Consider the following 53,905-nt stretch of genomic DNA (forward strand, 5'->3'; position numbering starts at 1 on the left):
GAGCGGCAAGGACAGCCAAGCGATGGCAGATGTCCTGGTCGAGGTGTTCCACCGCCTCGGCGTGCTGGACCGGGTCACCACCGTCCACGCCGACTTGGGCCGCGTCGACTGGCCCGAAACATCGGCGCTCGCGCGAGAACACGCTGAGTACTACGGGCTGCGCCATGAGGTGGTAGCCCGCACCGGCGGCGATCTGCTCGACCGCGTCACCGAACGCGGCAAGTGGCCATCGCATAGAAACCGTTGGTGCACAAGCGATTTCAAGAGATCACCGGCGCGGCGGGTGATCACGATGCTGGTCGCGGAATCCCGCGCCGCCGGGATCGTCGACCGCCCGATCAAGGTCTTACACGCGATGGGTCATCGGGCCCAGGAATCGCGGGAACGCAGCAGACGGCCCGCGTTCGTGCACGAGCCCGGCCGGACGTGTCCGTGCCCGTCGTGTGCCGCCGCCCGCGCGGACGGGAATCCTCCCAAGGGCGGTGTCTCGAACTCGCGACGGATCGTGGACACCTGGCTGCCCATCCACGCCTGGGACCTGGCCACGGTGTGGGCACGGATCGCGGCGGCGGGCACCCGGCCACACAGTTCCTACCGGGCTGGATTCGGGCGAGCGTCGTGTGTGTTCTGCATCTATTCGTCCAGGTCAGGGCTGGTTCGGGCCGCGCGCCTGCACCCGGAGTTGGCCGCGCAGTACGCGGCGGTCGAGGCCGAGATCGGGCACCGCTTCCGGGTGGATGTGTCCATGGCCGAGGTGATCGCCGACGCCGCCAGCGATACCGGTGCCGGGGTGGTCGCCGACCGGATCGACTGAACCCGCGATGACCCGCCGCTGCGACCGGCTCCGGTCCGTTTCCTGGCACGCCGAGCCTTCCCTCTCCACGCATCATCCGAACTCGCAGAAAGGCGAGAGATTGTGAGTGACAACGAGATCGACGCCTATCACCCCGATTTCGATCCGTACATGCCCGATGAGCATCGGATCGAGGACGCGGTGAAGGTGTACATGGTGTTCGAGGACGGCCGCTGGTGTCTGGACGCGTTGATCCAGCAGGGCGATCCCCTCGACGAGGTGACCGGCACCCGGTGCAGCTACGAGCAGCCGCGCGAGGATTGCGCGGTCTGCTCGACCCCGCAGGGCCTGGCCGCTGTCGAGGCCGCCGACCGCGCCCCGATGCCCACCCCGCGCGAGTTACTGGACATGCTGGCCGCGGAGTTCGGTGTCGTTCTCGTACCGGCCGCGATGGCAGGACCCGGACCCCACATCACGCGCCTGAGCGCGCAGATCCAGCAACTGCTCAACAGGCGCAGCGAAGTCGACCAACTCGGCGAACAACTGCGCGAAGCCTTCGTCGCCGCGGTCGAACTGGCGACCTACCTCAACACCCAGCCCCGGCACGGACGACTGCACACTGTGCGGTCCCTGATCGCCCGCATCACCAGGAACCCCAGCTCATGACCCACCCTGCCGGGGTGGCGGCGGCCTGCGGGTGCCCCGAGTCCGCATCCTCGGTCGTGGGCGGTGTCCATGTCCGCCATCACCCGCGGTGTCTGCACGGTGAACCCCGCCGCTACGTCTGGTCCTACGCGGGCGCCTTGTACACCGGCAGCCTGGCCGACTACGGCGAGCACTTCGAATCCCTGGACCCCGACGCCCGCCACCGGCTCACCGCCGCCGGGGACGAGTTACGCACCTGGACCGAGCACTACCAGCTGCACGTCACCACCACCATGACCCCTGAGCACCGCGTGCTCTGTCGCCTCGCCGTCACCGGGGAATGGGTCGACCTGCTCATCGACATGTCCCGTTGACGCCCAGGCGCGCCGGCGCAGCTCCGGACGTTCGAGTCCGCCGACGCCCCGCCGAGTGCGCGGCCCGCGGTGCGGCGTCGCCCCGACGGCGGGCTGCCGAGCCCCTCGTGTCCCTGCCCCCAGTGTGAAAGGTGATCATCGATGGCTGTCAGAACCTCGGTGCCGGTGCCCGAGTTCGCTCGCGAGATCCTGGCCGAGTCTCGCATCGAGGGCAACAACCTGGTGTTGCCCCAGCAGTTGAGCCACGCCGACTACCGGAAGATCAACAGGGTCATCGAATCCATGGGCGGGCGATGGAACCGCCAGGCGCGCGCCCACGTCTTTCCCGACGATCCCACCGAGATCATCGCCGCCGCCCTCGCGCGCGGCGCGACCCCCAACACCGACCGGAAAGTCCTGACCGGGTATTTCGCGACTCCCGAACCGGTGGCCCGCCATCTCGTGGCCGGTCCGCATGCCGGGATCGCGGCTCTGCCGCCGGGTGCGCGTGTGCTCGAGCCCTCAGCCGGGGACGGTGTGCTGGTGCGGGCGATCCTGGCCACCAACCCCGGCGTGGAGATCACCGCCGTCGAACCCGACCCCACCCGTGCCGCCGCGATCGACTACGACCCGCGGGTCACCATCGTCATCGACGGATTCGACGAATTCGCCGCCACCGCGGAACCCGGGTACGCCGCGGTGGTGATGAACCCGCCCTTCGCATTACCCGGGCGGGCGACGGTGTGGATGGACCACCTCTACACCGCCTGGAACCTGCTCGACCAAGGCGGGCAACTGCTGGCCCTGGCGCCCGAGAACTACACCTACCGCGCCGACCGCGACCACCACGCCATGCGCGAGTTCATCACCGCCCACGGCGGGTACGAGTCACTGCCGCCCGGATCGTTCGCCACCTCCGGCACCGGCACCGCCGCCGTGCTCCTGCACGCCCGCCGCCCCCACGACCACTGACACCGGCACTCATCCGAACCACCGGTCTGCACCGACGCCGGGCCACCGCTGTCGATTCCGGCCAAGGTCGCGGTCCTGTGCACGCCGGACCGCGTCATCGTGCTGAAAGGAACGGCTCCCATGCGCGAGGACGTCGAGGGATTGTTCCCTCTCGCAACGCTTTTCGGTGACGAGGCGATGCCGATATGCTGGTCGTTCGGATTAGGCGTCGATAGCGCCGCCGGCGTTACCCGCACGCTGCTCGATCCGGGGTTCCGGCCCCCGCAGTTGCTCGATGATCTGTCGAACCTCACCGTGATGGTCGCCCAAACCGGTGACGAGTGGCGAGTGACCAATGACCTTGTCGCCCAACATATCCTGCCGCTGCTCGCTGCCCGTCGGGTGCGTTTCGTCGAAGTCGCGCGCGCCGGTCCGAGTGTCGCCGATGGGATCGTGGTCCTGCAAGACACCCGGACCCCGACCCGGCTGCATCCCGACCCCGACGAGCACGGCTTCTACCCGCTCTCGGCCGAGCACCGCGGCAACGGCGTCATGCCCACCCTGGCAGGGCGCGCCTGCTCGGCCAAGGCCAAAGGCCAGCCCCTAGATGCTTGGCGCGCAACACATTTGGGTCCGCGACCCTACATCCACGCGATCGGTTATTCCGCAGAGGAGTCGGGGCGGATCGCCCGCGACACCTCGGTCACGATGGGCGGGCGCCGCCACCCGATCTACCCCTTGTACGAGGCGGGAATGACGCGCGCGATGAGCCAGGGCTACCTGTACGGATTGTTCGGTGTGTGGTGGCCGAAAAGTTGCTGTAGGCAGTGTGGCTATATTTCGGTACCTAGCTGGCCCGATCAGCTCGCCCGCTACCGCACCTTTCCCGAGGAAGCGTTCAAACATCTCGTCGACGAGTACTGCGCGCTGGCGCTCAACCATCGCAGTGGCCTGTTCGGGCCGGGTAAATCGTTGCGGGACCGCCTGCGCGCCGACGGTGCTTGCGAGGTCCATGCCCTGGCCGACGCGGCGATGGATGTGTGTGAGTGGGCGGTGTATCGGGTACGGCGCTGCTACAGCGCCCGCGCCCAAGCATGGCGCGCGGTCGAGATCATCCACCGCGCCGACCGCGCCGAGGCCGAGCGGTTCATCGGCAACCTCGCCGATAGCCTCCAGATAGCTGTCCGTGTCGACGGTGAGCACACCCGGCTCTGGCTGACCGTCGAGACCGAGGACTATCCACGCCTGGAAGAGTTCTTCGTCGCGGCCCCGAACACGATAAACCCGAAGAAACGTTCGGGTTTCGAGACCCGGTGGGGCGGACACGCCGACGAACGGCTGCTGGCACTCGAACACGCCGCCCTCCACTACGCGGACTCTCCGGTCGCCGCCTGAGCGCCGGTTCCCCGGTTCCTCACGCCGACTGCCAGTTTCGCACTCCGCGCCCCGCGCCGCATCCGGTCCACACCGCGCCGAGAGCTGTTCCATTCCCGGCTCCCGATGCGGTTGCGGCTTCCGACGGCCCGGCGCGAGCTGGCCTGCCTCCCTACCGAAAGGACGATGATCGTGTCCCAGATTCAGCACGAGTTCACCGCTTTGGAGACCGAAACCCTGATCTGCACGGCCGCGGAGCTGTGGGCCAGTACCGGCGACCCCCACGACATCCTCGGCAAGCACCAGAAGCAACTGCTCGACCGCGCACACGAACGTCTCACCGACGACGACCCCGACGACGGCGAACACCCCGTCGCCGGCCCCACCGGCGAGAAACCGGCGACGGCCTTCGTCATCGCTCACCACGACCCGGTCCCGTTCGCGATCGACGAACCCGCCTTCGCGCGGTGGCTGGCCGCCCACCACGACCGGGTCGAGGGCCTGCTCCCCGGCGAGCACGACACCCTGCCCGCCAGCGACCTCGTGGCGTTCTTCGACGCCGCGCGCGAGGCCGAGGTCCTCACCGAGGACCCGCGCCTGGAGCTGTGCCTGGACCACAACGACCCTCCCGGCCTGCCCGGGTTCACCCTCATGCTGCGCAACCAGCACGGCGACCAGGACGGGCTCGGGCTAACCACCGGATTCACCCAGATGTTGTTCCCCGACTCCGGGACCTCCACCGCCGAGGCCGCACGGTTCCACCTCGAACACATCCTCGAGGTCGCCAACGGCGTTCTCTCCCTGCTCACCGGCCGCCTCTGACCTGCGCAACGCCGCGCACCTCCTCTCCCACAATCAGTGAAAGCAGGACTCGCCATGATCCCCGTTCCGGAACTACGTACCTGGGCAGCCGGCCTGGACCTGTCCCACCACGTCGGGATCGACGAGGGCGGGCTGACCCTGGTGGAGATCCCCGACCACGACCGGTCCTCCGGCGCCTACCTCGAGGTCGGCGGCTGCGACGACGACCCCGACCCCACCGACCCGCCGACGATGGAGACGGGGCCGGTGAGTGCGGCGCCGGGTTCGGTGGTGGTGTCGGTGGCGGATCTGCTGGCCCTGGTCGGCGGGACCCTCACCCGCGCCGAACTGCCTCGCGTGCGGGCCGCGATACGGGACTCGAGCGTCGGTGACACTTTCAGTGAGGTGGTGTTCGCGGTCATCACCGCGCGCCGACACGAACTCCTCGCCGGGCTGCGGGAGTTCTTCAATCCCGGCGCGTTCACCGGCCGCCTCACCCACCGACCCCTCGCCGAGTTGCCGAGCGATCACATCGGTCGGCTGTTCGGTCAGATCGAACACGCGTCCAGGCTGTCGCTGATGCGGGTGTGCTGCGGGGACGCGGCCCGGGTCTGTGTCCTCGACCGCGAGACCGACCGGTTGTTCGACCTCGGCGAGACCTTCCAGGCGTGGCTGCACGGCGACGCCCCGCTGCCCGGGGCGGTCACGGGGTGGATCGGTGATCCCGTCGACGACTTCACCTACGACGAACTCACCCACATCGGCCGCCACGACTACCGGCTGCCCGAACATGACGCCGCCAGCGACTGACGTCGTGCCGGATCACAAATCCGGCAGCCACACAACACACCCATAAACATGCGTACATCTGCATGTCGATATTGGATGGAGGTGGTGCTCCGTGTCGGAGCCACTCACGATCTCCCACACCGCCGAGGAAGGCACTCTGCTGGAAGGGACCGCCCGCGGCGACGGCACCTACGAGGTGATGCTTCAGGTGCGCGAGGCGATCGGGCATTGGAAGTGGGGCCGCAGCCTCGACGGCTGGTATGTGGTGTCCTCGCGTGATCGCCAGCCCAAGCAGTACCACATCGACTACGCCGCGACGAAGCTGCGCGAGGCCGGATACACCGTCGAAGTCGACATCGACCGCACCGCGCGCGCGACCGCCGACGCCGAGACCGACCGCGCGAGCCGTCAGGCTGATAGGGTCGATGCGTTGCGGGACAAGGCATCCCGCAAGGACGCGAAAGCCAGCGCCGCGGAAGCCGCGGCTCAGCGGGCCCACGACAGCTTGCCGCCGTTCGGCGAACCGATCAAGATCGGGCACCATAGCGAACGCCGTCATCGCAACGCGATCGACAAGGCGTGGAAGACATTCGGGCGCTCGGTCGAAGCCGACCGCGAGGCGACCCGCGCCCACCAGCGTGCCGAGTCCGCCGCCCACACCACCGAACAGCGGTACTCCCCGCGCACGGTCGCCAACCGCATCGACACCCTCGAAGCCGAACAGCGCGGGGATCAACGTGTCCTGGACGGGCACACCCGCCGGTTCCTCGACGGCCGCGGCGAGGTCTACCAGACCGAAACCACGACCCCGGCGACCGGCGAATATCGGGAGCGGGTGCTGGCCCGGATGACCCAGCGCGAGCGCGACATCGCCTACTGGAAACAGGTCCGGCAATCCCAGATCGATGAGGGTTTGACCCCGGGCTGGGGCCGCGACGATTTCACGGTCGGGGACTTCGTGCGCGCCCACGGCTCGACGTGGCGTCAGATCACGCGCGTGAACGCGAAATCGGTGTCGGTGGTGAACTTTTCACTGTCGCCGATGTTGCTGCACACGATCACCGCGAAGATGACCGGGCACCGGTGGATCACCACCGACGACACGGTGCGTTTCCACGAGGTCACCGCCGTCATGACCGAGGCCCAGGCCCGCGACCGGTTCCCCGACATCTTCGCCGACCTCGACACCACCACCGTGCCGCCGCGCCCGAAACGCAAGACCGGCAGAACCAAACTCGACTACCAGCAGGGTCTCCAGGCCGAGCACTGGTCCTGGACGGTCGAGGGCATCGACTACGACGCGACGTGGCCGCATCCACCGTACTGGTACGCCACCCCACCCGAGCCCATCACCGAACCGGGTGTGCTGCGGCTGCGCGCGCGGCACCGCCCGGACAGCCGCGTGTTCGGTGACCCGGTCGAACTCCCGGTGACCGAGTTCGCGATCACCGGGCCGGTGCGCTGGCCCGAAGAGGTCCACAACCAGGTCCGTGACCTGGTCGAGGCCCGCACCTACCTGCCCGCCGCCTGACATCCTCCGCGCACGACATCGCGCCATGACGATTCCGCGCGCCACGGATTGCTCGATTCCACTGCACCACAACAGTATCCGTCGAGGTCGGTGACGACGCCGACTTTGTTCGGGCAGCCTGTCGGCCGAATCCCCGCCGGCGGCCGGGCTTGCGTGGCGTCGTGTCCCTGTCCTGTCCGAGATCGGAGAACTGTCATGCCCGCTATTCCTGCTCGTCACGATGCGGTGGCCTGGTCGGTGACCGTGCGCGGACTCACCGGACACCTGCGACAGGTCACGGCCGAGGTCACGCCGGGACTGCCCTCGCTCACCGTGACCGGCCCCGGCGAGGATCGCCCGCCCGCCTGTATCGACCGCGTCCACGCCGCCCTCACCGGGGCCGGGTGGGCGTGGCCGCGGATCCGCCTCACCCTCACGACCTCCCCGCCGGTGCCTGCGGGCATCGACGGTATCCACGACCTCGCCGTCGCCGCGGCGATCCTGGCCGCGAGCGACCCGGCCACCGTATCCGCGCCACGCCTGGCCGGGGTCGTGCTGCTGGGCCAGCTCGGCCCGGACGGGAGTGTGGTCTCGGTGCGCGGGATCCTGCCCGCGGTCCTGGCCGCCCGCGACCACGGACACACCGTCGTGATCGTCCCCCACGCCAACCTGGCCGAAGCCGCTCTCGCGCCGGGGATCACCGTGCTGGGCGCGGTCCACCTGCGCGGGGTGCTGGCCTGGCTCGGCGGCGACAAGGACGCCGTGACCGGCCCCGCCGCCGTCCCGGCGCCACCGGAATCGACCGGTGTGGACCTGGGCGATATCCGCGGTCACTACCGGACACGGTGGGCCCTCGAGGTCGCCGCCGCCGGGGGCCACCACGTGCGGCTGATCGGGCCTGCGGAGGCCGGGCTCGGTGCGCTCGCCCGCCGCCTGCCCGGACTCCTGCCGCGCCTGACCGAGAGCGAGTCGCTCGAGGTCCGGGCGATCGCGTCGCTGACCGGCACCCTGCCCGAGGGACCGCTGCCCGCCATCGCCGCCCGCCCCTTCGTCGATGTCCACCACTCGGCGAGTGCCCGCGCGCTGCTGGGCAGTGCCGGCTTCGCGCGTCCCGGCGCGCTCGCACGCGCCCACCACGGGGTCCTGCACCTCGAGTCCTATCCCGATCTGCACGAGCGCGCACTCGACGCGCTGCGGACCTCCCTGGAAGCCGGGGAGGTCGTCGTCGCCAACCGCGACAACCTGCTGCGACTGCCGTGTGAGGCCCTCGCGGTCTTGACCTCGTCCGAATGCTTCTGCCCCGCAACCCATCAGGGCGCGTGTGCTTGCCCGGCGGGGGCAAGGCGCGGCCACCAGGACCGGCTGCGCCGGGTCTTGGCCGACCGGGTCGACATCACCGTCCGCGAGAACCCCGACGACCGTGCGGGTTTCGGGAACGACTCGCGCGAGACCAGCGCCGAGGTCCGCCACCGGGTCACCGCCGCCCGCACCGCGGCAGCCCACCGGTGGCGCGAGCACGGTCACACCCTCAACGCCCGCATACCAGCATCGCTGCTGCGCCAACAGTTCCCATTGTCCCCGACCGAATCCGCACCGCTCGAAGCGGCACTGCGGGAGGGCCGGATCACCCGCCACGGGGGTGACCGTGTCCTCGCGGTCGCGGTCACCATCGCCGACCTGCGCGGCGCCGATCATCCCAGCACCCACGACCTCGTCGAAGCCCTGCACCTGCACGGATTCGGCAGACCATAGCCCCATCCGAATCCTGGCCCACCGCGCCCACATACCCACCGCGACCGACGGCAGAGCCGGTCCGCGCTCACCACAGCCGATTCGCCGGGGATCGGGAATTTCATTGTCGGACCGGCTGATACGCCGCCTCTCCTTGCACACGCAACGGCATCGGTCGCCCATGTCGAAGGAGTCGTTCGTCTCGTGTCCACACCCGCGCCCACCGACCCGCACACCACCGAGATCGGCATCCGCGTCGAGAATGCCCGCGCGCGAGCCGAGGGCTTCGTCTGGGGCGTGCTCCACATCCAGCACCCCGGCACCCGCGAGGCGAGGACCGCCGCCGCGTTCGCCGCCGCCTACGCCGACCAAGTCACCCAATCCCTCACCGACGGCAGCGTTTCCGTGCCCGGTCTCGCGCAGGCGTGGGTCGCGTGGCGGGTCAGCGGTGACCTCACCGCGCACCTGGCGCCCGTCCCGTCGCCGGTCGAGCGGGTGCCCGGGTTCGCCGAATACGACGCGGCGCTGCGCGATCGCACGGCGTATTGGCTGTGCGCCGAAGCCCTCGGGTACGTGCGCGGCTGGTGTGATGCCGCCGGGGTCGGCTCCGGGGACGCGGTCGATTTCGCCCACGCCTACGCCGTGCTCGTCGCCGCGGGCGGATCGCGGCCCAGTATCGACGACGCCTGGACCAACTGGCGCGCAGGCCGCCCCCTCACCGCCATCGGCGGATGAACACCCGCCACCCCGCACGCCCGGCCGCGCCGAGCGCACCGCCCGGACATGCCCAGCCGACTCACGCACCGACAGAGAGGAATCCGCCAATGAACACTATCGATCACCGGCCGTCCGTGGCGGTGCGTGACCCCCGGCGGCTGGCGTGGGCGCTGCTGTCGCGCGCCGCGCGCGGACCCTCGAAACCGGTGTGGGAGCTGATCGACCGCCTCGGTGTCGAAGACGCCGCACACGCGCTCGCCACCGGCGCGGCCGAGGTGGAACCGGGGGTCCTCGCTCGCGCGGATCCCGATCGCGCCGCCGCGGATCTGGTGGTGCACTACGCGGGCGGGGGACGGTTGATCACCCCCGACGACACCGAATGGCCGAGCGCGCATCTGGCCGCGCTGCACGCCCCCGAGTGGGGCGGCGAGCACTTCGTCGGTCCTGTCGCGTTGTGGGTGTCGGGCACCGCCGCGCTGTCACCGATCGTGGAGGACGCGGTCGCGGTCGCCGGGACACCGCGCCCGAGCGGTTACGGGATCGAGGTCACCACCGCGATCGTCACCGAGGTCACCGCCCGCGAGATGACGATCGCCGCCACCGGCGGGCTCGGTATCCCCGCCCACGCCCTCACCACCGCCCACCAGGTCCCGGCACCGACGTTGACGGTGCTGTCGTGTGGCACCGATCTGGCCTACTACCACCACAGCCGCCACCTCCAGCACCCACGGCCCGGCACCGGCTTGTTGGTCAGCGAATACCCACCCGGCACCCCGACACGACCCGCCCGGGTCGCCGCGGCGCATCGGTTGCTGGCCGCGCTGTCCCGCGCCACGGTCCTCATCGAGTCCGACTGGCGGTGTTGGAGCGAAGCAGCGGTCCGGTGGGCGCAGCGGCTGGGCCGTAACGCCTACGCCGTTCCCGGGCCGATCACCTCCCCGACCTCCCGCAGCGTCAACTGCCTCATCGCCGACCACGGCCTCACCCCGGTCGCCTCACCCCGCGACATCTACCTGTGCGCCGGTGACCTGCCGGACGAACCGTTTCCCGACGACGACGCCCCGGATCGATCGAACGGAGAACCCGCGTGATCGAGCACTTCGCCTGGACCGCGCACCCGACCCGCGACGGCGACACCGAGCTGGCCCTGCTCGCCGCCAGTCCGACCACCGAGGTGGACACGGTCGCGGCGGTGCTGGCCGCGCACCCGGTCGTGCGCGAGCCCCGCAATCGGATTCGGGCCGCCTTGGCCAACAGCGACGCCGCATATCCGAGCGACCCGTATCGCCTCTACCGGCTCGGCGGGGCCGGCCATCACACCCAGCACGATCTGGCCGCCGCGCTCACCGTGCACCAACTCGCCACCGACCCGCTCTGGGGCGGGCTGCTCGACCGCATCGTGTTCCTCGCCGAACTCGGCCTCGACGGCAGCCTGCGCCCCCGCCTCCCGGCCCACGCGATCGCCGCCGTGGCCGCGGTGGCGGCGCGCGCCGAATTCCGCTACGCCGTCACCGCACCCCCCACCGACAGCACAGGTCTCGGCCCGGTCGACGGCATCACCGTCGTGTCTCCGACCGATCTTCGGGGTGTCCTGGACTGGCTCGACTCGCTGACCAGCGACCCGCCCGCACCCACGACCGCCTCACCTGCGGTCACCGTTGGCGGCGACGCCGATCCGGACGGACTGTCCAGCGACGCGGAGGACCGCTGATCGCGGCGGTCTCTCGGCTCGTTCATCTACCCGACTATCGAGGAGGCCGGCATGGGTTCGACCGGATATCACGTGCCCATCGAGACCGACACCCACCGCTTCGTCCTGGACAACCTGCGCGAACTCCTGCCCGACGGGCACCGCGTCGTGGAGCACTGCCGCACGTCACTGGGGACCGGCCGCCACGGTGGCTGGTCCTACGCTCTCTACGCCGCGGTCGCCGACACCACCACCACACCGGTGACCGTGTCGGCGTCGGTGGTGCTCTACCTGCGCCAGCACCGCGAGGGTGCCTCGGAGATCGTCGTCAAGCACCTGCACGAGACCGAGGGACCCGTCGACCACGAAGGCGTCACCCGCCGGGTCCTGCAAGCCCTCACCCCCACCGAGGATCCCGCCGCGTGTGAGTGGCGCGGGCACGCGATCGACCACCACCGTGCTGTCGCCGAGGGCCGCCGTCGCGCCCGTGACGCGGTCGGTGCGGTGATCCGCCTGGACCGCGCCTACACCTACGGCCATGGCGTCGGTGCCGTCGAGCAGGTCCTCGTCGTGTCCCCGACAAGCTGGCGGCGCGCCGAGATCACCGAGGGCCGGACAGTCACCGACTCTCCCCTGCTGCGCGCCGCCCCCGGGTGGGCGCTGCGCGAATTCGAGATCCTGCGCGCACCAACGCAATCCACGCCACCGATTCCACGATCCTGAACCGCAACGGATCACCGTGCGTGACCGCGCAGCCGCACCAGAGGCCCGCGCTGGCCTGTCCCGGGCGCATCTGGTTCACCCCATCCATCCATCCGGTTCACCCCATCCATCCCCTTGTCGTCGCATCCCCTGCCCTGGGGGTGTGGCGGCTTTCCTGTGTTCGGAGGTTGATCTTTCATGGGCAGACTCACTCGTGACCAGGCCGCCGCGCATCGCGAAGCCCTCGGGCTGGCCGGGCTGCGCCGCGACCTCGACGAGGACGAGAAACGTTTCGTTCTCGCCCATTTCCAGGAATCGGCCGACCCCAGCCATCCTGTCGGGGGCGCGTTCTTCACCCCGGAAGACCTCGCGGACTGCATGTCCCTCGATGTCGTCGGTCCCCGGGTGATCGACCTGTGCGCCGGGATCGGCGCGCTCGCCTTCGCCTGCCGTAACCTGGATGAGCAGCGCAGGGGGCTGCCCGCACGCGAAATCGTCTGTGTCGAAACGAATCCCGCGTTCGTGGCGGTCGGGATGAAGGTGGTTCCCGAAGCGACCTGGGTCTGCGCCGATGTGTTCGATATCGGGCGGCACCGGTGGCGGATGTTCGATACCGCGATCGCCAATCCGCCTTTCGGCAATCACGCCCGCGCCGGCAACGCTCCCGGCTACCGCGGATCCCGGTTCGAGTACCACGTCATCGCCTTGGCCTCACACCTGGCCCGCAGCGGCGTCTTTCTGATCCCGCGCGATTCGTCGCCCTTCCACTACAGCGGCGGCCAGGGAATGCGTGAGGGACGCGGCGATGCCGAATACAAGCGGTTCTCCTCCGGCACGGGCATCGCGTTGGAGCCCGGGTGCAGTGTCGATACCGCCTTCCACGACCCGTACTGGCATCACCGCCCGGTCCGGACCGAGATCGTGACCACCGACTTCGCCGATACCGCCCTCGCGCGCCGCCGCCGCACCCGCGCCCGCGGGGCTGCCGCGTTGACGCCGCCGTGGGATCGCCCGGCCCGCGCCAGCTGACCACACCCTCCACTTCTACCTCGCCGTTTCCGGCAGGAGTCTGGATTCGTCATGCCCACACCAGGTTTCAGCGTCAGTACCACGACCAACACCACCGAGTTCGGGGCCTCCTACACCCTGTTCGCCACCGACGACGCCCCCTTGACCGGGACGGTGTTCACCGACATGGGCGAACACACCGTCTCGGTCGACGGGATCCCCGAGCGCCGGTCGATGGTGGTCGTGCGGTTCTTCGGCCTGCGCTCGGGCAGCGAGGCGTTGGGCAATCCGCGGGTGGCGGCGCGGTTCGTTCCCGGTGAGCCCGGACGCGGGGCCGCAGCGGCGATGTGCCTGGGCGAGCCCGGTCGCCTGCACCTCGACCTCGGTCACCCGCTCGGCGGCCTCGAGGCCGATCTGCGGGAACTGGTGACCGACACGGTCATCGAGATCACCGCCGAGTTCCTGACCGACGAACGCGCCGCACGGCATCGCCATCACTGCGCCGAGGAGCGCCGCCAGGACGCCGCCACGGCCCTGGGAATCCTCGACGTGCTCCAACAGCGCGGCTACCGGCGTCTGGCCGCCGCCCGCGCCGAGACCGACGCTTCCTGGGCACTGGTCGAAGCATTGCGCCGCCCGAGCTGACCCCACCGCGCGATCGATACCCGCCCACCGAGCGCGCCAGACCCGAGGAGCTTCGACGATGTCCGACACCTATCTCGCTCTGACTCCCGCGGTGTTGTCCGATCTGCGTTCCGTGCTGGCCTATGCCGAGATCGGCGAAGACCGCGACTACGAGGAATGCGACGCCCTCGCTCGTGCCCATCACATCCTGCACCCGATCCGACGCCTGAACGCGTGGCTCGACGGTGCCGCGGATCCGGAAACATCCTTCGTCTACATCCAGCAGGGCGGGGTGGGCACCGAGTACTACCTGCACGCCTTCGACACCGCCGACGACGCCGAAGCCGGGCGCGTGGACTGCGCCGGAGACGACGGCGGAGGTTTCCCCACCACCGCGGTCGTGGCGATCCCCGCGCTCACCAGCGACCAGCTCGACGCCGTCGAAGAACTCATCCAGCAGATCGACACCCTCACCTACGCCGTCACCGACACCGAGGACGACGAGGACGAGAAGGAGGACGGTCTCGACGCCGTCGCCTGAGCCTTCGAGAACTCACCGATCCCATCTGCGCACACGCGAAATCCGCCCGCCGCGAGCGGTGGTGCTCGCGTGTCGTATCCGCCTGTCCGAGAGAGGAACACACTCTGATGTCGATCGCTTCGACCGTGCGTCACGCCGAACTGGGCGACCTCGTCGCCCTGCTCAACGATCAGCAGGCCGCCAAACTCGACGTCCTGGCCCCGGCCTCGGCGCTGCGCGCCTGCGACGGGCTGTTGCAGCTCTCGGGTGTCGAGCCGGTACTCGACGAGCGCGGCTTCACCGATGTGGATGGCCTGTATCGGCCGACCAGCGCGGCGGATTCGCATCTGGGGTCGAAGCTGAAGATCCCCGCCGGCTACCTGAAATCGTTGCGGGAGATCGAGCGCACCGATCTCTACGACGCCAACGTCAACGGCCTGCTCCACGGCCCGACCGATCCGCGCCTGCCCGGCGGCCCCGACGAGCGCTCGTTCCTGCTGCGCCTGTTCACCTCGTCCGTGCCGAATCAGCCGGGGATCGTGCGGGCGGTGCTCTCGGACCGGTACGGGATCATCGACAACCTCGACGTGCTCGCCGCCGTTCTCGACGGTATCCGCCTGGCCGACACCGACGTCGAGGTGCGCTCGTGTGACCTGTCGGAATCCTCCATGCACTGCAAGGTGTATTCGCCGAAGATCCGCGCGCTGGCGCCGACGTTCCTGGCCGACTATCGGACCCCGTTCGCCAACCCGGAATTGGAGGCCGAACGCCGCCGCGTCGCCGGGCAGATCGACACCGGCCGCCGCCTGGCCGCCCGCGAGGGCCGCGGCTACCGCCCCGGCGCCGAGCCGGTGGTGTTCGCGGGGTTGCGGTTCTCCAACTCCGAGATCGGTCATCACGCGGTCACCCTGAAACCGGAGCTGTTCGTGCAGATCTGCGGCAACGGGCTGACGCTGCCGTTGTTCGCGTTCACCAAACGCCACGTCGGGGACCGCCTCGAGATCGGCGGTACCCGCTCCTGGTCCCAGGACACCCAGCGCAAACGGCTCGCGGTCATCACCGCCGAGACCCGCGACAAGGTCTCGGAGTGGATGTCACCGCAATTTCTCGCCACCCGCGTGGCCGAGTTGGAACGCGACGCCGGGACCCCGGTGCACCAGCCCGAACGCACCCTCGAGGTCATGAGCAAGAAACTCGGGTTCACCGAGGACGAACGCACCGGGATTCTCTCGCACTTCATCGCCGGCGGGCAGCTCACCGCGGCCGGGATCGCCAACGCGGTCACCAGCTACTCCCAGACCATTCCCGATCCCGATCGCGCCGACGACCTCGACGACCTCGCGCTGACCGCGATGACCCTCGTCTGATCCCGCCTATCCCCTTAAGGAGTTGTGCCTCATGACCGAAACCACCACCTTGACCCGCGCCGAGTTCGACACCGCCGAGCACTTCGGCGCCGCCGGCGCGGTGACCGCACTGGGCGAAGACACCGTGGCCCGCTGGCGCGAACAGTTCCCGGACTGGAAGGCCAAGCACTGGGGCTACACCGACCCCGAGGCCCCGCACGGGGCGCGGCACCTGCGCCCGATCAACGTCGCCCCCCGCACCAAGAAGTAACCCGCCACCCCGCCGAACGCCACCACCGGTCGACACCGGGAAAGGAGCTCGCACACCGTGACGAACAAGAAGCGGCAAGTGGTGCTGCCCGCGGAGTTCGACGCCGTCGCCGACATTCTGGGTCTCGACTCGCAGGGCTGTGTGGTCATCCGGTTCGGAACCGACCACACGATGGTGCTGACCCCGTGCTGTCACGCCAGCGGCAAGGGCAGCGCCGATTCGATCTCCGGGGTCGTGTGCCGGGCCTGCTACCGCGACGTGCCCATCAAACACGGCGGCATCGACGCCGAGATCGTGATCGCTCGCGCCGATCTCGACATCGTCGTCGCTGACGCGCCCGCGCGCCCCACCGAGACCGAGCCCGAGCGCGGGTAGGCGCCGCTTTCTTTCCATCCATCGAAGTCCCCTCCCCCTGAGGCAGGGACCGGCCAGTCCAAAGCTGGCCGGTCCCTGCCTCTTTCACGTTAGGAGCCCGTCTCGATGCCCACCGACACCGACACGCCCACCACCGACACCGGATTCGACGTCGACGCCCAGGTCCCCGCCCTCGATCCCGATCCGGCCGCCGCCGAACCCGACGGCCAGGACCACGCCGGCTCCGACGCCGACGCCGCCGACGACATCACCGCCGAACCCGGCCGGTTCGACGAGTTGTGCACGGGGCCGACCGTGGATCCCGCCGATCTCGAGATTGACGAGAACGTGCGCAAGGACTTCCGGCTCGAGGACCACCCCGAGGTCACCGATTCCATCCGCGAGCACGGCGTGCTCACCCCGATCCTGGTGATCCGCATGCCCGACGGCCGTCTCGTGGTGCGTGACGGGCAGGTCCGGACCCTGACCGCGCTGGCGTTCGAGTTGCCCGAGGTCCCGGTCTACATCCGCGACTACGACCCGGCCGTCGACGCGACCGAGGCCGAGATCGCGCGGATCTTCGAGCAGATCACCGTCAACGACCGGCGCATCGCGCTCACCAACGGCGACCGCGCCGCCGGGGTCACCCTGGCCCTCGAGCTCGGGGCCTCGGTCACCCGGGTCGCCAAGGCGTTGCAGACCAAACGCGAGGACGCCAAACTCGTCGGCAAGGTCGGCGCGTCGGCGACCGCGCGCCGCCTCATCGACGAAGACGACCAGTACGACCTCACCCACGCCGCGGTCATCGCCGAGTACGAGACCCTCGGCGACCACGACGCGGTCCGCCGACTGCTCAACGTGCGCACCGGCGTGTTCGACTACGAGGCCAAACGTATCGGCGTCGAACGCGCCGAACAGCGCGCCTACCTCGCCCACGCCCTGCCCTACGCCCAGGCCGGGCTCGGGGTCCTCACCGACTACCCCGACCTCCACGACACCGACACCGACACCGAGCTGTTGTGCGCGGCCGAGATCGTCGACGCCGAGGGCAACGCGCTCGAATTCGCGACCATCGCCGCGAACCCCGGGCCGTGGCTGGTGTGGCTCGACCTCGACCAGGACCCGGTCTGGGTCGAGATCGACTCCGGCCACATCATCGACCCCGACACCGTGGACTGGGACACCAGCGAGGACCCCGACGCCGAACCCGCCGACGGCCTGCGCCACGCCCGCGAGGTCGAACAGCGCGACCAGATCGTGACCGAATACTTCCTGCCGCGTGAGCACCTCGACACCGTCGGGCTGCGCGAATACACCGAACCCGAACCCGAACCCGATTTCGCCACCGATGACACCGGCACCGATATCGGTGACGTCGCCGACGACGGCGAGGACCCCGACACCGGCGAGCGCCGCAGCCGGTTCCCGCAGGTGGACCCCGAGCAGGCCGCCGCCGATCGGCGCGCCGCCGCCGACGCCGCCGCCGAGGCCGCGGCGCAGAAGGCCGAGATCGATCGGGCCGCGCGGCGGCGTGTGCGCGAACTCAACAAGCTCGGGCTGGCCGCCAAGCAGACCCGCATGGAATTCGTCATCCGCCTCATAGCGCGCAAGACCCCGCCCGCCCAAGCCGCGCTGTTCCTGACCCGGTCCCTGCTGGCCGATCCCGGCCTGACCGGGGAATACCACAGCTTCGACTCCGCGCTGAAACTGCTGGGCATCGAGGGCTACCGGTCCCGCGCCGACCTGCTGGCCACCCTCGACACCCTCAAACCCGCACGCGCCCAGGTCATCGCACTCGCGCTCGTGCTCGGTGGCTACGAACACCGCGCCGACAAGGAACTGTGGCGCTACACCCAACCCGCGGTCCGCCGCTACCTGAACTTCCTGCGCGAACTCGGCTACACCCTCGTGCCCGTCGAACTCGCCGCCCTCGGCGAACTCGACCCCACCGACATCGACATCGACAACCCCACCGCGATCAGCGAACCCACCGACACCGATGTCGAGGCCACCAACGAGGAAACCGACAGCGACGAGCAGGACCTGCCCGAAGCCGCCTGACCCCCTCCCGAGTCCCGGTGCGCCCGGCAGAGTTCGGGCGCACCGGGGACCGCGTCCCGCCTCTTCTCGCGGCATTCTCCGAAAGGAGTCCGTTGTGCGCACCCCCGACGATCCCACCATCGACACCCTGGCCCGCACCGACAACGGCTATCGCGCGCGCAGCCTGTGCCTGGTCTTCCACCAGCCCGCCGACATCACTCTCACCGTCGAGGCCGACGGCCGCTTCCGCGCCACCGTGCGTGTCTTCGACCAGATGAGCCTGTCGTGGCATGTGGTCCTGCGCGCCGACCACCACGACTACCACCCGCTCGCCACCGACCCGGACCAGCCCGCCACCTTGGAGCAGGTCCGCGCTCTCGTGGACGATCTCCACGCCACCGCGGTATGGGTCAGCAGTACCGCCTACCACCAGGGACCACGGTGGTGACCACCACGTCGGCGCGCACCGACGTCGTGGACCTGCGAGGCTTCGCTCTCGACCTCGCCGCGCGCGGGTGGCCGGTGTTCCCGGTCCGGCCCGGCGCCAAGAAACCGCCGGTGTTCAAACGGTGGCCCGACCACGCCAGCACCGACCCGGCCCGCATCCGCCGGTCGTGGGACGAGGCCCCTGCGCGGAACGTGGCGATCGCGACCGGCCCGGCCGGGTTGTGTGTGATCGACCTCGATCCCCGCCACATGAGCCCGCCCGCCACCGGATTCGCCGACGCCGTGGCACGCCTGGCCAGCGCATCGACCGCCCCGGTGCCGGTGACCTGGACGGTGGCGACCCCGCACGGCTGGCACCTCTACTACGCCGCTCCCGCGACACCGCGGCTGCCGTGCACGATCGGGCGCCTCGGCGACGGGATCGACACCCGCGCCCACGGCGGCTACGTCATCGCGCCCGGATCGCGCACCCGCCACGGCCACTACACCGTGATCGCCGATCACCCGGTCGCCGAACTCCCGACCGAACTCGTCACCCTGCTCACCCCGCCGCCACCCGCGCCCGCCTCTCGACTGCCCGCGACCGCGACCCATCCCGACGCCTACCTCGCGGCCATCCTCGCCGGGGAAGCCCACCGCGTCGCGACCGCCCGGCTGCATTTCCGCAACCACACGCTGTTCCGGGCCGCGCTGGTGCTGGGGCGGCTGGTGGCCGCCGACGAGATCAGCGAACACCACGCCCACCGCGTGCTGTCGGACGCCGCGGCCGGACACGTCGGGGTCGAGGGATTCACCAGCGGCGAAGCCGATCGCACCATCGCCAACGGACTGCGCTACTCCCGCTCCCGTCCCCGCCACCTGCGCCGATAACTCCCCGACAGGCAGAAATGGAGACCTCTCATGCCGGATCCGCGCGTGGAAGTCGTGGTGGTCTGTGACCCGTCCGGAGAAACCGAGGTGTCGGTGTTCCTCGACGGAGTCGCCACCGACTGCGAATCGGTCGTGATCGACGCCGGTCGCGGCTGGGAATGGGACGAGTGGCGCGAGTTCCGCGACGCCACCCTCGCCGGACCGGGCAGCGCGGCCTGCCGCGCGAGGCTGATCGACGCCTTCGACGACCCGCCCGGCGGTGAATACGTCCTGGGCCGCGACCGCACCCACTGGCTCGACGGCGTCGACCGCGAAGACTGGCTCCCCTCCCGTTACCGGCTCACCGGGCCGCGCGCCCTCGCGGTCACCGTGCCCGCTGCCCCCGACGTCGACGCCTTCGCCTTGGCGTATCTGTGTCGGCACCTGCCCGAGGGGCAGCGCCTGATCCGCTACGACCGCACCCCGGCCGCCGACGCGGTCGCGGCCGGGGTCACGACGAGCTGGGACACGGTGTTGACCGCGGTGATCGCCGACACCACCACCGGCGAGGTCACCGCCCACCAGCTGCTCTACCGCCCCACACCCGACACCGATACCGGCCGGGTGCGGATCGAGTTGGCCCACCGCCACGAGATCGAAGGCAGCAACTACTACCGCCGCCTGGACCCGCGACTGCTCACACCACTCACCCCCATCACCCGCACCCGCGCACGCCTCTGGCGCGCCCAGGTCCGCCGATGCGCCGCACCACCACCGGCCGCCACCGTCGGAAAGGACACCTCACCCCAATGATCAAGGCCCCGCTCTGGTTCCGCCGCACCGACGTGCTCGAACTCGCCGAACACGCCATCGCCGCCCCCGAACACCGGCAAGCCTACGGCGACGAATCCCCGGTCGGGACACCGTCGCTGATATGGGTCAAGGACGACGGGATCTACCTGCTCAGCAACGGGCTTCCCAACCAACCCCGCACCGACACCGACCCCCCGACCAACAAGATGCACGTCGTCTACGCCCACGGCCACGGCCCCGGCACCCACTGGGACCACGGTGCGCCACTCGGCGACGACTTCGTCGAATACCTGACCCTGACCGAGCCCGACGGCGACGACTCCACCTCACTGCTCGGCCTCCTGCGCAACCCCGACGACCCCGCGAAATGGCTCGTCCTCACCGCACAGCCCGACACCGTCACCATCGAACTCAGCGGCACCGGCCCCTCCTGAGATCCGATCCGAACATCGCCGGGACACACACGCATCCGGCGAGTCCTGCCGGAGTCGGCGCGCCCATCGGCGGTTCACCTCACGCCGTCGACCCTCGATGACCCCGAGTCCGGAGGACCCCCATGCTCGAATCGACCTCGAACACCCCGACCACCGACCCGGTCTTCCGTTCGCCCCTCGACACGATGACGGCCAGCGAGGCGCGCCCGCATCTCCAGTTCTGCCGCGGCGAGGACGATCTCACCGCGCACCCCGGCGGTGAGGCCGACGCGACCGAGGTCCGGGTGTGGGCAGGCGAGCTGTGTCTGGCCGCGGTCACCCTCGATGCGGGCGGGTGGAGCTATGCCGGAGGCGACTGCGGGCACCGGATCCTCGAGGAAGACATGCACGCCCGCTTCCCCGACTGGCGCGCGGCCCTGTGCGCGCTCACCGGCCTCGCCCTCCCGCCCGAATAGACCCGCACGTCACCCCCGATTCCGGCGCGCGGTCACGACGCCCTTCGGCCCCTGGCCACGGGCCACATCCGCTCGACCCCACCACTTTCGAGGAGTACTGCCATGCACACGATCGCCCCGGTCTCCGATACCCGGCTGCGGGCGTGGGCGATCCTGGCCCGCGCCGCCCTCACCCCGACCACCTACCCGGACGTGGTCGTGTCCACCCGGGCGCTCGCACCCGATATCGAGGACGCCGCCGACCGGATCGGCGCGCTCCCGACCGGACTCGGCGCACCCGCCACGCTGGCGGAGCTGGCCGACCGGGATCTCGACCGCGCCGAGCGGGCCGGGGCGTGGCTGCTCACCCCCGACGATCCCGCCTGGACCGGACTCGCCTTCGACGACCTCGACGCCCGCGACAGCCGGTTCCTGGAGGCACCGATCGCGGTGTGGGTGCGCGGCACCGTCGAGGCGGTCTCGGTCCTGACCCGCGTCGCTGTGATCGGGTCGCGGGCGGTCTCCCCGCGCGGGGCCACCATCACCACCGAGATCGCGGGCGCGCTCGCCGAACGCGGTGTGCACATCGTCAGCGGTGGCGCCTATGGCGTCGACGTGTGCGCGCACCGGGCGGCCCTTGAGCGCGGTGTGGCGACCACGCTCGTGTCCGCAGGCGGGATCGACCGCGTCTACCCGGTCGCCCACGCCGAGGTGTTCGAGGCCGTCGCCGCGACCGGCGCGATCCTGTCCGAATACCCGCCCCGCGACGGTGTCGAACCCGCGCGGTTGCTCGCCCGTAATCGCCTCGTCGCGGCGATGTCGCGGCAGGTGGTGATTCCCGAGGCCGGTGTGCGCTCGGGCACCTTCGCGACCGCACGGTGGGCGCGGCAGTTGCACCGGCCCGTCCTGGCGGTGCCCGCCGCCCCCGGCGCAGCCGCGCGGGGCTGCGACCGACTGATCGCCGACGGCGACGCGCGCGCCGTGCACTCGGTCACCGACGTACTCGCTGCGCTCGACGAAACCGCCGACCCCGAACCCCGCCACCCGCACCACGACTAGCCACGCAGCCACGCAGCGTCATCGGCCACCACCCACCGCGCCGACGCCCGTCCGCGCGGTGACGATGGCTCGCGGGTGGGGCCTGACCCTGTACGCGAATTCGTTTGTCCCTGTTGATCATCGACCTTCGAGGAGAACCGCCATGGCCGGAGACACCGTCATCACCGTGATAGGAAATCTGACTGCCGACCCCGAACTCAAGTTCACCCCCGCCGGCGTCGCGGTCGCGAACTTCACCGTCGCGTCCACCCCGCGGTACTTCGACCGCACCACCAACGAGTGGAAGGACGCCGAGGCGCTGTTCCTGCGGTGCAACATCTGGCGAGAGGCCGCGGAGAACGTCGCCGAGAGCCTCACCAGGGGTGCGCGCGTGATCGTCAGTGGACGGTTGAAGCAGCGCTCCTACCAGACCCGCGAGGGTGAGAAGCGCACCGTCGTGGAACTCGAGGTCGACGAGGTCGGTCCGTCGCTGCGCTACGCCACCGCGAAGGTGAACAAGCAGAAGTCCAACCGCGCCAACACGAACAACGGTAGCAGTGATCGCTCCCGCGAACTCGTCGGGGCCGCCGCGGGTAGCCGCAGCGGTGACGACGACCCCTGGGCCACCACCGCCGGTAGCGGATTCGGCGGCGGCTTCGGCAACGGATTCGGCGGCGGCGTGGAGCCTCCGTTCTAGAAGGCCCCCTCCGCGCCTGCGCCCCCGCGCGTCGGAGGCGGGGCGCGAGCGGTGGCCGCACCCGACACCCCCGGTCGGGTGCGGTCCCCTTCCGTCCCACCGGTATTACGTGCCGCGCGGTAGTCGCGGCGCGAATCGCGGGCCTTCTCCCACGACCCGCACCGCGTCAGCGGGCACCGACCCCCGCTCCACTGTCGAAAGGTCGGTCTTCGCGTGAACGATTTCGAGAACTCGACCTACACCTGCGAGCAGGGCGACTGGGAGCCGCGCTGGTACAGCGTGCTCGGCCCCGACTGGCAGCTGTGGTGTGAAGCCGGTGACCGCGCCGAGGCCGTCGCGGCCATGCGCCCCGGTGATCGGCTCGTGCGTACCTGGCAGCGGATCCGCGTCGAGTCGCAGATGCGCGAAGAACACCCCTGAATCGAACCCCCGTTTCATTCCGACAGCGGTGGATCCCGCGCGAATCCGCGTGAATCCGCCGAAACCCCCGCCAGGACCAGGAGATCCCCCGATGAACGAGCCAGCACCTACCGAAGCTCCCGCCGTGACCGCGTCGGCAACAGCGGCGTTGATCGCCCTCGCCGAGCACACGCCCACGCGGGCGCGCGCCGCGATAACCGTGGCGCTGGCCGAGCTGACGCCTGCGGACTGGGCATGGCTGGGACTGGTCCACCGCGGCCACGCCCACTCACCCGACGCCGCCCTGTCCCGGGTCCTGACCCTGGCCGCGGCCCGGCTGGCCACCACCGCCACCACCGGTCCCCGCCCGCCCGAGCACCGGCCGCGCCCAGGCGGCGGCGTGGAGGTGCTCGAGGTCCCGGTCGCGGACGAGATCCGCGCCCTGTTGCGTGGCCCGGTCCGCGAGGACTGCTACGACCTGCGCCTGCACGCCGAACCGAACCCGGCCACCGACGCGGCGCGCACCACCGATGCGGCGATCGCGGCCCGCGCCCGCCACCGGGCGGCCCACCCTCGCCGAGTCGTGGCCGTCACTGCCGGGAGGACCGGCACCGGCGACCGGCTGGTGGCCTGACCCGGGAGAGGATCGCTATGAGCGTCGACGACCCGCGGGAGACGGCCACGATCCAGATCCGGTTCCTGACCCACGTGCTCGACCGCCTCGACGCCCTCGCCGAGCAGGCCAGCCCGTGGGACGGGATCCGCCGCCTGCACGCGGTCATCGCCGCACGCCTGGCCGTGATCACCGACACCGACCCGCCCGAAGCCGACGCCGACGACACGGTCGGCGGGCACGGTCGGCTCGCGTTGCTCGCGGTCGAGCTGCACCGGCTACGGCGCACGAGGACCCCGGCCACGCTCACCACCGGTGGCGGGCACCGCCTCCGTGTCCGGGTCCGGGCGGTCGGACGCCGCCACACCCTCGTTCACACCGACGGCGGACACACGCTCGCCGCGGTGCTGGTGCCGCTGCGGTTCATCGAATCGGTGGACCCGCTCGAACCCGGCGCGAGGCACTGACCACTGCCCTGCGCAACCGATACCCCACCACCCGAGGCCACCGCCCGAGCAAACAGCGATCCATCTCGGCTCGCATACACGCGCACTGCCCGGCCGAGGCACCGGCGTGGTGAGCACACCACTCCGGCCGAAAGGAGGGCGGCATGCCCATCGACTCCCCGAATTCTCCCGCGCCCGAGCACATCGCGGCCCCGCTGCTGGCCGCCCACGCTCCCGAGGTCGAGTTCCTGACCGGGATCGGCGGCAATCCCCGCGTCGTCGACACCGGCGGACACCCGATGTTCGCGTTCGTCGCGATCGAGGCCGAGGCCGGGCCGATCCTGGACCCGACCGGCACCCTCTACGTCCTGATCACCAGCATCGACGCCGGACTCGCCACCCACCGCGGCGACATCGACAGCTGGACCGTCGTCATCTACGACGCGACCGACTCCCACGACGAAGGAATCAGCGCCGGCGAGGAAGCCACCAGCTTCGCTGCGGCCTGGCAGCAGGCATGGATGGGCCTGGACCGCCCCGACGACCCGCACACCTGACACCGGCCACCCGCAAGGAGGAACTCGCTGTGCCCGACACCCTCACCGACGCCGACCTCCAGAAACTGCTCGCACTCGGTGTCCTGCGCCTCGAGCCGATCTCGGTCCTGACGATCGAGGACATCGAAGAGGTCCTGCACACCGCGATCTACGCCCTGGACGGGCAGCTGCGCGAAGACCTCGCCCAGATCATTCTGTGGCGCACCGACGACGCGCGCCTGCTCCTGATCGTCGAGATCAATGACCAGTTGCGGCTGACCAGCGCGAGCGTGGACGTCGCCGAGACCTTCATCCATCCCGAACCCGACGCCACCCGCGCCGATACCGTGCGCCACATCCTCGACCTGATCCTCGCCGGCCGCCACGCGCTGATCAGCGCCCTTGAGGCATACAGCGCACCGTTCTGACCAACCGGCCCCCAAGGGGTCACGCCGGGCAGCGCCCCGGGGCCGGTCGCGTCAGCGATCAAGGGTTGCGGTGGGGAGGGCTGACCGTCTGGCCATCTGCCCCGCCTGTCTGAGTGCTACCAGGGCGTGAGCCCGCCACGGCTCCGGGCCCGCGCCCGGCCGTCCCCGAATTCGCCCAGCGCGCCGCATGTCTCGCATCCGGCGGTAGTGCGGTCGTGCGCAGCGAATTCGGCGCCGACCGTTTCGGCGCGTTCCCTCCGCCGCGTCGGACTCCCACCCTGGTCGATCGCACTCAGGCGGGTCAGACGACCAGCCGCCCAGCCCCGTGCCGGGGTCACGTACACGTGCTGTGTGCGTCCGGCACGGGGCCGAGCTGTTTCCACGACAGAACAGGACCCAGTGATGACCGCAACGTTGAACGCACCCGTGACCGAACCTGCCACCGAGACCGTCACCGAAATCGCCGACACCGTCTCCCCGTTCGCCGCCGCGCTCGGTGAGATCGAATACCTCCTGGCATCCGATCCCGACGCCGCGCGCGAACGCTTCACCGACGTGCTGGCCCTGGCCTCCCCGGTCGAGCGTGAACTGCTCGCGCACGCCGCGGCGCGCATGGAGCGCGCCCCTTGGAAGACCGCGGCCCGCCAGCTCGGCTGGATGGCCAAGTCCCGGCCGGAACTGCGCGCCATGATCATCGACCACACCGCCGAGGGCGACCCCGGCCTCTCCCGGCCCGAGCTCCCCGCCCCCTCCGAGGTGTCGATCGAAGCGGCCGAATGGGTGCGTCGCTCCATTCGCGACCGACGCTCCCGCGACCGCTACACCGCCACCCCGAGCGCGGCCACCGACGCCGCCCGCTTGCAGCCCGAGAAGATCGCCGCCCGCCGCGCCCGCATCCCCGCCCCCACCGTCGGGCTCGTCAGCCTGCGCCACCGGGACCGCGACCTCGCGGTCGCCGAACGCCGCCAGCGTGAATACGCCAGCTATGCCGCGCGGCGGCTGTACGCCATCGACACCGCCGTCGACGAGGACCGCACCCCGCCGGTGCCCGAACCGAGGAAGAAGGCCGGGCAGGTGTGGGCGCACGTACAAGCCGAGTTGTGGGATCGCTCCTACTTCCTGCACGTCGCCGAGTGCTACACCGAAGCCGACCGGCACCTGCTCGCCCCGGAGGTCCCCGAACGCCACATCGCCCCCGACCGCCGCTACGCCGGTCTCGAGGACGCGGCACGGGAGTTCCTGCGCGGACACGACAGCGAGCCCGAACCGTCCGCGCGGGGGCGCGGCGGGCGGGCGCGGCGCACCCGGCCGCAGTTCCCGCCGCGGATCACCACCGCCGACCAGTCCCGCTTCGCCGCCCGGCGTACCGGGCTCGCGGTGCCCAGCGACCGCGACGAGTATCTGCCCTACAGCGAACTCGACGTGCGGGAGTCCACCTGGCAGGGCTCGGGACTGGACTACGACCTCGCGGCGATGACCCCGTACCTGGGGTGGCCGTGCGTGAGCTGCTGGGTCGACCGGCCCGCCGCCGACCGCCGTCCCTTCCACACCCGCCACGGGATCGTGGTCAGCGACGACGGGCTCTGCGATGTGTGCCGCGCCGACGGCCACCCCGGCATCCCCGCGCTGACTGCCGGGTTCGGGATGCGGACCTTCGTCGAATCCCGCTGCGCCCACATCGCCACCTCCCATCCCGCCCAGGCGCGGGTGCTGCTGGACCGGGTACGCGCGGCGGCGGCGAACACCGGGCCGACCTGGCGGCTGATCACCCGGTGGATGGCCATGAACCTCGGCCAGCCCGAACGCGCACCCCGCACCGCCGCCGCGCGTCGGCCGCGCCGCGGCGGGTCCGCGCTCGGGGCCGGGCAGCGGATCGGACGCTGCGACGCCTGCGCCCGAAACGGTGTCGTGCACGCCGACAACTACTGCACCGACTGCCGCATCGACCTCGGCCTCGTACCCACCGCTACCCGCCGCACGTCCGCGGTGGCCTGACCGCCCCCTGCTCGATTCCCTCCCATGTTCCCCGGTCCGCCGCGGTGTCGACCCCTGCGGCGGGCCGGTCCACCATCCCCGATCCGGCAGGAGCCTGACCCGTGCATCGATTCCCGAACCGAGTCCGCCGTGTCCTGCGCGCGCTGCGCGATGCCGTGTCCGTACCTCATTCCCACCCGGGGGAGGTCCGGGTGCGGGTCTACCTCAACCGCGACCGGAACGCGCTGCTGACCGGATACGAGCCCGACGCGCCCCTCACCCTGGCCTACACCTACCTGCTGCGCGCCGACCCGGCCACCGACACCGACGAGGTTCTGCTCGAACGTGTCTTCGCCGCGTTCAACGACCACCCCGAACACGACGAGGACCAGATCCACACCGACACCTGGTACGCGAAAGGCATGCACGGCGTCACGGGACTGCGGTCGCTGTCGGTCGGCGACCTCGTCGGACTCGACGACCGTCACTACGCCTGCGAGTCCACCGGATGGTCACCCGTCCCCGCCCCGACCCTCTGACCCACCTCGGCGTCCCCGCGCAGCTCGGTTCGATCACCCGAACCGGGCCGGGCGGGCGGGTCGGGCAGATCTCCCGACGCGGCCCGCGCGGCTCGGGCACCGTCGCGAGCACTCGAACCGGAGGAAGGCCACCATGGTCCACTACATCGATCCCGCACAGCTGAACCTCACCGATCTCGAACAGCACCTGGCCGCCGGTACCCCGGTCGTGGTGTCGATGCGCGCCGCCGCCGGGCACGTCCCGCTGATCGACTGGGCGCGACGCCACGACCTGTTCGTTCGCATCGACCGGGCCAGCGACTGGGGCAACCCGTTCATCATCGGCCGCCACGGCAACCGCGACGACGTCCTCACCGCCCACTCCCACCACACCGCCGAACAGGTCGGCCTACTCGCGCGCCTGCGCGGCGGCGAGTTCGCCGGGCGCGTGCTGGGCTGTTGGTGCGCGCCGCTGCACTGCCACGGTGACACCCTCACCGCCCTCACCCTCGATCCCGACCTGCACCCGCTCGACGCCCTGCACCTGTGGCGGCCACGCCACTGAACACCCACACCGACCACCGACCACCACCTACGGCTCCCACACCAACCCCGCCACACCACTCTCCCCCTCCACCCCGCGCACCGCCCCATTCCCCACTCCTCCTACTATCATCTCCACACTGCTGCCATCCGCACCCACCTCTTCCTCTCTTCTCCACTCCTCTTTGTTAAGCACACCTCTTGCATTCCGGCCCCTCCCCGACCCGATCTAGATAACGATCTGGTCTCGTCCTGGGGTTTCTCGCGAACAGCCGGAATCTGCATACCCTGGATTCCTCGACTTTCGTCGGTTCGGGGTGCTCGATGGATTTATGACCGCGACGATTCATAAAGTCGTCGCAGGCAATGGCTATCAGTATTACCTGCGAAATATAGCCGCGAATGATGTCGACTCCCGCGGCCGTTCCGCGCTGTCCGACTACTACTCGGCCCATGGTGAGTCTCCTGGGGTGTGGAGCGGTTCCGGTTTGGCCTCCCTCGGCATCGATGTGGGTGCGGAAGTGACCGAGTCGCAGGTGAAGTCCCTGTTCGGGGTGGGTCGACATCCCGACGCCGAACAGATCGAAGACACCGTCTTCCACTACGCCTCCGCGCGCGGTGCGACTCCGAAACAGGCGAGCGACGCGGCCGATAAAGCGTCGCGTTTGGGTAATCCTTTTCGCGTTTACGCACCGAATTCTGATTACCGTAAACGGTGCGGGCAGGCGTATGCCGAACACAATATCGCGCACGACAGGCCCGCCGACGCACCCCTTTCGGAAGCGGATCGCACCCGCATTCGTACACATGTCGCGTTCGATATGTTCACCGACGAGTACTCCCGCCCGCCCTTGAACGCGCGGGAATTGTCGGGCTGGATCGCCAAGAACTCACGTCCACCCACTACTGCGGTCGCCGGTTTCGATATCACTTTCTCGCCGGTGAAGTCGGTGTCGGCGTTGTGGGCGGTGGCGCCACGGTCGGTGTCGGCGAAGATCGAGGCCGCCCACAACGCCGCAGTCGCGGACGCGTTGGGTTGGCTCGAGTCCCACGGGATCTACACCCGGCTCGGCCGCAACGGGGTGCGCCAGGTCGATGTCGAGGGCATCGTCGCGGCCTGCTTTTTTCACAGGGATGCGCGTTCGGGTGACCCCGACCTGCACACACACGTTCTCATCGCTAATCGATGCCGGACTGCGGACGGTCGCTGGCGGACCCTCGACGGCGCCGCCCTGTACCGGGTGGTGGTCACCGTCAGCGAGATCTACAACACCCGCCTCGAACACCACTGCGAACGCCTCGTCGGCGTGGAATTCGCCGAACGGGCCGGCACCGACCCGAGCAAGCGCCCGATCCGCGAGATCGTCGGCATCCCCCTGCGGTTGATCGAGGCATGGTCACGGCGCGAGAGCGCGATCCGCGCCCGTACCGGTGAGCTGTCAGCGCTGTTCCAGCAGGCCCACGGCCGCGAACCGACACCGATCGAGATCCGCGACCTGGCCCAGCAAGCGACCCTGGAAACCCGGCCCGCCAAACACCTCCTGCGCTCGCTCGCCGAGCAGCGGCGTGCCTGGCGCGAGCAAGCCATCGCGGTCCTCGGTGGTCGGGAAGCCCTCGCGGCAATGGTCTCAGTGGCGCTGAATCCGGTACGCGCACCGCGGGTCACCGCGACGCGGGAGTGGATCACACGCACCGCCGACCGGGTCCTCGAAACCGTCGCCGAGCAGCGATCCACCTGGCGCTCGGCCAACGTCCGCGCCGAAATCGAACGCCAGATCCGCGGCAAAATCCACGGCAGCCAATGGCAGCAGATCAGCGAAGCCGTGCTGGAGGCGGCCCTGGACCCGGCGCGGTCGATCCCGATGGGCGACCCCGATATCACCGCCGAGCCCGAACTCGCCGTCGTCCCGGACGCGTTGCGCCGCCGCGACCAGTCCAGCAGCTACACCCCCGCCGGCGCCCAGATCTACACCTCCACCCGCATCCTGGCCGCCGAAGACGCCCTCATCGCGCTGTCGGTGCAGCCCGGCGCGCGCGTCGTGGCCCCCGAGGTGGTGGCCGCGGCGATCCGTGGCTACGACGCCGCGCATCCGGATCAACGGTTGAATGCCGGGCAGCGCAGCGTGATCGAAGGATTCGCGCGCTCCGGGATGCGTGTGCACACCGCCAACGCCCCTGCGGGAACCGGCAAGACGACCGGGATGGCGGTGCTCACCGCCGCCTGGAACACCAGCGGCGGCACGGTGCTCGGGCTCGCGCCCACCGCCAAGGCCGCCGCGGTGCTGGGCGAATCCATCGACGCGCGTTGCGAAACCGTCGACCAGCTACTCACCGTCATCGACCTGCACACCCCCGACCCACACAACTCCACACCCGATCGCGGGCATCCGCCGCCGTTGCCGCAATGGGTCCTCGACATCACCGGCGACACCCTCGTGATCGTCGACGAACACGTCAAGATCGGCACCCTCAAACGCCTCAACCTCTTGCGCTTCCTCGCTGATCGCGGCGCGACGATCCGCTGCCTCGGCGACGACCGCCAGCTCCCCGCAATCGAGGCCGGCGGCGTCGACGCCGACATGACCGCCGCCGCACCCGAGCAGACCCTCACCCTGACCCACGTCGTGCGCTTCGCCTCCACCGCGGAGGCGTCGGCGAGTTTGATGCTGCGCGAGGGCGACCCGGCCGCGCTGGGCTGGTACCTGGACAACGACCGCATCCACGGCGGGCACACCGGTTCGACCCACGACGACGCCTATACCGCCTGGGCCGCCGACCACGCCGCCGGGCGCGACGCAATCATGTTGGCCGCCAACCACGACACCGTCACCGCGCTCAACGAACGCGCCCGCGCCGACCGACTACTGCGCGAAGGCGGTCTCGACGGCCCGGAAGTGGTGCTCGGCGACCGCACCGCGGCCTCGGTCGGTGACACGATCCGCACCCGGCAGAACGCGAAGAAACTGCGTTTCGGTGCCCACGATTGGGTGCGCAACGGCTACGTCTGGACCGTCACCGCCGTCCATTCCGACGGCAGTATCACCGCCCGACACCACAGCAAAACCGGCGCGACTGTGCGGTTACCCGCCGAGTACGTCGCACAGAACGTGCGTCTCGGGTACGCCGCGACGATCGATTCCGCGCAGGGAATCACCGCCGACACGTGTCATGTCGCGCTCACCGGCGGCGAATCGCGCGAGCAGCTCTACGTCGCGATGACCCGCGGCATCCACGCCAACCACGCCTACATCCCCTCGGCGTTGAGCGGGGACGAGGGCTCGGATTTCACCGAGAGCGCGGCGTTCCCGCGGACCGCGGTGGAGAACCTCGTGCGGGTTCTGGGCCGTGACGGCGCGCAGAAGTCCGCACATACCCAGCTGCGCGATGCCCTCGATCCGCACCGGCGCATCGGGCGCGCGCTCGATATCTACCTCGACGCCCTCGGGCTGGCCGCCGAACACACCCTCGGCGAACCCGCACTCGCCCGCGTCGATGCCGCCGCCGAACGACTGCATCCCGGGCTCCCCGACGCCCCCGCCTACCCCACTCTGCGTCAACACCTGGCCACCCTCGCCGTCAGCGGCATCGATCCGGTGCACGCGTTGCGGGCGGCGATCGCCGAGCGCGAACTCGACACCGCCGCCGACCCCGCCGCGGTCTTGGACTGGCGTTTGGATCCTTCCGGCGCGCATTCGACCGGTACCGGGCCACTGCCCTGGACACCGGCCATACCGGCGGGGGTCGACACCAGCACCACCCAGGTCGACGCCCGCGCGCGCATTCTGGGCGACCTCGCCGCACAGATCCGGGTCGCGACCGAGGAATGGACGCCGCTGAGCGCGCCGGTCTGGGCGCGGCCCCTGCTCGGCGCCACCCCTGTCCTGTTGGCCGATCTCGCGGTATGGCGGGCCAGTCTGCATGTCGCCGACATCGACATCCGCCCGACCGGGCCACGCCGCTACCCCGTCCGGGAACGCGACCACCAAGACCTCCTCGACGACCGCGTCACCGCCGCGCTCGGTGACCCGAGGCGTCCGGTCAACCGGTGGGCCGAGACCGTGTCCGGAATCGAACCCCGCATCCTTGTCGACCCGTACTGGCCCGCGATCGCCGAACGTGTCGACCTCGCCGCCCGCGCGGGCATCGACATCACCGCGCGACTCCACACCGCCGCCGCGATTCGGCCACTACCGGATGAGATGCCCGCCGCCGCCCTGTGGGCCCGTTTGGAACTCGACGCTTCCGCCCTCGACGCCCGCGACCACAACCTGCGCCCGGACTGGATCACCGACCTGACCGACATCCTCGGCCCCGACACCGCCGAGCGGGTCGTCGACGACCCGGCCTGGCCACGGGTCGTGGCCGTCCTCGAGCGCGCCACCAGCACCCAATGGGCGCCGCGCCAGCTCCTGGCTACCGCGTACGAACTGCTGCTCGCCGCCACCCCCGACGACGGCGGCGGCCTGCGCCCCGACCAGATCGCCGCCGCCTTAGCCTGGCGCATCGATGCGCTCCTGCACCACACCCCCTCCACCCCACCCACGGTAAACGGAGCACCCATGAGCGAGAACACCACCCGCCCAGCGAACTCCGCAGCGCCGGCCCGCGAGCATCCACCCGACCCCGAACCGCCCCGCAGCCCGCAGCCCGCACTGGTGGCGTCTACTCCGGTCGACATCAATGCCTCCGGCTTCGATCCCGAGCTCGCGGCCATCGCGCAGCTGTATCGCGACGGCCGAGTCCGCGCGGCCGTCTACCGATTCCGGCAGTTCGAGCACCAGCTCACCGACGAACAACGCTGGGTTCTCGGCGCGGTCACCGACACCCTCTACCGCTACGCCTACCCCGTCGCCACCGCCCGCCTCCGCGACGCCGGACAACGCTTTCCTCAACATCGGGCGCTCATCGACGCCTGCACCCCGGCCACCGACCCCGGTGTCCACGACGACCGACCCGATCGCACACCGCCTCCACCGGGGTTCGAGCGCGCGCGCCGTCACCGAGCAGCCCGTGATCACGACACCCGCGTCGACCGCGACCTGGTCCGCGATCCGCTGCCCGATCCGCAGGTCCGGGCTCGCCGCCACGAACAGGACTACCACGACACCCGCGCCGGAACCGATGACCAGCCCTGGGCGCGCCCGGACGCGCACGAGGTCCGCGGCCTCACCGACGACCCCGCACTCCCCGACTCACAGCTGCCTCCCCTCCCGAAGCATGCGGCACCGACGCCGCGCGAGGCCGACCTCGCCGACCGCAGCTACCGCCGCGACGAAGCCAAAGACCCGACACCGGCCGCGTATTCACTCGACTACGACAAAGCCGCCACCCACCGCACGCGTGGGCTGGAATGCGTCGCGTGCAGCATCGAACGCCGTCCCCAAGACGCGACACCGATCCCCCCGCGCCGCGCCGACGACGGGCTCTGCGGGGAATGCCGCGACAACGGCGAAGCCGGTATCCCCGACCACGACCCGAGTCGGCACATGACCGCGCGCGCCGACCACCTCGCGGCCGGCAAACCGCTTCCTGCCGTGCACGCCATCCTGCGCCGGGACTGGAAAGCCGTCACCGATCCCGAACGCCGCGCCCAGATCGAAGCCTGGATCCGCGCCCACCCCGCACCGAACGGCGACATCGATCATCAACCGCCCGTCACCGATCCCCTGTTCGCGCTCAGCGACACCGAACTCGGCGTCCGGCTGGACGAGTTGCATCAGCAACTCGCGCTCACCGACACCTACGCCGTCGCGTTTGCTCCGGCGCCGCCCGAGCAATCCGACACCGTCGATATCGCCGAACTGCTCCGGCGCCACCGCGACGCGCAAACCGCCATCCACGCCGCACTCGACGCCGAGCAACATCTCCACGAAGCGACCCGCGCGCTGCACGCCACCCGATCCGAACTCGCGACCCACCGCGAAGGGCTCGACACCACACCCACCTACAAACGCCACGTGCGCCATGTCCTGCGTACCCGGATCGATGAACTCGTGCGGCAGCAAGCCGCACACGAACGCGCCCGCACCCGCGCCCGCGGTGACGCGCGAGAAGCCCACCGCGACGCGGTCAACCACGCCGGAACACCCGACAAATGGGACGAGGTCCTGAACACCAGCGCCGAGGACATCCGCGCCCGGGACAGCCGCGCTCATCCCCGCGACGCCACGCCGGACGCGACCGCTGAGAGGTTCGCCGCCGAGACCCGCAGTGAAATCGACCGCGTCTACGCCGAGCGACAACGCCGAGCCGAACTCAGCCCGGCGCAGACGCGTCATGAACAGGCACTGCGCCTCACCGACGATCCTCACACCACACTCGACCCCACGGGATTGAACCAGCCCGATCCCAGCGATTCGCCAGAGCCCGACCTCGGATTGTGAGCTCGGCTTCCGGACGGGTGGTCCTGCCTCGTCGTCGTTTCGGCCCGCCGTCTCGTGCGGGTCGGTGACAGTGTGGTCCTTCGTCGACGGTGACGCGCCGCGCGGCCGGTAGGGCCTACAGCCGCTGTTGCGTGGTAGCCCCTCGGTCGAACTCGCGGTTGCGCACTGCGGTGGCGAAGGCGAGGTATTCGGCGGCGTCGAAGAACAACGTTGCCGTTCCGGCGCTGCTCGCGTACCCGTCGGCGGCGGTGAACAGGTAGCCGTCGCCGCTGGTGCGGGTGATCGTAAGCGGGATCCGGACCGGATCGCCGGTACGGATCGCGTGTTGGATCGCCTCGAATTGGTCGTGGTCGAAGCTCAAGCACTCATCGAGAGGGACTTCGTGGTCACCGGTGTCGGCGAGTTTGTCGTCCCACATGATGGTGCGGGTGGTGTCGCGGTAGATCATGACGCATGCCTGTTGGGGTGAGCTGGCGGCGGCCTTGCGGAATTGACTCACGGTCGGTGTCGGCAGCACGGGGTGTTTCCTTTCGAGCGCGCGGAACCGTCGGGTTGTCCGGTTCTCGCACCAGTCCACGTTACGAGAGAGTGCCGATAGCGGCGAAGTTGCAGCGGCGTGCGTCATCGTCGCTGTCGATATCGGTGTCGGGGTGCCAGTCGGTGGCGTAGGTGATGCCGGGTTCGGTCAGTGTCCATCCGTCGAAGAAGCTGGCGAATTGTTGGCGGGTTCGCAGGGTGACGGGGGTACTCGCGTCGGCGAACACCGAGGCACCGGCGGCGACCTGGGTCCTGATCTGGGGTCCTGCGTCTTCGAGAGAGACGTGGGTCATCGCGATCTGGCTGCCGGGCGGCATCGCGTGGCGGAGTTGGACCAGGAGTGCGGCGGGGTCGTCTTCGTCGGTGATCCAGGGCAGCACCGATATCAGCAGCAGTCCGATCGGCTGGGTGAAGTCGAGCAGTCTGCGCGTGTCGGGGTGTTCGAGGATGCGCGGGGGTTGGCGCAGGTCGGCGTCGATCATGGCGGTCGTGTCGAGGAGCTGGTGTTCGGTGAGCAGGTCGCGGGCGCGGTTGATGGCTTCTTCGTCGTTGTCGACGTAGACGACGTGGGGGTCGGTGATGAGTTCGCGGGCGACTTGGTGGGTGTTGCCCCCGGCGGGCAGTCCCGATCCGATGTCGAGGAATTGCCGGATGCCGTGGTCGGCCATGTGCCGCACGGCGCGGCCGAGGAAGGCGCGGTTGTGCCGGGCCCATTTCGGGTAGAAGGGGATCGCGGTGTAGAGCTGTTCGATGAAGGGCAGGTCGGCTTCGTAGATGACCTCGCCGGTGATCATGTGCAGGTAGATGCGCGCCGAGCTCGGCTTGGCGGTGTCGAGATGGCGGGGTTCGAAGTCGGGTTCGGACATCGACGGATTTCCTGTTCGGTTGTGCTCGCGCGCAGTGGCTATCGCGTGACGGTGGGCCGGTTGCGCAGTCCGCGCAGCAGGTGGTGCATGAATTGCCGCGAATCGGCGGGGCTGAGCGCGGTCATGGTGAGACGGGTGAAGATCGTGTCGCGGATGGCGACCGCGGGTTTGTCATCGATGTAGCGGATCTCGCCCTGCGCTTCGACCACCGCCATCTCGAGATCGCCAGCGGCGCCCGGGGAGGGGACGCGGACCAGGATGTAGCGGTCCTCCATGCCCGCGCCGGGGGCTTGGTGGGTGAAGGGCATGACCTGGAGCTGGATGTTGGGTCGCCCGGATAGTTCGATGAGGTGGCCGATCTGGTCGGCCATCACCTGATCGTTGCCGTAGGTGCGGCGCAGGCAGGACTCGGACAGGATCGCGTGGAACTCCGGTGCCGGGCGGGCGAACAGGATCTGCTGACGCGCGGTGCGGGATTGGACATAGTCCTCGACGGTGATGGCGTCGGGGTCGTGGTCGTCGGGTGCGAATGGTTGGTGCAGCGCGCGGATGTAGTCGGGATGCTGGAGCAGGCCGGGGATGATCTCGGCGGCCGTTTCGCGCAGGCGATCGGCCACGGCTTCCAGATCGACCAGCAGTCGTAGTTCCTCGATGTAGGCACGCCGGTACCCCGAAGTCCAGTACCCGCGACGATGATTGTCCTCGCGCAGCTCCAGCAGCATCTGGAGATAGCGTTCATCGCCGATACCCAGTTCGCCGACCAGCTTCTTCAGCGCGTCGGCGGTGAGATTTCCGGTTCCCGCGATCGCGGCGGCGATCCGCGACTGGCCGACACCGACGATGCGCCCCGCGTCGGCCTGCGTGACACGCCCCCGTCGCAGCAGGTCATCGATTTCGCGTCCGAGCAGCACTTTCCGCGCGGTCCTCGTCGCCATGCACTCCCACCGTCATCTCATCGCCCGATCGGACTCTTCCCACCCATAGAGGTGATTATCAGGTTAGATTATCAGTAAAGATAATCTGTCCGAGATAGGACGCTTCGGTCGTCGATGTCCGGCAGGACATCGACGCGCGGAGCGAATGTGGACGCCGGATCGGCGCGTACGGCGTCAGGGCCAGCAGGTGGTGTCCAGAGGTAAAGGGGTAACCGGTGGAGCCGACGACGTTGCGCGAACCCACCGCCGAGTTCACCGTCGGCGCTGAGCCGAGCCAGCGATCCTGGGGTGTCCGCCTGCGATCGTTTCGGCTCGATCACCTCCAGATAAGCCGCAAGGATTTCGCCGAGCGCATCAACGCCCGCGCCCGCGAGGAGCGGGTCAACGTCGCGTGTTCCGAGCGTCATGTCGCACGGTGGGAAGACGGCGACGTCCGGACCCCGAGCGCAGTGTATCGACGTCTGCTGGCCGCGATCGGCGCGCCTGTCCCCCACCACGACCCGAGATCGACACGCCCGCGACCGGCTCCCGATGGCGTGCCCGTGCGGGCGTCGGTGTCACGGTCCGTCGGGCCGGGTGTGCCCGATGTATCCGAGCCGCTGCGGCGCGCGCCTGAAGCGACGTTGCTGGAGGCCGTCGCCGCTACGGTCGTCGGCTCCTCCTCCGCGCTGCTCCCGTGGCTCCCGCGACTCGATCAGGCAGGGGCACCGGATCGCATTCGCGGCGACAGGCGGGCCGCCGACGCCGGTGGCGTGCGGGCGGCCACAGCGCATTTGCGGTCTCTGGATCAACAGCGTGGTGGCTCCGCGGTCACCGATTCGGCCACCGCGTTGCTGGGTTCGATACCGAATCTGGCGACACTACGCCACGACGAGACCGCCGATCAGGCGGTTCTGGTCGCTGCTGCCGACCTGGCCCGATTGATCGGCTGGGCGTTCCACGACGCGGGAGATCAGTATCGCGCGCGCCAGTTCGCCACCCTGGCATTGAGTTTCGCGCGGCGGGCCGGCGCGGACAGTCTGGCCGCGTCCATCCTGTACGTGCTGGGCCGCATCGAGGTTATCGAACGCGACCCGCGCACCGCGCTGCGCATGTTCCAGCTCGGGCAACTGCCCGCGCGCGACGCCGCCGACAGCGGCGAATCGGCTCGCCTATACGCCAACGAGGCATGGGCACACGCCATGCTCGGCGACCGCAACCGCATGCACTTCGCCTTGACATGCGCCGAAGACGAAATGGGCCGTGTCGGCGATATCGTCGCGCCCTGGACTCGCGTGTTCTTCACACCGGGCGAATACACCGGCATCCAGGCCGTGATCTACAACGAATACGCCACCACCGCGCCCCACCCGGTCGCCGACCGCTACAGTCTCGCCGCCCTCGACAGCGCCCGTGCGTCCCTGCGCGCCGCCGCGCCGGGACGGCCCGCCCGCAGCATCGTGTTCGACAACATCACCGCCGCCACCGCGTGCTTCCGGCTCGGCGAGATCGACTCCGGCCTGTCCTTCGCCACGACCGCGGTCGAGATGTCCGAACAGATCACCAGCGCCCGAGTCGCCGAACGCCTGGAGACCATGCTCCGCGCCGCCACCACCGCGACACCACGCAGCGACGTCCGGGACCTATCCCACGCGGTCAGAGCGAGCCAGGTGGCGATCTCGCGCGCATCACACATGACCATGGGCCGTGCCACGAGCGCCTAGGCTGGAGGGTGTGGCGACCGATATCGCGGCCGAGCGCGCCGCCGAGTTGCATCGCATCGTCGAGCTGGCCTGCGCCCGAATCGGATTGAACTCCCACGGCGCCGAGCTGATCAAATACACCGTCAACGCCGTCTACCGGCTCCCCCGCGAACGCGTCGTCCTGCGCGTCGCCTCCGGCCCGGTCGCGATGTCGCGGGGACAGCGCGTGGTCACCATGGCCCGCTGGCTGCACGCCCGCGACGCCCCGATCGCGACCTTGCTCGACGCCGATCAACCACTGACCGTCGACGGCGACTACACGGTGACGTTCTGGCACGAACTCGGCCGGCGAACCGACTGGACCGCAGACGATCTGGCATCGCCGCTGCACCGACTCCACGCCCTCGACCTCGACTCGGCCGACCACGCCGTCCTGCCGACCTGGGACCCGTTCACCACCGCACGCGACCGCCTCGCCCACGCCGACACCACTGTCCTGGCCCCCGCTGACGCCCGCTGGCTGGGCGAGCAATGGGACAGCGCCGAACAGGCGTTCCGTCACGTCCAGGACCAGTTGCCGACCGGCATCATCCACGGCGACCCCCACACCGGAAACCTGCTGCACCGACACGACGACACGGTGCTCTGCGACCTCGACGAGACCGGGATCGGTCCCCTCGCCTACGATCTCGTCCCCCAAGCCGTCGGAGCGACACGGTTCGGTCGCCACGACTTCTACCGCGACTTCGTCCACGCCTACGGCAGCGAGGTCCGCGACGATCCCGCGTGGCCGATCCTGTCCCGTATCCGCGAACTGATCATGGTCACCAGCGTCCTGCCCGATCTCCAGCACCGCCCCACCGTCGCCGCCCAGCACGCCCACCGCCTGGCCACACTCAGAACAGCCCGGCACGACATCGCCTGGGATCTCTACATCTGATTCCCGCGCGCAGCGGCTGAAAGTCCCTCCGATCCGCGGGACCGGACGACGACCGCAGCAACAAATCGTCAACGGATCCGACCCGATTCATCACGGCCGGGTGTCCGAATCTGTCATGTCACCGTCGGCGGACGTGCCCGATTGTGCCCGGTGCAATGTCATGGTGCCCAGCATCCGGCAGCGATTAACTCTGTCTATGACAGCAGATGACGCACTCCGCGCCCCACCACGTCGGCACCGAACCGCATCGACACGGTAAGTCACACACGCCACGTCGGCGGCAGCCACCTCCGCGCTGCCGAACCCGAGGTTCCCGCAACCGCCTTCCCTGATCGCTTGTTGCCGGAGCCGCACAGCCCCACCGCACGGCAGCCCGCAGGCACCCGTCGTGCCTGCCCGAACACCTTCGGGTCGCCCGCTGGGGGGTCATCGGTCACTACCGCCCTTCGCCTCTTCGAGGACAAGCGAAAAGGGGTCACAGGAAATGTGGATTGGCTACGCCCGTTCGGACCTGCTGTCCAGACACGACGCCGACGCTTTCGATCGATCCGTGCACGAGTTCGCCGCGCGCAACGGGTTCGGGGACGGCCGGGTGTACTTCGAACCGCTCGCAGCCGAAAACGTGATCGGTGACCTGCTCACCGAGATCGACCACAGCGTGCCGGTGTTGAACCGCCTCGAATCACTGGCACGAGGGCGACGGATCGACCTCACCCGGCTCCTCGCACCGCCCCACCGGCGAGCCGATCTGCTCTGGTCGATCCTGTCCCGAATTCCGGAAGCCACCGACCTGCGGTTGCTGGTGCCCTCCCGACTGCACCTGTCCGACCTCGACCCGTCCGGACGGGCGGCACTGTCGCACCTCACCGCCCTGCCCACGCTCACCCTGCACTATCTCGACGCAACCCCGCATCGATCGGCTCCGGTCCCAGGGCCGCTCCCCCAGCACGACGCGGTCTCCGACCACGACGCGGGCCGCGAACAGGTCGTGGTCGAGTCCCGGGTCGGGGCCATCCCGGCCGCAGCGCAACTCGACGCCGTCGAAGCGCTGACCCGCAACGGGTGGCCCGAGGCGATCGAACGCGTCGACGCGGTCTATGTCGCCCTCATCGGCGACCGCCACCACCCGCCACGGTCGCTGTGGCTCGAACCCACCCCGCTCCCCGACACGGTGATCCGCACGTTGGTCGACACCGCGACCGGCGCGCTGGCCGTCGAACTCGACGAACCGTATCCACGCAGCGATGAGCCCTCCCGCGATCTGGTCGGCGTGTGCGAGCAGGTGCGCCGCTTGCCCAGCGGCACGCACACCATCACCCGCTGCACCCTCACCGCCCGCGTGAGCACGACCGGCCAGACGGGGGCGAGGATGCGATGAGCACCACGACGCCAGGCAGCGGCCAGCCGTCGATGACCCGACACCATGCCCGCCAGCGTGATCGCGGCACACCGATCGAGAACCTGCTCGAAGCTCGTGAACTCCACCTCGCGGTGGCCGGACGCCATGTCGAGGGCCCGTCGCCACTGACCAGGTGGGCGCGCGAGCTCGCCGACATCCACGCCAGCCTGCTCAGCGCGGCGGTGTCCCCGCAACGGCGTCCCGCCGATTACGACGACATCGCCACCCGCGACCAGATGAACGCGGTCATGGCGGCGATCGACGAGTGGGCGATATTCCACCTGCCACGACCGGTCAACGCCGACCACCACACCCACCCTCTGGGCGAGGTGATCAGCCACTACGCCGAGGTCTTCGCCCGATCCCAATGGATCCTGCGCCACACCACCAACACCGAGCACCACCACGACGCCGCGCTGCGGATGGCCCAAACCCACCGAGGCTACGCCGATCTGGTCACCGCTATCCGCACCCGCCGCGTCCAACTACCGCTGGGCTGGCGAGCAATCCAGGAGCTGCGATGAACCCCACACCCCCCGCACCCGGGCACCACCCCGACCCACCGACACCACGCGCCGTCGGCAACGACTCGTCCTGGTTCGGACAGATCCCGTCCGCGCACGTGCTGTTCCGCGCCTGGCACGCACCGGAATTCGTCGCTGCCCACTACCCGTTCCCCACCCTGGTCGATATCGCGGTGCAGATGCTCGATGCCCACCACGAATACCGCGCCGCATTCGGCCAGCTGCTGCGACTGCCGCCCGGCCACACCGACAGCGCCGACATCACCGTGCTCACCGACTCTCTGCACAGCGCCCACCACCGACTCGGCCAATTGGTCGAGCGCATCGACGACCACCTCGCCGCCACCCTCACACCGCCGGGGCACCGCGCGGCGACCAGTCACCGCGACGGACTCGGCACCGAGATATCGCAACTGTGCCGCTGCTGGATCACCGCGATCGATCCCACCATCCCGAGCAAGCCCGGTCCGCGGGCGCATCACTCACTGTTCGGCCGAGCCGTGGTCTACGACCTGCTCGCCGCCGACGTCGCGGCCGGACGCGTCCACCTGCCCGCCCGCATCCCGCAACCGGCCGACCCACCGCACTGACCACGCCCCCACACCGCATTTCTGCTCACCCACCCGAAAGGTACTGCGCCATGCGACTTCTACACCGGATCCCCGCACTCTTACACACCACCGTGCGCACGCTGCTGCAAGCCCTTATGTACGCGCTGGTCGCCAGCTTCGTGCTCGACACGGTCACCGCACTCACCCGACGCCGCAGTATCGCCGCCGCCCACCACGCGGTCACCCACTTCGGCGACCACCACACCCAGTAGCCGCGACGACCCAACCGGTAAGAAGAGGAAGGTGAGAGCGTGACGTTCGGGACCGTGAAATGGTTCAACCACGAGAAGGGATTCGGGTTCATCACCTCCGACCTCGGCCCGGATCTGCTCGTCCGCCAAGCAGACATCCACAATCGCGACGCGTTACTCCGCGATCAGCGGGTCACCTTCGACCACGTCGACAGCCCGAAAGGCCCTCTCGCGCAGAACGTCCGGCCCCGATGAACGCCCCGAGGCCCGGCCGCCTGCACAGCAAGCGACGGACCCGGCGACGTCTGCTGGTGGCCGCGCGGCGACTGTTCCTCACCCACGGCTACGCGGCGACCCACGTCACCGAGATCGCCGCTGCCGCCGGGTACACCACCGGTCCGCTGGGCAAGCACTACCCCTACAAACACCTGCTCGGCCACGAAGTCGCTGAAACCCTGACCGCGATCGCCCTACACCGCATCCACGCTGCCCGCCCGACCAACCGCAGTGACCTGGTCATGATGCTGTCGGCGTGGGCGGCCACCGTGATCAGCCACCCCGGATGGCTCTGGTTCGAACTCGAACTCGCCGCGACAGGTCCCGAGAACCGCGACCAGCACGTCGACCGCAGACAACGCATCCACACCGCACTGACCGAACTGCTCGCCACGACAATCGAACCCGCTCCCGAGAACGATCCCGCCACCACCGCCGCGTCACTGATCGCCACCCTGGTCGGATTCACCGTCTGCCCGCTCGATGACACCATCGCAGACAACCAGCGGGTCCGAACGCAGATCGAAATCCTCCTGCGCGGCGACACCGACCGCCCGTCTCCCGACACGACCACCCCGGCCCAGGAGAGCTGACCCATGAGCCGTCCCACTCGATCCGACACCGACCACGACCACCCGGCCCGCACCCCACGCAGCGACGAGCCCGCCTTCACCGCTCCCACCGACGACGATCCCGACGTCGTCACCGTTGTGCGGGCCGCACTCGAGGCGGTTCGCGATTACTGAGCCCGCCGTCCCGTTGCCCGGTACACCGTCGGCGTCGGCTCGAGACGGGTACTGCGCAGGTAACGGTTTCGATGAGACCCGGCCTGCGGCGGCGCGCGTGATCGCGTCCTGCCTCGGCGGCAAGGACGCCTACGAGATCGACCGCCATGCCGCCGCGCGCCTGGACGCCGCCCTGCCCGGCTTCCCGCGGCTGGCGCAGACGAACCGGGACTGGCTGCACGGAGTTGTCGCCGATCTCGCCGCCGCCGGAGTACGCCAGTTCCTCGACCTCGGTACCGGCCTGCCGTATCCGCCGTACCTGCACCACATTCTCGGCGAACACCACCGCGATCATCGGGTGGTCTACGTCGACCGCGACAGCATGGTCGTGCGCCACGCGGTGGCCCACTACAAGGACCGCGCCGTCGCGGTGATCCACGCCGACCTCACCGACCCCGATGTGGTCCTGCGACTGGCCCAACGTCACGGCCACCTCGACCTCGACCGGCCGGTCGCCGTCCTGCTGTCCGGAGTCCTGCACTATATCGATGACCGACACGTCGATATCGCCGCGCTCACCCGCGCCTACACCGACCTGCTTGCCCCCGCCTCGTATCTGGCCATCAGCCACTACCACCGGCCCGGCACCGACAGCGACACCGCACACCTGGCCGAAACCGCCCAAGCCAGCTTCCTGGACATCCTCGGGTGCGGCTGGTTCCGCACCCGCGAACAGATCCACAGCTACTTCGCCGACCTCGCGATCCTCGCCCCCGGCCTGCGCACACCCCACGCCGACGCGCATGCCAGATTCCGCACCCCAGCCGGTCAGCTCCTGCTCACCGGCCTCGCCCGCAAAACGTGACTCCACGCAACGGCTCGCCCTGGGCGGCTCGGCCGAGGCTGCCCGACAGTGGTGATCGCGGACCGACTGCCGCGCACTGGTGTCGGCGTGCTCGCTCGGCGGTCGTCGGCCAGACGGCCGGGGGTCCGATCAGTTCGCGACTACTCCTGATGATCCGCTGTACTGGGTGACCCGATAAGCTTCGCTGGGTGGCGCACCCGTTCCCGGCGAATCCTTCTGCGATGCGATATCGATCGGCCGCGCGAACGAGTCCCGATGGCGGCCGATGAGGCCGGTCACGCTCCCTTCCGAGGTTCTCGATCGTGAGGACTTCGACCGTCACAAGATTCCGATCCCCGCCGCGGTGGATGATGCCACCGTCGAGTTGGTCGCGGCGAGGTCGGGTAAGTGGCATGCCCGCAACGGCTGTCAGTACGGGCGCGAGGGCACCCTCCAGCAGATCCCGTTGCTGGGGATCCGGTGGGACCAGGTGTGCCGCAACTGCGGCAACGCCGCCAGATCTGTCGACCCGAACCACGCGGCCACGCTCCGAGCCGTCGCTGAACTGAGCGCGATGCGCCGACACCTCGACGCGTTCACCCACGCGCTGGCCGATCCCGAGGCCACCTTCGTGTGGCTCGATTACGCACGATGGCGTGCCGGATGCCCGATCTCGACGGCGTCGATAGCGGAATCGCTCGACCAGATCCGGGGTGTTCGGGGCTATTCGCGCACGATCGCGGCCATCAACAGCGCGGCCCTGGACTACTCGCGCCGACACGAGGAGTTGCTCGCGCAGTTGGCCACCCGGCTCGGCTCCGACGCCGAGGACGGACTGCTCGATCGAGCGATCGACATCGTGGACACCGACTCCCCGGCCCGCGCGGAAAGCGAATTGCTCGCCGCCATCACCGGGACCACCTATTCCGGTTTCAGGGTCTACGGCCGGCCCGATCGGTCCTTCGACGCGTGGACCTCGGTCGCTGGTCTCTGGCTCGCCGCGCACCGGCAGGGCCGCGACGATCCCGCCACGATCACCGCCGACATCACACGGCTTGTCGCCCACCACCTGTCACAGGTGACCGACCTGCCCCGGTTACCGGTCGATCCCACGGTGTCGGTCCATCCCGCCGATACACCGCAGAGCTGGGCGGATCGGATGTTTGCCAGGTTGCGGGACCGGACCGTCACCGCCTGGGTGGACCGGGCGGAAATGGCCCTGCACGGGCTGCGCGGAGTTCATCGCCGCGACGAAAGCACCGAGCCCGAACGCGCCCTGTTGGTGCCCGGGTGGCCACTGCACATCGAATCCCGCGCGCGACTGTCCTACCTGACCCAATATCCGCACCTGCTGGCGCCCGTGCCGATCGAAAACCGGTACGGCACCAGCGTGTCCTACGACTTCGACGACCGCGACGGGACCACGGTGGCGGTGCTGCGGGTGCCCGACCATGCCGCCGAACAGGCGCACGCCATTTCCTCCCACATCCGCTCCATATCCCTGACCGGCGAGGTCGACCCCACCACGGCGGCTCGCCAGCTGCTGCGCGAAGTCGGGGTCGTGGTCCATCCGCTCGACCTCGCTGACTCACCTCGACCGTCCTCGCGTGTCGAGACCGAACGCCGCCGCCTGGTCACCGCGCACAACGACACCCAGTTCCGGTACCACTCACGCCCGTTCGCCCTGAACAGCCGCGCGCGTCCCTCGCGCCTGCACGGCCAGGACGGTAGCTGGACCACCTGGGAGGCACGAGCGGCGTTCAACGACCTCGGCTCGATATTCATCCCCGGGGTCGATGATCTCGAACTGTTCGCGTTGGCCTTCTCCCACAGCAACGTCCACACCCCCACCGACGTGCAGGTCCGACTCGAAATCGCCGCCGCGCAACCCCCGACAGTCCATCCGCGGCTCGGCCTGCTCCCCGCGATCGAGCATCCCCTCACCGAACAGAGCGCGGGACTGATCGATCTCTCCGCGGCCCTGCACGGGATCACCGCGGACCACAGCGCCGTGCTCCTGGAGATCAGTCCGTGCCGTGAACCGGTCACCGTGCCACTGAACAGCATCGCCGTCATCCAGAGCGTGCGCCGCTAGACCCACCGTCGCGGCATCGGCCAACCGAAGTCAAGCCGTCCCTGCTGTACGAACTACGCAGTAGCAACCTCTCGCACGGCAAGGCGAGCGCCGCGGGCAACAATAAGGGCATGACGACCGACACCCTCACGGCGCGGACCATCGAATTGTGTGACGACCGGGTACATCGGGCAGCTGAGATCCGCGAAGAAATCGGTTGCCGGTGGGCCGACTACCTCGGCGAACACCCACGGTCGTTGACTGCGGTTCCTGGGCAGACCGACTGCGAGTGGATATTCGGCGTCCGCACCGTCATTCCGATGCCGATTCGGCTGAGTACCCTGTTCGGGGAGTGGCTCTACGAATTGCGCGCGGCACTCGACGCCACCGCCTATTACCTCGCCGTACGCGACAGCCACCAGGACCCGCCACCGAACGCGCGACGTATCTACTTCCCCATCAAGCTCGACGCTGCGGGCTACGACAAGAGTCAGCACCGTTCCGACCTGAAAGCCCTCTCGGACCGAACTTTTCAACTGCTCAGACGAGTCCAACCCTTCCAGGCCGAGCCCGACCACCTTTCCAACGCCCTGTGGTGGATCGAGGAACTCGCGCGCATCGACCGGCACCGACGTGGGCACGCCTTGGCACCGCACATCGGCAGAATCAGGCTCGGCCTGAAAACGCCGATCACAAGTCCGCGCTGGCTCGTTCCCGAGGGTTCATCGAAGCGAATTCCGGCAACGGATGCACTGACCCCGCTGCTGGCCTTCACGACGCCGCCGGGTTGGACCGAAAGGACGTTCGCGATCACGTCGAGCTGACCGACGATTCGGTAACCAGTTGGCTCGATGTCACCGAGTGGGCGGACAAGGCATCCGACCCGATGAGTGCCATGAATCTCGAGCGCCGCATGGGCAATTGCGAGCAGCAAATACTCGACGGAATCGTTCGGCCACTGCTGACCGGCGAAGTCGATCCATCCACTACCCCGTCACGGTCTGGAGCCGCCGAGACCGAACACGCAGTCGAAGGTGCCCCGTAGGCGGCCAGCCGTAAAGACCGGCTACGCCAGGGGCATCGCACACACGCAGTGTCTGCCGGTGGCCGATCGGCTGTGGTCCGCTCTCGAACGCCTGGTGTGAGGGGTGCTGTGGGCGTATCGTTCGCGGGAGGTCGGCACGCACGCTGATCGTCGTCCGAGTGCCGCCGGATCCCCTTCCCGGCGGCACTCGGACGGTGTCGAGCCCGTCGACTCGGTTCGCGCGGAGTGCGAGTTCACCCGGCGAATGCCCTCGCCGCGGCGTGGTGGGCAGTCGAGGTGAAGCAGTGCATGGGCGGGTTGCGTCGCAACATCGTGCGATAGCGGCCCACCGTCGCGGGCCAGGGGTTGGTGACCGCGCCGCTGGTGTGTTTGTACCAGCTGTGCGGGCTGTGCGGCCACACCGTCTTCTCGATGGCCCGGTCCAGCCATTCCTGGTAGGCCGACATCACACCGGCGTCGACTTCTATTGCCGTGGCACCGGTTTCGTCCCGCATTCGCAGGCAGGCCAGGATGTAGTCGATCTGGAGTTGTTTCATCGCCGGGTTGCTGCCCGCGGCGGTGAAGGTGTTGGGTCCGGCGAGCAGGAACATGTTCGGGAACCCCGGCAAGGCCATGCCGTAGAAGGCCGATGCCCCCTCGGCCCACTGCTCGTGCAGCAGTCGGCCTTCGCGTCCGGACACGGCGACCTCGGCCAGGAATCGGGAGGCGTGGAAGCCGGTGGCGTAGATGATCGTGTCGGCGTCGTGGTGTGCCCCGTCGGTGGTGGTCAGTCCGTGGGTGTCGAGTTCGTGGATCGGTGTGGTGATCAGCTCGACGTTCGGTCTAGCCAGGCTCGGGTAGAAGCCGTTGTCGAACACGATCCGTTTGCCGCCGATCGGATAGTTCGGTGTCAGTTTCGCGCGCATCACCGGATCGGGTATGTGGTGTCGGAGGTGACGGCGCGCGAACGCCTCGGCGGGGCGGGCTGGCCAGGCGCGGCGCATGATCGGGGCCAGCAGGTGATCGGCGCTGTGGTGCAGCAGCCGACGGTAGGCAGTGTGTGCGCCCGGAACGGCCAGCAGCCCGGTGGTGATCGGCCCGAACGCCGGGCTGGGTTTGGGCAGTACCCACTGCGGTGTGCGTTGGAAGACGCGGACCCGGGTGGCGGTGTCGGCGAGGTGGGGCAGGATCTGGGCGGCGCTCGAGCCGGTGCCGATGACCGCGACGGTCCGCCCGGACAGGGGGTGGTCGTGGTTCCAGCGCGCGGTGTGGAAGGTGGTGCCGCCGAATTGCGTGTGTCCGGGCAGGGCGGGGACGTGGGGGCGGTGGAGTTGGCCGAGCGCGAAGACCACGGTTTCGGACCGGATCCTCTGTCCGGAGTCGGTGACCAGTTCCCAGCAGCCGCGCTCATCGAGATAGGTGGCGGCCGTGATCCCGGTCCCGGACCGCAGGTGCGGGGCGAGTCCTTCCTGGGCGACGATGCGGTGCAGGTAGTTCAGGGTCGCGCGTTGATCGGGGTAGCGGATGCGGCGATCTCGGTAGGGCGCGATCGGCAGCGAGTACAGGTGGGCCGGGACATCGCAAGTGCATCCGGGATAGGTGTTGTCGCGCCACACTCCCCCGACGTCGCCGGATCGCTCGAAGACCGCGAACCGGGTGACACCGGCTCGCCGCAGTGCCGCGGCCATGCCGATCCCCCCGAATCCGGCGCCGATGACCGCGACCTGGAGCCGCGCTCGGTTCTCGGTGGATCGTTGCCGGTGTGTGGACGGCCGCGCCGTGTCGAACGGTCTCGTCATCGGCGATCGCCGATCGTGAGATGGCAGACCGACCCCTCGGGGGTTCGCGGGGTGATGAGCGCGGGCAGGTCGGTGTGCGGGTGTAGGTCCAGTGGTGTTCCCGGTTCGGATATGTGCCATCGATGCTGTCGTGCGAATCGCTTGTGCATCGGTTGGGTGGGGTCGAGGTGTGCGTAAATGATCTGGACGTCGGATTCTTCGCAGATCTGGACGGCTCGGCGCAGCAGTGTGGAGCCGATTCCGCAGTGCTGCCACAACGCGTCGACGGCGATTCCGTGGACTTCGACGGTGCTCAGCGCCGCGTGGAGCACGGCGGCGTGTCCGGCATCGGCCAGGCGCACGCACAGTGGCATCGACGGTCCCGCGGTCAATCCACCGACCGGTATTCCGTCGACGAACGCGATCAGGGCCATCGTTCGTGCGGCGACGACGGTCGGGATGCTGACCGGTGCGCGTAGCCTCCGCAGGACGGTCGACGCGAATCCTCGCGTCAGTCCGGTGGACAGTAGTCGGGCGTCGTGGATGCCGAGGAGGTGGCGTGTGGCCTGTCGTGGCATCGGGTTTCCGGCCTCGCGGCGCCAGCGGGCTACATCGCTCACTTCGTTGCGGGTGACGGCGTGGCGTATTTCGACCCCGGGTGCGGTCGAACGATCGGTGGTGAACATAGGGGCAGTCCTTCGGTGTGTTCTGCGGCAGGCGCGGCCGATGGGCGCGGTTGCGGGCGGGGGTTCGCGCGCCCGGCAACCGCGTCGTCGTCGTGTGCTGCCCTCAGCGGAGGTTGTGGGTGAAGAAGCGGTCTTCGCTGGAGGTGTAAATCCTCAGCTCGAGTCCGGCGAGGGAGTCGAAGTCGATAGCCGCGCCGGGGGTGTGGACGGTGAGTCCGCAGCTGCGATAGAAGGTCGATAGTGGTGGGGTGTTGGGGAATTGGCCGTAGAGCACGTGGGATTTGAGTGCCCGCGAGGAGCGGATGGCACTGCGGACCAGGGCCGCTCCGGCGCCGGTGCGCCGGTGTTGTTCGTCGACGGCCAGGACCTGGATCTCGCTGGTGCGCAGGAGTGCGAGCAGTAGGTGGTCGGGGCTGTTGGCGATGACGCGGGTCAGCAGCCACATGGTCGGCCCGCTGATGACACCGCCGGCGATCTCGCCGTCGACAACGGCGACCGAGGCACTGGTGCGGGTGGCCGCAGCGGCAGGAACGCCGTGGGTGTCGAGGGTGCGGCGCAGCGTGGCGCGGGCGCTGGTGTGGCCGCTGCCGAGTAGTCCGTCCTGATGGAAGCCGAGTAGCTGCTCGACGAGGAAGTCCGGGTCGCCGACGCCGCTCATGGCGGCCCAGCGCACAAACTGGTGTAGTTCGGCTTCGCTGTCGATCTCGCGCACGGCGATGCGGGGTTCGCCTCGATCGGTGTCGAGGGTGGCGCTGTGGTGGTGGGTCATGGTGTCGTCCTTCTTCAGCGGTGTGTGATCGCGGCTATTCGGGCTGCCAGTGGGCGGTGTGTTCGTGGTCGACGACGCGGCCGAACTGGATGTCGGCGAAATGCATCCCGAACCCGCGGGTGTGGGGCTGCGCGAGTTCGCGCAGCAGCCGGGCGGCGGAGTCGCGCGACTGGGCGGGGTCGTCGTCGGCGGCGCTGGTCAGGCGTGGGTGGGTGATCTGGATCGGGGTGGTGAGGGCGTCGCCGAACACGACCAGGCGCTCGCCGAGGCTGTCGAGCAGGTAGCTGGTGTGGCCGAGGCTGTGTCCCGGTGTGGGCAGGGCGCGCACGCCGGGGAAGAACTCGCCGTCGGGTACCGGTCGGATCTGGGTTTCGAAGGTGGCCAGGACTTCCGGGGGTGTGCCGTCGGCGACGGCGAGCTCGCGGTGGTCCCATTCGGTGGCGCCGATCAGGATCGGGATGCCGGCGAAGATGTTGATGGTGGTGTCGGTGTGGGCCTGCCACAGCCAGCCGATGTGGTCCATATGCAGGTGGGTGAGCGCGACGAGGTCGATGTCGTTGACCGATTTCCCGGCCGCGGCGAGGCTGTCGATGAGTTGCCCGCCGCGCAGCTGCCCGACCGGGGTGGGCACGGCCAGGGGGCCGAATCCGGCGTCGATGAGCATGGCGCGGTTGCCGTATTCGATGAGCAGGGCGCCGACGCTGGCCACGAGGTAGCCGTCGGGGTCGACCAAAGCCGAGAACTGACGCCACACCTGGGCGTCGGCGTCGGGCAGCCAGCGGCGCGCGTCCAGCAGCGCCACGCCGTCGGGCAGGTAGGTCACGCGATGGTGCCCGAAGACTCGGCGGCGCAGTCCGGCCGGGCGGGTGAGTCGGTCGTTGGTGACGGTCACGGTGGGTTCTCCTTCTCGGGGTGTCCGAGATCTGTTGTCTCGGTGCGGGATCGGCCGACGGGTTCGTCGGCGGTCGCGATGGTTGTCGGGTCCGGGCGGGTCGTGTCGCCCGCGTGGGCGGGTCACGTCTGCTCCTGTGCTGGTTGCGGGCGCGCCGAGAGCGGCCAGGTCACGGGTCGGGTCCGGACTCGATGGCGGCCTGATGGTCGGCGAACTGGTCGAGGCGGGCGTCGTGGTCGCGTTCGGGCTCGACGCCCTGATCCGGATCGGGGTCGGTGACGGCCGCGGCGACCGCGGCGACGATGTCGTCGGCGGGGGCGGTGCGCGGTGTGGCGGCCAGTCGGGTGCGGGCCTGTTCGAGCCATTCCGTGGGGGCGGGCAACGCCGCGTCGGTGGTGTCGCGTTCGGGGGTTTTGGTGAGCTTTCGGCGCGCGGTGTCGCCGAAGGCGGCTCCGGTGTAGGTGTGCCACAGGGTGTCGAGGTCGTCGAGGGACAGGTCGCGGTAGAGGGTCAGGCGCTCATCGAGGCGGGCGGCGGCGGTGGCGGTGATGCGTTCGCGCTGGGCGGTGCTCATGCCCAGCGTTGTGGCGGTGACGACGGCGCGCTGCCAGAGCGTGTGCATGTTGCGACGGAATTGGTGCTCGTCCACCGAGTTCGGGTCGACACGGATCTGGTGGTGGGCCAGCAGATGCTCGCGAACTGCCGCGACCGCGGCCATGTCGGTGAGCAGGCGGGTGTCGGAGGCGACCCGGTGGCGGTTGCCGCGCCGTGGTGTCGCAGGTAGGGGCGGGGGCAGGATCTGGTGCGGGGTCCATGGCTGCTGGGAGAATCCGAGTCGCCGTGCGACATCGACCCAGGCGGCGGGCACCCCCGTGCTCCGGACCCTGACTTCGAGCAGGCCCCGCTCGCGGTCGACCCGATCGAGCTGTTGTTGCTGGGCGAGCCGATCGGTGACCGAGAGCCCCGCGGTGTCGAGCAGATGCCTGCGTCGGGTGGCTTCGGCGGCCAGCTCGTGCACGCGCCGCAATCCCTCGGCCTGATCGGACGGGATGTCGCGCACCCGCACCGGCAGCGAATTCGCGCTCACCACGGACTCGCCTGCGCGCTCGAGAAAACCGGTGCGGTGCCGACGTTCTCGCCGACCCACGGCTCATCGGGAGCGGCGACATCGCTGAAGCGCACCTCGAGGCCCGATCCGTTGTCGCCGTGCAATAAGGATTGCTGGTCGCTGTCGGGCAGCGCCGCGTCCAGCGCCGCGCACAGTTCGCTGGTGGGCGCGGTCCGCAGTGCCTCGGGAGCAGGCAGTGCGGGGCTGGTCTCGGTATCGACACCGGCGGCGGCCAGCGCGGTGGCTTGTGCGGTCCAGCCGCTGGTGTCGGTGTCGGCGGCGGTGTGCCAGCGGTGCCGGATCTGCTCGGCCGCCACCCCCTCCAGGGTGGCCGCGCCCGCGGCGGCCCAGTCGTCGAGCTCGCCCCACAATTCGGTCGCCTGGTCGGCGGTCAGCCCGAGCAGGTTCGCCACACCGGCGGTGCGCATGTAGAGGGCGACCGTGTTCGTGCGCAGGCTCGCCGACACTGCGGTCGGGGTGTGGGCGTGCAGCTGTCGGTAGGCGGTGTCGAGGGCTGCCCATTCCTGGATTCGAGCCACGTCCTGGCCGAGACCGCCCAGGACTCGGTCCCAGTCGATCGGGCCGGGACGGACCAGATACAGCTCCTTGCGCCAGCCGATCCCGCGGTCGCCGCGTGCGCGGGCCTGGTCGAGCCATTCGGCCGGTACCGCGCCCGCGGTGGCGGCGGTGAGCAGGTTCTCGCGCCCGAGGGCGTGGCGCTGGTACGCGCCGAACCACTGCGGTGAGGGTGCGCCATCGATTCCTTGCGCTTCGGTGAGCAGGTCCGCGAGGGCGCGACTGGAGTTCTGGACGGCCGCGAGTACGCGGGTCTGGGCTCGGGTGGGTGTGATCACGGCTGCTCCTGGGTGTCCTCGCCGGGGGCGAGGAGTCGGTAGTCGGGGCCGAATCCGAGTCGTTCGATCACCGGGCGCGTGCCGGGCGCGCCGAACCAGTTGCGGGGCACACGGCTGGCGGTGAGTCCGGGCAGGTCGACGTGCTCGCCCGGTACGCAGCGGTGCAGGGGCCCGTTGGCGGCGTCGAGGACCAGGCGCATGGTGGGGTCGATACCGCGGGTGAACAGCGACGACATCGCGGTCTTGTTCGCGGAGATGACCGCGGCCTCGAACGCGGCGTGCAGGAGCGCGAAGCGGACCGCGACGCTGTGGTGTTCCCACCAGCGGGTGCACCAGGTGTAGGTGCCCTCCCGGTGCTGGCCGGCGATCCGCACCGAGGTCACCGGCAGCAGCCAGTCCTGCACCCAGAGCCGGTAGTC

Annotated in this window: 59 protein-coding genes; 48 read left to right on the forward strand and 11 right to left on the reverse strand. The window is 69.6% G+C overall.

Features of this window, described 5'->3' with window-relative positions; genetic code table 11:
* From ON30_RS31775 to mobF, 36 genes are all read left to right on the forward strand, one after another.
* Positions 1 to 814 (forward strand): phosphoadenosine phosphosulfate reductase domain-containing protein (locus ON30_RS31775; RefSeq protein ID WP_051030270.1); only part of this gene is annotated, 814 nt, incomplete at its 5' end.
* Positions 815 to 916: 102 nt separating this feature from the next.
* Positions 917 to 1,459, forward strand: a complete 543-nt coding sequence (locus ON30_RS31780) for a hypothetical protein (protein ID WP_040713614.1) — start codon at positions 917 to 919, stop codon at positions 1,457 to 1,459.
* Positions 1,456 to 1,812, forward strand: coding sequence for a hypothetical protein (locus tag ON30_RS31785; protein ID WP_156371423.1), 357 nt, complete (start codon positions 1,456 to 1,458; stop codon positions 1,810 to 1,812). Before ON30_RS31780 ends, ON30_RS31785 begins: the two co-directional genes overlap by 4 nt.
* 141 nt (positions 1,813 to 1,953) lie before the next feature.
* On the forward strand, positions 1,954 to 2,763 hold the full coding sequence (locus ON30_RS31790; RefSeq protein WP_082393604.1) for a methyltransferase: 810 nt from the start codon (positions 1,954 to 1,956) through the stop codon (positions 2,761 to 2,763).
* A 120-nt stretch (positions 2,764 to 2,883) separates the two neighbouring features.
* Positions 2,884 to 4,137, forward strand: coding sequence for a hypothetical protein (locus ON30_RS31795; protein WP_051030271.1), 1,254 nt, complete (start codon positions 2,884 to 2,886; stop codon positions 4,135 to 4,137).
* A gap of 171 nt (positions 4,138 to 4,308) precedes the next feature.
* On the forward strand, positions 4,309 to 4,938 hold the full coding sequence (locus tag ON30_RS31800; protein WP_156371424.1) for a hypothetical protein: 630 nt from the start codon (positions 4,309 to 4,311) through the stop codon (positions 4,936 to 4,938).
* 54 nt (positions 4,939 to 4,992) lie between these two features.
* Positions 4,993 to 5,727, forward strand: a complete 735-nt coding sequence (locus ON30_RS31805; RefSeq protein WP_040713620.1) for a hypothetical protein — start codon at positions 4,993 to 4,995, stop codon at positions 5,725 to 5,727.
* A gap of 91 nt (positions 5,728 to 5,818) precedes the next feature.
* On the forward strand, positions 5,819 to 7,237 hold the full coding sequence (locus ON30_RS31810; protein WP_063719986.1) for a DUF3560 domain-containing protein: 1,419 nt from the start codon (positions 5,819 to 5,821) through the stop codon (positions 7,235 to 7,237).
* Positions 7,238 to 7,432: 195 nt separating this feature from the next.
* Positions 7,433 to 8,968: an ATP-binding protein gene (locus tag ON30_RS31815; protein WP_040713622.1), complete on the forward strand. Its 1,536-nt coding sequence runs from the start codon at positions 7,433 to 7,435 to the stop codon at positions 8,966 to 8,968.
* A 183-nt stretch (positions 8,969 to 9,151) separates the two neighbouring features.
* Entirely contained in the window at positions 9,152 to 9,682 is a 531-nt protein-coding gene (locus ON30_RS31820; protein WP_040713624.1) for a hypothetical protein, read from the forward strand.
* 89 nt (positions 9,683 to 9,771) lie between these two features.
* On the forward strand, positions 9,772 to 10,755 hold the full coding sequence (locus ON30_RS31825; protein WP_040713628.1) for a DNA-processing protein DprA: 984 nt from the start codon (positions 9,772 to 9,774) through the stop codon (positions 10,753 to 10,755).
* Positions 10,752 to 11,375: a magnesium chelatase domain-containing protein gene (locus ON30_RS31830; protein WP_040713629.1), complete on the forward strand. Its 624-nt coding sequence runs from the start codon at positions 10,752 to 10,754 to the stop codon at positions 11,373 to 11,375. Before ON30_RS31825 ends, ON30_RS31830 begins: the two co-directional genes overlap by 4 nt.
* Before the next feature lie 51 nt (positions 11,376 to 11,426).
* Positions 11,427 to 12,077, forward strand: a complete 651-nt coding sequence (locus tag ON30_RS31835; protein ID WP_040713630.1) for a hypothetical protein — start codon at positions 11,427 to 11,429, stop codon at positions 12,075 to 12,077.
* A 177-nt stretch (positions 12,078 to 12,254) separates the two neighbouring features.
* Positions 12,255 to 13,085, forward strand: a complete 831-nt coding sequence (locus ON30_RS31840; RefSeq protein WP_051030273.1) for a class I SAM-dependent methyltransferase — start codon at positions 12,255 to 12,257, stop codon at positions 13,083 to 13,085.
* 51 nt (positions 13,086 to 13,136) lie between these two features.
* Positions 13,137 to 13,709, forward strand: a complete 573-nt coding sequence (locus ON30_RS31845) for a hypothetical protein (protein ID WP_040713632.1) — start codon at positions 13,137 to 13,139, stop codon at positions 13,707 to 13,709.
* A gap of 58 nt (positions 13,710 to 13,767) precedes the next feature.
* Positions 13,768 to 14,229 carry a hypothetical protein gene (locus ON30_RS31850; protein ID WP_040713633.1) on the forward strand — a complete coding sequence of 154 codons (462 nt, stop codon included), beginning with the start codon at positions 13,768 to 13,770 and terminating at the stop codon, positions 14,227 to 14,229.
* A 107-nt stretch (positions 14,230 to 14,336) separates the two neighbouring features.
* Positions 14,337 to 15,575 (forward strand): hypothetical protein, encoded by a 1,239-nt coding sequence (locus ON30_RS31855; protein ID WP_040713635.1) that lies wholly within the window; start codon positions 14,337 to 14,339, stop codon positions 15,573 to 15,575.
* A 31-nt stretch (positions 15,576 to 15,606) separates the two neighbouring features.
* A complete protein-coding gene (locus ON30_RS31860) occupies positions 15,607 to 15,825 on the forward strand; it encodes a hypothetical protein (protein ID WP_040713637.1) in 219 nt (72 codons plus the stop codon).
* Positions 15,826 to 15,882: 57 nt separating this feature from the next.
* Positions 15,883 to 16,200, forward strand: coding sequence for a hypothetical protein (locus tag ON30_RS36730; protein WP_051030274.1), 318 nt, complete (start codon positions 15,883 to 15,885; stop codon positions 16,198 to 16,200).
* A 105-nt stretch (positions 16,201 to 16,305) separates the two neighbouring features.
* Complete coding sequence (locus ON30_RS36735; RefSeq protein WP_051030275.1) at positions 16,306 to 18,240, forward strand: ParB/RepB/Spo0J family partition protein; 1,935 nt, start codon at positions 16,306 to 16,308, stop codon at positions 18,238 to 18,240.
* 94 nt (positions 18,241 to 18,334) lie between these two features.
* Entirely contained in the window at positions 18,335 to 18,667 is a 333-nt protein-coding gene (locus tag ON30_RS31875; RefSeq protein WP_040713638.1) for a hypothetical protein, read from the forward strand.
* Positions 18,664 to 19,536 (forward strand): bifunctional DNA primase/polymerase, encoded by an 873-nt coding sequence (locus ON30_RS31880; protein ID WP_157184015.1) that lies wholly within the window; start codon positions 18,664 to 18,666, stop codon positions 19,534 to 19,536. The genes ON30_RS31875 and ON30_RS31880 overlap by 4 nt, the downstream gene beginning before the upstream one ends.
* Positions 19,537 to 19,566: 30 nt before the next feature.
* Complete coding sequence (locus ON30_RS40475) at positions 19,567 to 20,328, forward strand: hypothetical protein (RefSeq protein WP_063719987.1); 762 nt, start codon at positions 19,567 to 19,569, stop codon at positions 20,326 to 20,328.
* Positions 20,325 to 20,762 carry a DUF3085 domain-containing protein gene (locus tag ON30_RS31890; protein WP_051030276.1) on the forward strand — a complete coding sequence of 146 codons (438 nt, stop codon included), beginning with the start codon at positions 20,325 to 20,327 and terminating at the stop codon, positions 20,760 to 20,762. Before ON30_RS40475 ends, ON30_RS31890 begins: the two co-directional genes overlap by 4 nt.
* A 122-nt stretch (positions 20,763 to 20,884) precedes the next feature.
* Positions 20,885 to 21,217 carry a hypothetical protein gene (locus tag ON30_RS31895; RefSeq protein WP_040713640.1) on the forward strand — a complete coding sequence of 111 codons (333 nt, stop codon included), beginning with the start codon at positions 20,885 to 20,887 and terminating at the stop codon, positions 21,215 to 21,217.
* A 102-nt stretch (positions 21,218 to 21,319) separates the two neighbouring features.
* Complete coding sequence (locus ON30_RS31900; protein WP_051030277.1) at positions 21,320 to 22,255, forward strand: DNA processing protein DprA; 936 nt, start codon at positions 21,320 to 21,322, stop codon at positions 22,253 to 22,255.
* 142 nt (positions 22,256 to 22,397) lie between these two features.
* Entirely contained in the window at positions 22,398 to 22,931 is a 534-nt protein-coding gene (locus tag ON30_RS31905; protein ID WP_040713641.1) for a single-stranded DNA-binding protein, read from the forward strand.
* A 213-nt stretch (positions 22,932 to 23,144) separates the two neighbouring features.
* The gene (locus tag ON30_RS31910; RefSeq protein WP_040713642.1) at positions 23,145 to 23,351 is read left to right on the forward strand and encodes a hypothetical protein; all 207 of its coding nucleotides are present in this window, start codon (positions 23,145 to 23,147) and stop codon (positions 23,349 to 23,351) included.
* A 91-nt stretch (positions 23,352 to 23,442) separates the two neighbouring features.
* A complete protein-coding gene (locus tag ON30_RS31915) occupies positions 23,443 to 23,964 on the forward strand; it encodes a hypothetical protein (protein ID WP_156371426.1) in 522 nt (173 codons plus the stop codon).
* 17 nt (positions 23,965 to 23,981) lie between these two features.
* On the forward strand, positions 23,982 to 24,410 hold the full coding sequence (locus ON30_RS31920) for a hypothetical protein (RefSeq protein WP_040713646.1): 429 nt from the start codon (positions 23,982 to 23,984) through the stop codon (positions 24,408 to 24,410).
* A 143-nt stretch (positions 24,411 to 24,553) separates the two neighbouring features.
* The gene (locus tag ON30_RS31925) at positions 24,554 to 24,946 is read left to right on the forward strand and encodes a hypothetical protein (protein WP_040713648.1); all 393 of its coding nucleotides are present in this window, start codon (positions 24,554 to 24,556) and stop codon (positions 24,944 to 24,946) included.
* Between the two features lie 29 nt (positions 24,947 to 24,975).
* On the forward strand, positions 24,976 to 25,353 hold the full coding sequence (locus ON30_RS38625; protein WP_040713653.1) for a hypothetical protein: 378 nt from the start codon (positions 24,976 to 24,978) through the stop codon (positions 25,351 to 25,353).
* A gap of 402 nt (positions 25,354 to 25,755) precedes the next feature.
* Positions 25,756 to 27,348, forward strand: a complete 1,593-nt coding sequence (locus ON30_RS31935; RefSeq protein ID WP_040713655.1) for a hypothetical protein — start codon at positions 25,756 to 25,758, stop codon at positions 27,346 to 27,348.
* A 101-nt stretch (positions 27,349 to 27,449) separates the two neighbouring features.
* On the forward strand, positions 27,450 to 27,866 hold the full coding sequence (locus ON30_RS31940; protein WP_054816794.1) for a hypothetical protein: 417 nt from the start codon (positions 27,450 to 27,452) through the stop codon (positions 27,864 to 27,866).
* Positions 27,867 to 27,999: 133 nt separating this feature from the next.
* Positions 28,000 to 28,410, forward strand: coding sequence for a DUF4326 domain-containing protein (locus ON30_RS36740; protein ID WP_051030278.1), 411 nt, complete (start codon positions 28,000 to 28,002; stop codon positions 28,408 to 28,410).
* A 310-nt stretch (positions 28,411 to 28,720) separates the two neighbouring features.
* A complete protein-coding gene (mobF, locus tag ON30_RS31950) occupies positions 28,721 to 34,771 on the forward strand; it encodes a MobF family relaxase (RefSeq protein ID WP_063125126.1) in 6,051 nt (2,016 codons plus the stop codon).
* 115 nt (positions 34,772 to 34,886) lie between these two features.
* Here the strand turns inward: mobF and ON30_RS31955 are convergent, their stop codons facing one another.
* The 4 genes from ON30_RS31955 to ON30_RS39850 all read right to left on the reverse strand — a co-directional run bounded on the left by ON30_RS31955 (position 34,887) and on the right by ON30_RS39850 (position 37,516).
* On the reverse strand, positions 34,887 to 35,396 hold the full coding sequence (locus tag ON30_RS31955; RefSeq protein ID WP_157184016.1) for a hypothetical protein: 510 nt from the start codon (positions 35,394 to 35,396) through the stop codon (positions 34,887 to 34,889).
* A complete protein-coding gene (locus ON30_RS31960) occupies positions 35,350 to 36,174 on the reverse strand; it encodes an SAM-dependent methyltransferase (protein ID WP_040713660.1) in 825 nt (274 codons plus the stop codon). Before ON30_RS31960 ends, ON30_RS31955 begins: the two co-directional genes overlap by 47 nt.
* Positions 36,175 to 36,212: 38 nt before the next feature.
* Positions 36,213 to 37,109 carry a helix-turn-helix domain-containing protein gene (locus tag ON30_RS31965; protein ID WP_040713665.1) on the reverse strand — a complete coding sequence of 299 codons (897 nt, stop codon included), beginning with the start codon at positions 37,107 to 37,109 and terminating at the stop codon, positions 36,213 to 36,215.
* 71 nt (positions 37,110 to 37,180) lie between these two features.
* Positions 37,181 to 37,516, reverse strand: a complete 336-nt coding sequence (locus ON30_RS39850; RefSeq protein ID WP_157184017.1) for a hypothetical protein — start codon at positions 37,514 to 37,516, stop codon at positions 37,181 to 37,183.
* Between ON30_RS39850 and ON30_RS31970 the strand changes: the two genes are divergently transcribed.
* From ON30_RS31970 to ON30_RS32015, 12 genes are all read left to right on the forward strand, one after another.
* Positions 37,463 to 38,812, forward strand: coding sequence for an NsdA family TPR-like regulatory protein (locus tag ON30_RS31970; RefSeq protein WP_505805337.1), 1,350 nt, complete (start codon positions 37,463 to 37,465; stop codon positions 38,810 to 38,812). The two genes, ON30_RS39850 and ON30_RS31970, sit on opposite strands and share 54 nt — an antisense overlap.
* A 10-nt stretch (positions 38,813 to 38,822) precedes the next feature.
* Positions 38,823 to 39,731 (forward strand): phosphotransferase, encoded by a 909-nt coding sequence (locus ON30_RS31975; RefSeq protein WP_051030280.1) that lies wholly within the window; start codon positions 38,823 to 38,825, stop codon positions 39,729 to 39,731.
* A 484-nt stretch (positions 39,732 to 40,215) separates the two neighbouring features.
* Positions 40,216 to 41,109 carry a hypothetical protein gene (locus tag ON30_RS31980; RefSeq protein ID WP_040713669.1) on the forward strand — a complete coding sequence of 298 codons (894 nt, stop codon included), beginning with the start codon at positions 40,216 to 40,218 and terminating at the stop codon, positions 41,107 to 41,109.
* Complete coding sequence (locus tag ON30_RS31985; protein ID WP_156371429.1) at positions 41,106 to 41,654, forward strand: hypothetical protein; 549 nt, start codon at positions 41,106 to 41,108, stop codon at positions 41,652 to 41,654. Before ON30_RS31980 ends, ON30_RS31985 begins: the two co-directional genes overlap by 4 nt.
* Complete coding sequence (locus tag ON30_RS31990; protein WP_063125125.1) at positions 41,651 to 42,244, forward strand: hypothetical protein; 594 nt, start codon at positions 41,651 to 41,653, stop codon at positions 42,242 to 42,244. Before ON30_RS31985 ends, ON30_RS31990 begins: the two co-directional genes overlap by 4 nt.
* A 50-nt stretch (positions 42,245 to 42,294) precedes the next feature.
* Positions 42,295 to 42,477 (forward strand): hypothetical protein, encoded by a 183-nt coding sequence (locus ON30_RS39855; protein ID WP_156371430.1) that lies wholly within the window; start codon positions 42,295 to 42,297, stop codon positions 42,475 to 42,477.
* Positions 42,478 to 42,516: 39 nt separating this feature from the next.
* The gene (locus tag ON30_RS31995) at positions 42,517 to 42,711 is read left to right on the forward strand and encodes a cold shock domain-containing protein (protein WP_040713673.1); all 195 of its coding nucleotides are present in this window, start codon (positions 42,517 to 42,519) and stop codon (positions 42,709 to 42,711) included.
* On the forward strand, positions 42,708 to 43,325 hold the full coding sequence (locus ON30_RS32000) for a TetR/AcrR family transcriptional regulator (protein WP_040713676.1): 618 nt from the start codon (positions 42,708 to 42,710) through the stop codon (positions 43,323 to 43,325). The genes ON30_RS31995 and ON30_RS32000 overlap by 4 nt, the downstream gene beginning before the upstream one ends.
* Positions 43,326 to 43,328: 3 nt before the next feature.
* Positions 43,329 to 43,478: a hypothetical protein gene (locus tag ON30_RS39860; protein ID WP_156371431.1), complete on the forward strand. Its 150-nt coding sequence runs from the start codon at positions 43,329 to 43,331 to the stop codon at positions 43,476 to 43,478.
* Between the two features lie 13 nt (positions 43,479 to 43,491).
* A complete protein-coding gene (locus tag ON30_RS32005) occupies positions 43,492 to 44,322 on the forward strand; it encodes an SAM-dependent methyltransferase (protein ID WP_275426237.1) in 831 nt (276 codons plus the stop codon).
* A 343-nt stretch (positions 44,323 to 44,665) separates the two neighbouring features.
* Entirely contained in the window at positions 44,666 to 46,396 is a 1,731-nt protein-coding gene (locus ON30_RS32010; protein WP_156371432.1) for a hypothetical protein, read from the forward strand.
* Between the two features lie 110 nt (positions 46,397 to 46,506).
* Positions 46,507 to 47,199, forward strand: a complete 693-nt coding sequence (locus ON30_RS32015) for a hypothetical protein (protein WP_040713680.1) — start codon at positions 46,507 to 46,509, stop codon at positions 47,197 to 47,199.
* A 454-nt stretch (positions 47,200 to 47,653) separates the two neighbouring features.
* Here ON30_RS32015 and ON30_RS32020 read toward each other — a convergent pair whose 3' ends face one another.
* The 7 genes from ON30_RS32020 to ON30_RS36745 form a co-directional block, all read right to left on the reverse strand.
* Positions 47,654 to 49,198: a flavin-containing monooxygenase gene (locus ON30_RS32020; RefSeq protein ID WP_082393609.1), complete on the reverse strand. Its 1,545-nt coding sequence runs from the start codon at positions 49,196 to 49,198 to the stop codon at positions 47,654 to 47,656.
* Positions 49,195 to 49,863 carry a GNAT family N-acetyltransferase gene (locus tag ON30_RS32025; protein WP_040713683.1) on the reverse strand — a complete coding sequence of 223 codons (669 nt, stop codon included), beginning with the start codon at positions 49,861 to 49,863 and terminating at the stop codon, positions 49,195 to 49,197. The genes ON30_RS32020 and ON30_RS32025 overlap by 4 nt, the downstream gene beginning before the upstream one ends.
* 103 nt (positions 49,864 to 49,966) lie before the next feature.
* Entirely contained in the window at positions 49,967 to 50,632 is a 666-nt protein-coding gene (locus tag ON30_RS32030; protein ID WP_040713685.1) for a GNAT family N-acetyltransferase, read from the reverse strand.
* Between the two features lie 34 nt (positions 50,633 to 50,666).
* Entirely contained in the window at positions 50,667 to 51,524 is an 858-nt protein-coding gene (locus ON30_RS32035) for an MBL fold metallo-hydrolase (RefSeq protein ID WP_051030282.1), read from the reverse strand.
* 169 nt (positions 51,525 to 51,693) lie between these two features.
* A complete protein-coding gene (locus ON30_RS32040; RefSeq protein ID WP_156371434.1) occupies positions 51,694 to 52,611 on the reverse strand; it encodes a hypothetical protein in 918 nt (305 codons plus the stop codon).
* On the reverse strand, positions 52,608 to 53,486 hold the full coding sequence (locus tag ON30_RS32045) for a hypothetical protein (protein WP_040713688.1): 879 nt from the start codon (positions 53,484 to 53,486) through the stop codon (positions 52,608 to 52,610). Before ON30_RS32045 ends, ON30_RS32040 begins: the two co-directional genes overlap by 4 nt.
* Positions 53,483 to 53,905, reverse strand: a 423-nt coding sequence (locus ON30_RS36745) for a DUF4913 domain-containing protein (protein ID WP_157184019.1), incomplete at its 5' end; no start/stop codon positions are given. The genes ON30_RS32045 and ON30_RS36745, both read right to left, overlap by 4 nt.

The organism is Nocardia takedensis NBRC 100417 (assembly GCF_000308695.1).
Taxonomy (GTDB): domain Bacteria; phylum Actinomycetota; class Actinomycetes; order Mycobacteriales; family Mycobacteriaceae; genus Nocardia; species Nocardia takedensis.

Excerpts from the sequence above, each read along its gene's own strand:
- ON30_RS31785 (WP_156371423.1), top strand. The coding sequence starts at position 1,456 with ATGACCCACCCTGCCGGGGTGGCGGCGGCCTGCGGGTGCCCCGAGTCC.
- ON30_RS31790 (WP_082393604.1), top strand. The coding sequence starts at position 1,954 with ATGGCTGTCAGAACCTCGGTGCCGGTGCCCGAGTTCGCTCGCGAGATC.
- ON30_RS31795 (WP_051030271.1), top strand. The coding sequence starts at position 2,884 with ATGCGCGAGGACGTCGAGGGATTGTTCCCTCTCGCAACGCTTTTCGGT.
- ON30_RS31805 (WP_040713620.1), top strand. The coding sequence starts at position 4,993 with ATGATCCCCGTTCCGGAACTACGTACCTGGGCAGCCGGCCTGGACCTG.
- ON30_RS31815 (WP_040713622.1), top strand. The coding sequence starts at position 7,433 with ATGCCCGCTATTCCTGCTCGTCACGATGCGGTGGCCTGGTCGGTGACC.
- ON30_RS31825 (WP_040713628.1), top strand. The coding sequence starts at position 9,772 with ATGAACACTATCGATCACCGGCCGTCCGTGGCGGTGCGTGACCCCCGG.
- ON30_RS31835 (WP_040713630.1), top strand. The coding sequence starts at position 11,427 with ATGGGTTCGACCGGATATCACGTGCCCATCGAGACCGACACCCACCGC.
- ON30_RS31840 (WP_051030273.1), top strand. The coding sequence starts at position 12,255 with ATGGGCAGACTCACTCGTGACCAGGCCGCCGCGCATCGCGAAGCCCTC.
- ON30_RS31845 (WP_040713632.1), top strand. The coding sequence starts at position 13,137 with ATGCCCACACCAGGTTTCAGCGTCAGTACCACGACCAACACCACCGAG.
- ON30_RS31850 (WP_040713633.1), top strand. The coding sequence starts at position 13,768 with ATGTCCGACACCTATCTCGCTCTGACTCCCGCGGTGTTGTCCGATCTG.
- ON30_RS31855 (WP_040713635.1), top strand. The coding sequence starts at position 14,337 with ATGTCGATCGCTTCGACCGTGCGTCACGCCGAACTGGGCGACCTCGTC.
- ON30_RS31860 (WP_040713637.1), top strand. The coding sequence starts at position 15,607 with ATGACCGAAACCACCACCTTGACCCGCGCCGAGTTCGACACCGCCGAG.
- ON30_RS36735 (WP_051030275.1), top strand. The coding sequence starts at position 16,306 with ATGCCCACCGACACCGACACGCCCACCACCGACACCGGATTCGACGTC.
- ON30_RS40475 (WP_063719987.1), top strand. The coding sequence starts at position 19,567 with ATGCCGGATCCGCGCGTGGAAGTCGTGGTGGTCTGTGACCCGTCCGGA.
- ON30_RS31890 (WP_051030276.1), top strand. The coding sequence starts at position 20,325 with ATGATCAAGGCCCCGCTCTGGTTCCGCCGCACCGACGTGCTCGAACTC.
- ON30_RS31895 (WP_040713640.1), top strand. The coding sequence starts at position 20,885 with ATGCTCGAATCGACCTCGAACACCCCGACCACCGACCCGGTCTTCCGT.
- ON30_RS31900 (WP_051030277.1), top strand. The coding sequence starts at position 21,320 with ATGCACACGATCGCCCCGGTCTCCGATACCCGGCTGCGGGCGTGGGCG.
- ON30_RS31905 (WP_040713641.1), top strand. The coding sequence starts at position 22,398 with ATGGCCGGAGACACCGTCATCACCGTGATAGGAAATCTGACTGCCGAC.
- ON30_RS31915 (WP_156371426.1), top strand. The coding sequence starts at position 23,443 with ATGAACGAGCCAGCACCTACCGAAGCTCCCGCCGTGACCGCGTCGGCA.
- ON30_RS31920 (WP_040713646.1), top strand. The coding sequence starts at position 23,982 with ATGAGCGTCGACGACCCGCGGGAGACGGCCACGATCCAGATCCGGTTC.
- ON30_RS31925 (WP_040713648.1), top strand. The coding sequence starts at position 24,554 with ATGCCCATCGACTCCCCGAATTCTCCCGCGCCCGAGCACATCGCGGCC.
- ON30_RS31935 (WP_040713655.1), top strand. The coding sequence starts at position 25,756 with ATGACCGCAACGTTGAACGCACCCGTGACCGAACCTGCCACCGAGACC.
- ON30_RS36740 (WP_051030278.1), top strand. The coding sequence starts at position 28,000 with ATGGTCCACTACATCGATCCCGCACAGCTGAACCTCACCGATCTCGAA.
- mobF (WP_063125126.1), top strand. The coding sequence starts at position 28,721 with ATGACCGCGACGATTCATAAAGTCGTCGCAGGCAATGGCTATCAGTAT.
- ON30_RS31955 (WP_157184016.1), bottom strand. The coding sequence starts at position 35,396 with ATGACGCACGCCGCTGCAACTTCGCCGCTATCGGCACTCTCTCGTAAC.
- ON30_RS31960 (WP_040713660.1), bottom strand. The coding sequence starts at position 36,174 with ATGTCCGAACCCGACTTCGAACCCCGCCATCTCGACACCGCCAAGCCG.
- ON30_RS31965 (WP_040713665.1), bottom strand. The coding sequence starts at position 37,109 with ATGGCGACGAGGACCGCGCGGAAAGTGCTGCTCGGACGCGAAATCGAT.
- ON30_RS39850 (WP_157184017.1), bottom strand. The coding sequence starts at position 37,516 with ATGACGCTCGGAACACGCGACGTTGACCCGCTCCTCGCGGGCGCGGGC.
- ON30_RS31980 (WP_040713669.1), top strand. The coding sequence starts at position 40,216 with ATGTGGATTGGCTACGCCCGTTCGGACCTGCTGTCCAGACACGACGCC.
- ON30_RS31985 (WP_156371429.1), top strand. The coding sequence starts at position 41,106 with ATGAGCACCACGACGCCAGGCAGCGGCCAGCCGTCGATGACCCGACAC.
- ON30_RS31990 (WP_063125125.1), top strand. The coding sequence starts at position 41,651 with ATGAACCCCACACCCCCCGCACCCGGGCACCACCCCGACCCACCGACA.
- ON30_RS39855 (WP_156371430.1), top strand. The coding sequence starts at position 42,295 with ATGCGACTTCTACACCGGATCCCCGCACTCTTACACACCACCGTGCGC.
- ON30_RS32000 (WP_040713676.1), top strand. The coding sequence starts at position 42,708 with ATGAACGCCCCGAGGCCCGGCCGCCTGCACAGCAAGCGACGGACCCGG.
- ON30_RS39860 (WP_156371431.1), top strand. The coding sequence starts at position 43,329 with ATGAGCCGTCCCACTCGATCCGACACCGACCACGACCACCCGGCCCGC.
- ON30_RS32015 (WP_040713680.1), top strand. The coding sequence starts at position 46,507 with ATGACGACCGACACCCTCACGGCGCGGACCATCGAATTGTGTGACGAC.
- ON30_RS32020 (WP_082393609.1), bottom strand. The coding sequence starts at position 49,198 with ATGACGAGACCGTTCGACACGGCGCGGCCGTCCACACACCGGCAACGA.
- ON30_RS32025 (WP_040713683.1), bottom strand. The coding sequence starts at position 49,863 with ATGTTCACCACCGATCGTTCGACCGCACCCGGGGTCGAAATACGCCAC.
- ON30_RS32030 (WP_040713685.1), bottom strand. The coding sequence starts at position 50,632 with ATGACCCACCACCACAGCGCCACCCTCGACACCGATCGAGGCGAACCC.